The organism is Lacinutrix cladophorae (assembly GCF_053604645.1).
Map to the genome: position 1 here is coordinate 57,672 of NZ_JBSHNR010000121.1, position 57,671 is coordinate 115,342.

A 57,671-nucleotide genomic window follows, 5' to 3' on the forward strand; every position below is an offset into this window, starting at 1 on the left:
TGATTTTACTACTTGTAAATCCTGCTGAGCCTAGATCTACTTCTTCTAGTATATTGTGTAATAATACAATGTTTGGAATCTTTTTTAGCTTACAAACTAATGGTAACATTAAGCCTAAAGCTGCTGCAACTTTTTTATCTCCAAATTTCATAAATTGTAAGTTGAATAAAACGGCATCTGGTTGTGTATTATTAATCGCTTTAGTCACATTTATAATATTTGTATAGCTATTAAATGCCCAGCATTCTTTCACTGTAATCTTACAACCATCTTCAGTAAAAGCAATATCTTTTGCTCCTTCCGTTTTGTCTGTAAGTAAAACAATTTCAGTTACATTATCTTTTTGTCTAAAGTGCTTTACTAAATGGTAAGCGTATTCGTTTAAAGTTACTTTACTTGGTGGATATGCAGTTACGATTGCTAGTTTCATAAGTTTGTTATTTATTTTTTAAAGGTTTTATATGGCATCCAGTTTTAATTTTTTCTATTAAAGAAGAACCTCGTTCTGGATGGTTCATAATATAAATTTTAATATGTTGTTTCTTAATTACACTACAAATTTGCGTATTTAAAGAGACATACTCAGGAGAGTTTAGATAGGTTGCACGTTGCTGTAGACGAATGGTAAGAAGATGTCGTTTTAGTATTTTTAATAGTATCCTTTAGAAAGAAGTATGACTTAAGAATCTCTTTAACATATTAACTTTCTTAGTTAAATTCTTCGTTGCTCTCCTAATAACCGAATACCTCTGAAAATATTATTAAAGAAAATGGATACTGTCATTCAAAAGGAAGACACAATAACTACAAACTAAAAAAGCTGCAGTACAAAACCACAGCCTTTTCCTTTATATAGACTAATAATATAAAATTCTTTTTTATTTCTATTGCTTACCTTTCGTATCCAAAACGAAGAAAAAAAGCTGCATTACTAATAATAGAATCATTGCTACAATTTGCATGTGAACTACTTGTTCTAAACTATCATGAAAAAAGATAACTAATCCCATTTGAAGCATACCGAATACACCCGAAATTACAACAGGAACAAACCTGTCTAAGGATAAATAGTAATATGCAAAGAGGTTAGATACGGCAAATAAGCCAGTAGCTAAAGCGTATTTCCATAACAATGGAGCCATTGCCAAATAGCTATCTCCAAACAATATGGTTATTGCGGTTTCTGGAAATAATGCACAACCAATAACAATAGTTGTTGCAATTGCTGCGATATAACCAACATATTTAAATAAAATTGGTGCAGTTTCTTTTCCTTCTTTTTTAAGCTGTACTACTGTTGGTAATAACAACATTACAAACATCCAAGCGACGAAGTAAACAATACGACCTATTAAGGCTAATGAAGCATATAACCCTGCCTCATAAGCATCAAAATAATGTTTTACTAATAAGATGTCACTATTGTTAATAATGATTTGTGTGAACTCGTAAAAAGCTGTAATAATAAAAAAACTTCGTACTTGTTTAGACTGGTTTGCTTCTATAGCAATCGTCTTTTTAAAGTTTAGATTTCTAAATTTAAAAGGCACTAATCCAAATCCAAAAGAAATTAAAATACCAATTGCAATCACCACCGAAGATTGTATATCAAACAAGAAGATTAAAGCCAAGGTGATTATTAATCTGCTTAGCATTTCTGCTTGATAGGTAATCGATAACGATTTGAATTCTTTTTTTCCTTGAAAAACACCGCGATTCACACTCATTAAAAAATATAAAGGCACTCCAATTCCAAAAATGGTAAACATACTAGAAGACGACGTATTAAAAAGGTCTTGAAGTTGGTTGGCAAACACGATGATTAATGCACCTAATCCCAACCCAACAATGCTTGCGTTTTTATAAATTTTAGAAATGAAATTTTTAAACGTATCGTTTTCAAAAACTACAGAAAATTTTGCAGTTACTAATTGAAAGGTCATCGCTACAAAAGATAGCACCAATAAAAAGGTAATTAACACGGCTGCATCTGCAAATTGTGCTGGTCCTAAAACACGACCTAAAATAAGATTGTACAAATAGTTCCCTCCATTAACGGCTAATACACTTAGCATAAATACTTGTTCTGGAGTTATTTTTTTCGATTTTAATATAGATAAAGCTTGCATCGTAGGATGTGGTTTTTGTTAGTATTAATTAGGCTACGTTTGGATATTTAAAATCTTCGTAAACATCTTTACAACCAGAACCAATAACGAAAAATATGTTGTTACTATGAATTGCGTTTCTATACATTTCTTTTAATGTGTACATTCCCGATGCATCGATTTCAGTAACCTTATCCATATCTAAGGTCACTGCTTTGTTCGTATTTAAAATAACATTAAAGTGATTTTTAAAACCACTTATTGTGTTTGTATTTAATACACCTTCTAATATAATGGTGTTGTTTTCTTCTGTAATTGTTAGTGGCATAATTCTTATTTTTGATTTGTTTGTGACTAATTTCTGATGCAAAGATGCAATAGAAAGCTATGAGATTCCATTGAATTTCGATGAGTGGACCATTGCTGTAGATGAATGAATGGAAATGAATGCCTAACTTGCAAATGATTAAAAACTAGAACATGAAACTTAAATTTTTTGCCCTATTTACATTATTATTAACTGCTTTTTTTAGCTATGCACAAGACATGCAAGAAGGGTTTACCTATTTAGAAACAGGCAAATACGCGAAAGCGGAAACGTTTTTTCAAAGTATTTTAAAAGAATATCCACAAAACAAAACCGCTAGACTATGTTATGGTCGTGCGATTGGATTAAACGGAAAACCAGAAGCAGCAAATACACTATTTACAAATCTATTAGCAGATTACCCAACAGATTTTGAGGTGAAGCTAAATTATGGAGAGTCTTTATTATGGAATAGTAATTTTTCAAAAGCTAAAACTTATTTTAAGGGCTTGATAGATGAAGACCCTAAAAGTTTTCCTGCATTATTAAGTTACGCCAATACTCTTTCTAATTTAAAAGAATATAAAGATGCTTTAAAATATGTAGATAAAGCATTAGAAGTATTACCAGGAAACCCAAACGCATTAACCTCTAAAAAATACATGTATTTAGGATATGCTTACCAAAAACAGCAATCGCAAAAATACGATGAAGCTGAGTTATTGTTAAAAGAAAACTTAATTCTTTTTAATAATGACAAAGACACCTTATTAAACTTAGCCAACTTATATTTAATTGCCAATCGTTTAGAAGATGCCAAAGCAACCTATGACATTCTAGCTGAAAATCCTGAAAATAAAATCACAGCATTAAACGGTTTAGCATTAGTTTCGCATTTAAACGGAAAAGAAAAAGAGGCATTACAACTAAGTACAGAAGCTTTTGAAAGTCTAGATAAAACTACCGAACCGACACTTAGTCAACAAACGACAGAACGTTATGTACAAGCCTTAATTTGGAACAAGAAATTTAAAACATCAGATACGCTTATCGCAAATTTAATAGAAACCAAACCTAACGAAAACTGGTTATTGGCTTTACGTGCGACACTTAATATCTACAAAAGCGATTTTAAAAAGAGTGTTAAAGATTACGACCAAATTTTGGTAAATGATAGTACTTCTTTTGATGGTAACTTAGGAAACGCAAATGCATTAAAAGCTTTAGGTAAATATGAAGCGGCATATACTTCTGCAGAAAACACGTTGAAGTTTTACGAAAACCAAAAAGATGCTACCAACTTTATAAAAAACCTCAACACTACCTTTACTCCTTTTTACGAAGGAAAAACATCCTATTCCTTTGATAATGGAGATAACGAAGCATTTGCGTTTAACAACAATATAGAGTTTCCGTTTTCTACAAAATTTAAAGTATTAGCAAGCTATAATTACAGAAACACCACCAATGCCGTTACAAATAACGATGCAACTTCTAACGACTTTAGCTTAGGTCTTTCGTATCAATTATTACCAAACGTAACCTTTAAAGGTACTGCAGGATTAACCTCGGCAAAAGCAACTACAAATGATTATACGCAACTATTAACCGATGTTTCTTTTAATATTAAACCTTTTAAATTACAAGATTTAACGGTGGGGTACAAACGTGAATTACAAAGCTTTAATGCCGAATTATTAGATCGTGAAATAGTACAAAATAACTATTATGCAAACTATAGCTTAAACACGAACTTTAACTTAGGTTGGTTTACACAATACTTTTACACCAGCCAAAGCGATAACAATGCGAGAAACCTTTTATTTACTTCATTATACTATAACATTTTACCAAAACCATCACTTAAAGCTGGTATAAACTACCAATACATTACATTTAAAAACCAAGTGCCAACGGTTTATTTCTCCCCTGAAAAATTTAATGCAGTGGAAGTTTTTGCTAATCTTATTAAAGACGAAAACATAGCGAAACCTAAAGAATGGTTTTACGAATTAACTGCAGCAACAGGATTACAATATATTGAAGACGATAAAAGCCAAAGCACCTACAGAATACAAGGAAAACTTGGATATAAATTCTCCGATCGTTGTATGGCAAATCTATTTGGTACACGAAGTAATATTGCCTCTGCAACTGCTGCTGGTTTTACGTTTAATGAGGTTGGATTACGTTTTAAATGGTTATTGTTTGAAAAGCCTGTTTTTAGGGAGTAAGATTTATTATTTAATCTTATTAACTAAAATAAAAAGAGATTCTTAGTTTATTCGATCACTATGGGAATTCTTTAGTAGAACTGGCCCGGTATTAATTTTCCAGGAAGTCTTTTATTTCGCCATTTTCAGTAAAAGTTTGAATTTTTGGCACTCCTTTATCATCTACATATATCATCATTTTTGGAGGACCGTCAGGTCCAGCTAAAACTGCCCCGAACTGTTTCCTTTTGTTTTACCCATAAACAAACGGTTTACAGCTCCTTATTGTTCCATTAACGTATTAATTTTTCCGTACGTTCTTTTCCATCTTCAATCATGCTTAACTTTTTAAACTTATTATTTCTTTCGTCTATGATAGAACCAACCGAATATTGATTGATAGAGATTCCTCTTTTTATATATGCTTTAGCATTAGAATAATACTCATCATTAAGTATTTGTACTGCTTGATCATCTTTATAATTATCCATTGTAAAAGACATTTCGAAGATAATTTTTCCATCTTTTTCTTTTATTTTAAATACTAAACCACCACATTCATCTCCTTCGTTATTAAAGAAAAAATACCTAAAGGACGTTCTCTTTCTCCCATTCTTGCCATTCATTCTTCCTAAATGTTGCCTGTTTTCATTACTAAGTACCATTCTAGGTAAATTGTCTTCACCAATTACAGTAATTTTTTTTTACAATGAGCTCATCAAAACGCTCCATTTTATCTTTATTACTAAAAGCAAAAAAAGAAATAACTAAAGCACTTAAAAAAATAAGCTGTAAAGAAATTAATTTTTCTTTCTAGTTTTTTATTGATTTGATTATTGTTCATTGGATTTTGTTTTAAAAATTATTTCCCATTAAAAATTATAGTGCACGACTTTAAATAAGTATAATCCCATTGTAATTAACTATTAAATTTACTACTTAAAAAATACTTTCTGTAATTACTTCATTACATAAAAAAGATTCTTCAGTCGTAACTCCTTCTAAATAACAGCTTATGTAATTTCTTATTAAATAAAAGCTAAAACACTATCCTTCAAAACATAACGAAGCATTTCAACTTCCTTAAAATAAGAACAAAAAAAGGCAAGAGCCCTCGCTCTTGCCTTTAGTAGAAACCAACTTATAAGCTATTATTAGTTTTTAGGTTTCCACGCTATCAATCAAAAAACAAATAATTAGTGTTACTTTACAAGTAACTTCAAGGGATTATATTGGGTTTGTGTACTTACTATTTTACAGATGTATAAACCAGAACTTAAGTTATTTCTTTCTATTGCTATTTGGTTTTTACCTGCTTGTGCATTTACTGTAGTATGAAATACTACTTTACCTAATTGGTTATAAATAACTAATTGTACAGTTTCATTTTGATTTGCTCTAAAGTGAATATTAGATGCATTTCGCATTGGGTTTGGATATGCTTTTACAGAATTTGTTGTTGTATCTGTTTCAAAATCGTTTACAGATAAGGTATTTCCTGTAGAGAAACGTACATCCTGTACATCCATTTCTTTTGCGGTTCTTGTTCCGTCTTCACTTACCATTGTAAATACTATGGTAACCACATCGTTTGCTTGTAATTCGGTATTTAAAGCAGATGTAAATGCAGAAAAAGGTATTGCAAAACTCTGGTAATCTGCTGTTAAAGCAATGGTTGTTTTATATTGCTCTTCCCAATTGGTGATACTTTGTTTTACTAAAGTAATTTCTAAATTTCCTGTTCCTTTTGCTTTAAGTTTGAAGCTATCGTAGTTTGTTACATCTACTGCTTTAAAACGTGGTGTTAATGCTCTGTAAGCTGCAAAATAAGTACTTGTGTGTGCGCTTAAGCTTAGGTTTCTTTCTATTGGAAAATCTGCCGCATCAAATTCATTCGTATTAGGTGAAATATTGTAATTAGTTACAACTGTTCCTGCTTGTGAATCATCAACTCCCCAAGGCCCATCGGACATAAATAAATCGTCTGGTGTGTTTATACCATCTCCAATTCTAAACCCAACATCAAATAGATTTCCTGTTGGTACTTGAATATTGGTAATATAATTTTCGTTTAAGTTTAAGTTAGACGATGTGTAGTTAAAGTCACTCGTTTCTGTTTCTCTATAACCAGAATCGAAAGTTACATTTTCGGTTGCATTGGTATTTATTATTTGAAGATCTAAGGCGCCATTGTTATACTTTCCTTTTCTTACAAAAACGGTTGGAGGCGTAGATAATTCGTAACCAGAGATTGGTTTTACTACTTCTAATAAGTTTAATACTTCTTGAGACAAGCTATATAAATCGTCTATAGAATTGGACCAGATTTGAAAGTTGTAAAAAGTTATATTTTCTTCATATACATCTAAATTCCAATGGCTTTCTATTGCAAAATTCGCATCGTTATTAGCAACTTTAGCAGATAAGCTTAAAACATATTCAAAAGAACCGTCTGCATTTTTTATAATGGATTTAATGAATGCTTGATCATTAATATCAATGGTAGAAACCGAAATTAATTCTGCTCCTAATAATCTATCACAAATATATTTGGTATGTTCGTATACACCGTTTTCTGTTTTTAAAGCTAAGATGGAAGCTATAGACGCATCGTTTTGCATATAATCTACAGAATACACTTCTGTTGCGTTGGTAATGTTTAATAAGTCTGAAGGTGTAGACTCTACTGCATAATCTTCGTTAATAGTTGTTAATGGTACAAAATCTTGTAATTGAAAATCATTGGTGGTTCTACTAGTATAACTTACTGGGTTTGGAGTAACACGTTTTGCCGACATTTGGTCAAAGGCATAGCTCTTTTTAGCACGATTAAAGTTACGTTTGCTAATTGCTTCCGATAATCTTCCGTTACTTTCTAAACCGCCATCGTTAGCAGTTGTAGGTGGTGCAATCACTTCGCAACTTCCAAAACCTGAACAAGAAGGATCTTCGCAATCTATTAAACCATCTCCATCATCATCAATACCATTATCACATATTTCTTGAGCAACTGGAGCTGTTGGGCAACGTGCACCATCATTACTAGAGCTTGAAGGACCAAATGCAAATAAATTAGATTCCATAACATTTATTCCGTCTAAATCCTGAACACTTTGTATTACATAAACAGTTCCGGTTTCATTAGCCGAGACATAAAAACGACCATCTGCATCAAAATATACAGCTCCATATGAATAGCTTAATCCAGATAGAATTGGGACAACACCTAAAGATGATACTGCACTTGTTATTGGGTTAATTCTATATAAAACATTTGAAGTTTTTTCTACTGCATATAAGTTACCATCTACTGCATTAAAGGCCCAATCATGGATGTTAATATTCTGTGTTAAACTTTCTGTTGAAAGGTATTGTGTATAAGTTGCAGAGTTAGGATTTAAATCTACTTTAAAATAGCTTGTTCCTCCAGCTTTAAAATAATAAATACCATCGGGGCTAATATCTCCAACATATTTATTTCCTGTGGTTAGTTCTGGTATCGTAAAAGATGTAGTTTGGAAATCTTTTCCAATTCTAACAATGGTTTTAGAAGGTGTACTTAAATAACCCCAAATAAAACCATCTGCTGGATTATATGCTGCCGCATTAATATTTCCTGGTGTAATATCTGTTGCAGCAAGGTAAGAATTACCAGATGCTAAATCAATTGCATATACATCATTACGTTGAAATAAGTATGCACTATAATCGCAATTAAAAGGAATATTTTGTGCTTGTGTTGTTAAACCAACTAATACTACTGCTAGTATTACTAGTTGATTTTTTAATATGTGTAATTTTGTTTTCATGGTATATTTATTTCTTATTTACAGTACAAATTTATTGATATTACCTGCTCCAAATTATGTTTTTCGTTTCGTGTAGCTTTAGTGTAGACGAATGGTAATTATGTGTAGATAAGCTATTTTAAATTATAGCTTTACAAAGATGTTTGTTACGTAATTACTGCCTGTTTCATCTTCTTTTGAAGAAATACCAAAGTCTGTATAAACTGGATTTTCTATAGCTTGTCTATGTCCTTCGCTATTTAACCAAGCATTCACTATGGATGTAGCACTATTATAACCGTAACCAACATTTTCTGATACTTTTTTTGCATTCACCGAATCTTTTAAGTTTTGAGAACGTTCACTAAAATGATCATGACTTATAGTACCTTGACTAGCCATATATTGGTTATGTGTAATCGCTTCTTTGGAGGCTTGACTAAGTAGACTTAATGTATCAAGACCTATCGAAATTCTATGTGCATTTATTAGCTCTGCAATTTCATAATCTAAAGTTGTATATGTTACCTGTACAACTTGTGTAGTATAATTTTCTGAAGAATTAACATCCTTTTCAACAGAGCAAGACATTAAAAATGTACTTAATAAAACGGTTATAATAACTGCTACTTTTTTCATCGGTTTTGGTTTAATTTGACGACAAAACTATTAGGAAAGCAAGCTGCATTTTATGTTTTTCGATTAGTGTAATTTAAAGTATAGATGAATGGTAAATTACAGAAGTTAAAGGCAAAAAAAAGACAGAAAAATAAATTTCTGCCTTTTTATATACTAACCAATGAATCCCTTAACTGATTACAATGTAAACATAATGCTAATGAAAGCGTTTGTTGGTTTTAAATAGGTTTGAAACGAATTTTAAGACGACTCTCTTAAAATAATCGTTGAAATGCAATGTCTTATAATAAATTAAGCCTTTTCATTAATTCTGGCCTATTCGATCTACTTACGGGAATAACATCTTTTTTAATTAAAACACTGTTATCTTCTATATCAATTATCTTTTTAATATTGATAATATACGATCTATGTACTTTTAAGAATAAATTGTCTGGAAGTTTTTCTTCTATTTTTTTTAAGGTAGAATGTACAGTATAATTTTTATCTTCTGTTTTAACCTGAATATAATCTCCCTTAGCTTCGACTAAGTAAATACTTGGGATATCTATTTTAATTAAGCGTCTATCTATATTTACATACAAGTCGTTACCTGAAGTACTTTCAACTTTTTCTGTTTTTGAAGCTTTCGTAACGGGTTTATTTTGTTTAGCTTCTGCTTTACCTATAGCTTTATTAAACCGTTCTTGGGTAATTGGTTTTACCAAATAATCGACAATACAGTCATATTCAAAAGCTTGAATAGCAAAATTAGGATCTGATGTTGTGAGTATTATTTTTGGGGGATTTTTAAGGGTTTCAATAAAATCGAAACCTGTAAAATCTGGCATGTGTATATCTAAGAAAATTAAATCAACTTCATTTTGATTTAAGTATTTAATAGCTTGCATTGCATTAGGAAATTCTTCTAAAACATTAAGACTTGGCACATTGGAGCATAATTGCGAAATAATCATTCTAGCAGTAGCTTCGTCATCAATAACAATACAATTCATATGGTATATTTAAATTTCTTCTAGATATATTGTTATGCTGTTTAAAATAGCTTCAAATGCTTCCTTATGGTTTGTAGAACCTTCTAGCAAACAATTTTCGTATGCTACTGCAACTTCATAACCTTTCTCGAGCCCTAAAATACTAATTTTATGTTTAAGTTTATGTACATTTTCTGCTGCTAACTTATAATTTTTAGCATTGTAGTTATTAAAATACACTAATTTCTCTTCTGGAAACTCTTTTTTTATAACATCTATTAGTTTTTGTTTAAATGCTTGATCACCTCCAGACAAGCTGTTAATGTAAGATTGATTAGGCTGTTCCATTTGGGGATTTTTTAAGGGTGAAATAAAATGTGGTTCCAATATGAACTTGCGATTCTAGCCATATTTTTCCTCCATACAATTCGACAATTTTTTTAACAATAGACAATCCTATTCCGGAAGAATCTGGATTATTTTCTAATTTCTCAAAGGTTTTAAAAATTTTGTTAAAGTAGGTTTTGTCAATACCTTTTCCGTTATCTTTTATGTGAAATTGCCAGTATTCCTTTTTATCTTCTAAACCAATAGCAACAGTTCCTTGATCTTTATCATTATACTTTATTGCATTGCCAATTAGGTTTTGAAACAGTTGTTTCAATCTATATTTATCACCTTTAATTATAGGTAAATCTGTTTTTGTAATATGAATATGGTCTGGGACTTGAATACTTTTTAATAAGTCTTCAATTAAATTATTTAAATCTACATCGTATACTTCTATTCGGTTTTTACCTATGGTTGAATATTCTAAAATACCACTAATTAGGGTATCCATTTTTTCAACATTTGTTCGAATTAGTTTTAATGTTTTTTTTCCGTTTTCATCAAATATTTCTTCATAATCCTGTCCTAACCAAGCGGTTAATGTATCTATACTACGAAGTGGTGATTTTAAATCGTGAGATACCATATGTGCATAATCGCTAAGCTCTTGGTTTTGATGTGCAAGTTCATTTAACATAAATTGCTTTTGCTTGTTCATTTGAACAATCTCCTTAGTTTGGTTATCAATAAAATCTACCAAATTAGAACCAGTTAACTCGACATTCTCTTCTTTTTCGTCTTCTTTTAAATTATAAAATTTTAGTGTATCGATAACACTTTTAAGTTTATTAATAACTTCCTTTTGTTCGTCTGCTTCCTTTTGTAATTTTCGGTTAGCGGTATATAATTCGTCAGAGCTAATAGCCATTGCTCTTTGAATCATAGCAGATTGTTCGTCAAAATTATTATACGACAAATCTACAGCGTTAATAAACGTTTTTAAATTTTCATTGTTTTTTAACTCTTCACTTAAATATTTACGAATTTGTCTTTTTAAAAGGGAATTCATTATTCGCTTATTAGCGTTATGGTCATGGTTTGATTATGCAATTGGCAAGCTACTTCACCATGAAAAGGCGCTATCTCCCCATAGGAATAAAAACCACTAATTACAGTATCATTACCTATAACCTCTATTACTTCTTCAATTTCTTCTTCTACACGTTGGTCTAGCACTAATTTTCTGCCAATACAACTTACTAATATGGCTAATTCTGGTTTATTTGTTCGGTATTCTAATGCTTGTCTTGCTGCACGTTCGGATGCATTTGCAATATGATCTACATTAGTCATCATAAGCTGAACTTTAGAATTTTCTTTAATATCTCCTGCTAAAATTACAGCATTCTCTTCTTCATTTATATTTAAAATAGATCTTACAATAGATTGCTTTTCGTCTGTAGACTTCACATTTAAAGGATATAATAATGCTGCTCCTGGTAAGTCTTTTGCTTTATCTCCTAAGTAACTTTTATATAAGTCAAGAGCTGGTTTTCCATCTAATTCAAACAAGGTATTGCCTTTAGATTTTGTTACTCTTCGCTCTGGGCCAAAAGGTGTCCATCCACCATGAATAGAGAAAGAAATTTCAAGGGTATCTCCATAAAAACCAATAGCTACAAGTTCCCCTTCTTTTGGATTTTCATTATAAGATGCTAATGTTTTTTCAAATCTATCATCATCTCCACATAAACCACCTGTTATTACTATATTATCAGATGTTGATGCGCTCATACCTTTGGTAAGTTGGCTACCATTAATAAAACTACCTTCAGAAACTACTAGTACATATTTTAAGTTTTCTTGCGAAAGCTGATTTATTAAATCGTTACCAGTTTTATAACTATCTAAATCTTTGTTTAAAACATTACTTGTCTGTATTTGAAAAGTGCTTTTTTCAAACTCAATTGCAGTAATAGTTATACTTTCTTGGTTTACTGTGTTCGATGAAATTTCGGCACATGAAGATGCAAAAACAATATGTCCATCAGGAAATAATTGTTTAATATCCTTGTAAACATCTTTGTCTTCTAACATATATCTGTTACCAAAAACCAATACTAAAGGTTCTTTTAACTCTTGTTTTTCGACAACATATTCCCAATCTTTATTTTTATTTTTTACTAGTTGTACTGTTTTCATTTTTATTTTTTTAAAGTGAAATAGAAAGTGCTACCTACATTTGGTTCGCTATCTAACCATATTTCTCCTTCATGTAAGTTGATAATTTTTTTAACAATAGATAAGCCAATTCCTGAGGAATCTTTACTTTTCTTTAGAGAATGAAATATCTTAAATATTTTATCATGATATTTTTTCTCAATACCAATACCATTATCTTTAATAGAAAACTTATAATGACTTTTTAAGTCTTCTACATCTATTATAATACTTCCATGCTCTTTATCTATAAACTTAACAGAGTTACTAATTAAATTTTGAAATACTTGTTGAAGTTTCGTTCTATCCCCAATTATATTTGGTAATGTATTTAAACTTTTAATTTCTATATGATCTGGAATGTATAAAATCGATACTAATTCGTTTACTAAACTATTTAAATCGACTTCTGTTTTTAAGGAAGTCTCTGCGCCTACACTAGAATAATTTAAAACATCTGTAATTAGTTGTTCCATTTTCTCTAATGTAGTTTCTATAAGCCCTATGTTTTGTATACTTATATCGTCAAATTTACCTTGATTGTCTTCTTTTAACCAACTAACTAGTGCATGTATGCTTCTTAATGGTGATTTTAGATCGTGGGATACAATATGTGCGTACTCTTGTAATTCGTCGTTACTTTTTTCTAGTTTACTTAATAATTTTTCTTTTTGAAATTCTAAGTTTTTAATTGCCGTAATGTCTAGATGTATACCAATAGAACCTATTACTTCTCCATCTATATTATAATTTGGTGCTCCACTTATTAATAAATACAGTATTTCACCTGCTTTATTTCTGGCTTTAATTTCATAGGAGCTAGATTCTCCTTTAAGACGTTTAACATTCTCTTTTAAAATAACATCAGAAGAGCCGTCTATTGCAAAAAGCTCTCTTGCATTTTTACCTAAAACTTCTTCCTGTTTAAATCCAGAAATTTTCTCAAAGCTTTGGTTTACCATTAATATTTCTTCATTATTATTTACTTCGACCAAACCTAAATTCATATTGGCAATAATGCTGTAATACTTTTGTTTTTGAGCTTCAAGGCTTTTTCTATAAGTTCTGTTTAAGGTGACATCTTTAAATGTCCATAAATAGCCTTTACTGGTATCACCTGTTATTATTGGAATATAGTTTCTCTCGAGTATTTTACCATCTAACATTTCTAGTTCGTCTCCTAAAACTGTTTTTTTATTTTCATCAATAACTCGCATTCTTTGCAAAAAGGAGTCTGGGTTTTTAAATAGCACTTTATTTTGTTCGGAGGCAGCTTGGCAATCCATCCCTATTAGATCTGATGGTTTTGCTTCAATATTAAAAAGGTCACAAAATTTATTATTTGTAAGAACAATGTTACGGTTTTCGTCTTCTAATACGATACCACTGTCTAGATTAACAACTAGTGATGCTAATCTATTTTCGGATGCTATTAATTTTTCTTCGGATGCTTTTTGGTCTGTTATATCTCTAACAATACCTTGTGCTGCAACGGGTTTTTTTTCTTTATCAAAAATTAAACTAGCATTTATATGTACCCATTTAACCTCTTTAGATTTAGTGTACACTCTAGCTTCGTAATTTTTAAAATAGGCTTTATTTTGCAGTTCCATAAAAGAAGATATTGCATATGGATAATCTTCTTTATAAATAAGATTTACAACGTTTATTTCTTCTCTACTAATATCGTAACCAAATAATTTAGTTGCTGCTTCATTAAATTTTATGATATTTCCTTGTAAATCCATAACAACATATGCATCTACAATATTTTCAAAAACACCTTGTAATTGTGAAGATTTCTCTTCTAGTAATTGCTCTAGTCGTTGTGATGTAAAGTATAATTCTCTTGATTTTTCTTCAAGAATTTTTTCGGCTGCTTTTCTTGCCGCTTTTTCTCTTTTTAAAGCACGTTGTAATATTTCTACTTGCTCTTGACTCATTAATTTTTATGAATAACAAATCGCACTTCTGTTCCGTCTTCTTTAATTTTTTCTAAATCTATTTTTGCAGTTGAACCAAAGTGTTCGAAAGTTTTGTTCATTAAACCTAAGCCAAAGTGATGCATAGCTCTGCTAGAAGTATATATCATTACTAAAGAGTTTTCTGTTTTTTCGACAACTTCAAAAGTTGGCAATTCTGCATCTGGATAAATTTTTCTAACTTCTACATGAATATGATTTTCTATAGATGAAATCATTTCAATTGGGTCTTTATATGTTTCTAAGAGTCCAGGATAACTTTTTTCAATTACACTGAAAAAGTGTTCGGCATATACCAATAACAAGTTGTCTATTGATATACCTGTGTTTTCGCTTAAATGCCCTAATAATTGTAACATTTCTGAAAAACTATATGTCCCTACGGCTGTATAAATGCCTTCAGATTCTAATGTAGAACTTGAGATAATATTATCGACCATTTCTAATCCAAATTTATCTTCTACTAATTCTAAAAACTCGGTAAAAACTATTCCTTTCATTTTTTTAAACTACTATTAACTCGTTGATACTCCAATATGCTAATAATTTTTCAATTTTACTAACATAATCCTCATATTTTAATGGCTTTAAAATATAACCAGCAACACCTATCTTATAACATTCTAATAAATCTTTTTGATTATTGGATGTTGTTAAAATTATGGTAGGAATATATTTTAATACATCATCTTTTTTTAAAATGCTTAAAAACTCGATGCCATTTATTTTTGGCATATTTAAATCTAATAAAATAACATCAGGTAAGTTATCTTTTTGCTCTAAAATTTCTAGTGCTTCTTCTCCATTATTTGCTTCAATAATTTTATGATCTAATTTTAATGTAGAAATCGTTCTATTCAATTTCATTATTTCAATCATGTCATCTTCAATAAGAAGTATTTTAAGTTTTTTTAACATTACGAGGGTCTTTTATTTAACACAACAAAGCTAGATTTAATAGGAGTTTTTATTTTTTATATTCGATTAGAACGATTTTAGTGTCGACCAATAACGTTTAAGTGTCGACCAATGGTTTTTTACAATACCTAAATCTATTTTTTATTAATAGAATAAAGTGTTGTTAATAGATTGTTTTGAGAATGTATTTTTAATTGTTTTAAATCTGTAAGAAACTCAAGGGGCATATTTTTTAATTGTTTGTCTTGTAAATTCATTTCTAAATGATTTATAAACTCTAAGTTTCTTATGTTTTTATTTAAAGCATATTTTTCCATCGTTTTTAAGCTATATTTTTCATCATCAATGTTAATTGGATATGTATTATTTTCGACTGTATTATTTTTTTCATTTTTAAATAACTTTCTACTTATTTTATTTAAAAATAATAAAGAGGGAACTTCTGTTTTTAACATGGTTTGTTTGGATTAACTGGTACAAAATTAACCGAAGACTAACCTGTTATATTAAATATTCTTTTAACAAACAATGTCTATAGATGGGCGGGAAGCAAGTGTCGACGAATGGCTTTATAAAACCATAAACACCTATATACAAACAATATAGCAAGAGATTTATTATAGCCGACATAACAGAAAGTGTTTTAAATTTCACTTTACCCCATAAAAAAAGCCCTTACATTGCTGTAAAGGCTTTTACCCATTTGGCTCCTCTTCTAAGACTCGAACTTAGGACCCTCTGATTAACAGTCAGATGCTCTAACCAACTGAGCTAAAGAGGAGTGTCGTTTTCTTTTAAAGTCTTTTTTCTGACTTTTCGCTTTTGCTAAAACTATTATTTTTTTTTAGAGAACTAACTCCTAAAAAAATGAGTTTATCACTTTTGCGAGTGCAAATATATATTATTTTTTAATTTCTACAAATACAAAATTAAAAATAATTAAAATTATTTTAACCACTCTTGAATCGCTTTAAATGCATCGTTTCCGTTTGCAAACAAAACCAAACCTATAAGAAGTACAAAACCAACTAATTGCGCGTACTCCATGAATTTATCTCCTGGTTTTCTTCCGGAAACAATTTCATATAATAAAAACATTACATGACCACCATCTAGTGCTGGAATTGGTAATAAATTTAATACACCTAACATGATAGACAAGAAAGCTGTCATTTTCCAAAATACTTGCCAGTTCCATTGTGCAGGAAACATTTGACCTATAGCAGCAAAACCTCCAATTTGTGATGCTCCCTTTTTAGTGAATATGTATTGAAATTGTGCTAAATAGTCTTTTATCTCCCAATAACCTTTACTAATACCTCCCGAAATACTTTCTCCTATGGCGTATTCTTTCTGGTTAATTTTAATAAAATCTGGATCCGTTCTGGTTACCGAAATACCAACCTTATTATCTTCGGTTGGTGTTATCGTAAATTCCTTTTCTTCATTATTACGTTCTACTAGTAAAACAATATCTTTTGTTGCACTATTTTTTAATTGATACGTGAAATCTGAAAAATAAGTAATCGGATTTCCATTAACTGCTACAATTTTATCTTCTGCCTTTAATCCCGCTTGTTCTGCTGGTAAACCTGGTTCTACTCCTTCTAATTTAAAAGGGGATCTTGGTTCGAAAGCTGGCAAATCTCCAGCTGCAAAAAGCTGTTTACCAATATCTTCTGGTATAGCAAGATCTTCCATAGCACCATTAGTATGTTCTACTTTTATGGTTTCAATATTTCTAAACATTAGATATTTACTAACATCTTCTGTTAAATCTTCAATTGGTTCGCCATCTACAGAAACAATTTTATCTCCTTGTTGAAAACCATAGTTCTCCATAGTTTTACTAACTCCGTAGCCATATTTTACATCATCTTTATTGATATAAACGGTTCCCCAAACAAATAGTATTACCATGTAAAGGAAGAATGCCAGTACAAAGTTCATAAAAACACCACCTAACATAATGATTAATCGTTGCCAGGTTGGCTTAGAGCGAAACTCCCATGGTTGTGGTGGTTTAGCCATTTGCTCTTTATCCATACTTTCATCTATCATTCCTGCTATTTTTACATAACCTCCAAGGGGCAACCAACCAATACCATATACGGTTTCGCCAATTTTTTTCTTGAATAATGAGAATTTAATATCGAAAAATAAGTAGAACTTTTCCACTTTGGTTTTAAATAGTTTTGCAGGAATAAAATGTCCTAGCTCATGTAAAACTACTAATATAGAAAGGCTCAAAAATAACTGAGCGGCTTTAATTATAAATACAGTCATGTATTGGGTTTTGTTTATAACGTGCAAAAGTACGTTTTTATACTAACTAAAAAAAGTGCAAAGATATATTGCTTAATCCTTTAACAGCCTTTTATGAAAAACACCTTGATTTGTGGAAAATTTTACAAAATGTACTCCAGACGACAATGTTTCTGTAGCAATACTTTCCTGATAGCTAGACTCTAAAACCAATTTCCCTAATACGTCATAAATTTGAATCGTATTAACTATTAACCCTTCCGGTTTTGTAAAATTAATACTTGTTGTTGTTGGGTTTGGATACATGAATAACTGATTCTTTAAATAATAAGTATTGGTACTTAATGTTACCATATTATTTTTAGAAATTAGGTCTACATCTGGATCTAATAGAATTTCACTAATTTCAAAACTTACAGTTTCAACAAAAGTTTCTCCTTCATAAGTATTATTTAAAATGATATTTAATTCTTCCCCATTTGTTCCAATAATTCTTAACGGAATAGGTGCTTCAAAATAAGTCACAGAACTATGACTTTGGGTTTGATTTACTTCTAATTGAAGGCTATTTACATCTACCCAACTCGCATTAATTGTGTATGTTGGATATCCTTGATTGTATACCCAATCGTTAAAAAACTCGGTTAAATCTTCCCCACTAACAGTTTCCATTTTAGAAATATAATCTGGAGTTTTCGCATAATCGAAAGCTAAATTAGTATCGCTTAAATAGTCTTGCATTCCTTGATAAAAATTAGCATCTCCAACTTTCTTTCTAAGCATGTGCAAAACCATGGATCCTTTATTGTAACTTAATCTACTATTAAAAATCCTACTAACACTTGTAGTGTCACTGTCTGTTAAATACACCGCTCCATCTGTTTGAGATGTTATAGAACTAACGCGTCCTTGTTTCCAACTAGTAAAGCTTGCTTCTCCGTCAAAATCTTCAATTACTAGTCCAGACAAATAGGTAGCAAAGCCTTCATTTAACCAAATATCTTTCCAGCTACCACAAGTAATTTTATCTCCAAACCATTGGTGAGCTAATTCGTGAGCTATTAAATTTCTACTAAAACTTCCCATAAAAGAAACGGTAGTATGTTCCATACCTCCTCCCCAACCAAATTGAGCGTGTCCATATTTTTCGGAAGCGTAAGGATATTCCTCAAATTTCTCAGAAAACAATTCCATAATATCTACAGTTACTTCTGTACTAGCTTGTGCCAATGTTAGACTTTCTGGATATACATAATTTACAATTTCGAAAGGATTCCCATTATTTGCAACCGTGTGAGAATAGACTTCATAATTAGTAGCTGCAATAGCAATTAAATACGCTGGAATAGGAAATTCATGCTTATAATGTGTCGTTTTATTAGTGCCATTTACGGTTTGACTTTGTTCTACACCATTACTAACTGCAATATATTCTTCTCCTTGCGAATTAAATTGCGGCGTTGTAATATATACGTCTATACTTTCAATTTTATCATTTAAATCTTGTTTACAAGGCCACCACCCTTTAGCTCCATAAGGTTCCGATAATGTCCAAATTATTGGATCACTATTATGAGTGGTTTGAGCAAAAGAACCAAAACCAGAACTTATTGGGTTTCCAGAATAACTAATCTCTACAATCCCTGTTTGCCCAGTATTTAAGGTTTGCGCTAAGACTATTACAAGCTCATCGTCTGTATTTTGAGTAAATGACAGTGTATTTCCGTTTTGTAAAACTTGAGATACGATCATATTATCTGCTAAATCAAAAGTTACTTCTGTCATGTTTTCTTTAGCCATAAAATGTGTAGTTACAACTCCCGAAATACCTGTAATACTTGGGTCTATAGTAAATTCTAATTGATGATAAGTAACATCGTAATTCCCTGTATTTAAATTAACTCTTTGGTTATAAATTCTATTGGATGCAGATTTAGCTTCTGCTTCAACCAGAGTATTTAATTCGTCATCATAGGTTTGCCCAAAAGAAAAAATGGTAGATAATAATAGGATCAATAAAAAATAATTTTTCATTTCAATATCATTTTTAAACATTAAAGTTACAATATTTAGTTGTATTTAATGTAACCTTTATTACTAGCTCAAGATGAAATAAATTGTAATTTTGTATACAAAATTTTTTTTCATGCTTTCATTTTTTAAAGACTACAAATATTTTGCTATTGTTTTAGGGATTTTATCCATTATTATTATTTCTATTTTCTACAGTATTTTAAAAGTAGACAGAGTTCTCCCTGTCTATCAACCTGCTTTGGTTAATGCCGAATTAGTTGATAGCACAATTCAGTATAAAAAGAAATATCATAAAATAGCAGATTTTAGCCTTACTAATCAAAATGGAAAAACAATAACGCAGGAAGATTATAAAGACAAAATTTACGTAGCCGACTTCTTTTTTACCACTTGCCAAACCATTTGTCCGTTAATGACAGATAACATGTATCAAATTCAAAAAGAGATTTTAAATGATGACGAAGTGATGTTGCTTTCACATTCGGTTACACCTAAAATAGATAGTGTTGCACAATTAAAACGTTACGCTTTAAAAAAAGGTGTAAATGATGAAAAATGGAACTTAGTAACTGGAGATAAAAAACAAATTTACGCGCTTGCAAGAAAAAGTTATCTAGCAGTTAAAGACGCAGGTGACGGAGGTCCTTTTGATATGGTACACACTGAAAACTTTATGCTTATTGACAAAAAGCGTCAAATTAGAGGCTTTTATGATGGCACAAAAACAGAAGATGTAGAACGTATTTTGGAAGACATTAAAACGTTAAAAAAAGAATATAAATAGTTTATTAAGCAACTATTTTTTTAGCAACTACTTTTATAGTACATTTGCTTCTTTAAAATCAATCTAAATAAGCTTGCAAATAACAATAGCACATCTTAAACGAGGAGAACAAGGTATTATAACGGATGTTTCATCTATACATATACCATTAAAACTTTTAGAAATGGGTTGTCTGCCTGGTAATACGGTAGAGCTTCTGCAGGTTGCTCCTTTTCAAGACCCAATGTATTTAAATATAAATGGAACACATTTAGCGATTAGAAAAGAAACTGCAAGTCATATATTAATCGAAAAAATTATCCATGAGTAAACAAATAAATGTTGCACTTATTGGAAACCCAAATACCGGAAAAACCTCCGTGTTTAATGCCCTTACTGGTTTAAACCAAAAAGTTGGAAACTATCCTGGAATTACGGTTGAAAAAAAAGAAGGTATTTGCAAACTACCTCGTGGTGTAAAAGCCCATATTATAGATTTACCTGGAACCTATAGTTTAAACGCTTCTTCTTTAGATGAGAATGTCGTTATAGAACTGCTTTTAAATAAAAACGATAAGGATTATCCAGATGTTGCGATTGTTGTAAGTGATGTTGAAAATTTAAAAAGAAACTTACTCCTTTTTACTCAAATAAAAGATTTAGAAATCCCTTGTATTCTAGTTATTAATATGTCTGACAGAATGAAATATAAAGGTATTTCGTTAGACATTGAATATTTAGAAGAACAACTAAAAACAAAAATAGCATTAATAAGCACGCGTAAAAGCGAAGGTATAGACTCCTTAAAAAAACTAATTACAGACTATAAAGATTTATCTGTTACCCCTTGTCTTCATGCTTCTGAAATTGACAAGGAATATTTTGATAGACTCCGTAATACTTTTCCAAACCAACTCTTATACAAACTTTGGCTAGTTATTACACAGGATGTAAATTTTGGAAAACTAGAAAGAAAAGAAATGGAAGCTATTTCTAGTTTTAAAACTAAATCTTCAAGCAACTTAAAAAAATTACAGCAAAAAGAAACCATAAAAAGATATCAGTTTATTAATAATGTTCTTAAAAAAGGACAAACTATAGACGCTAGTCAAGCTAAAGGTTTACGTGCAAAATTTGACAAAATATTAACCCATAAAGTTTGGGGTTATGTCATTTTTGCTTTCATTTTATTAACTATTTTTCAAGCTATTTATGACTGGTCTAGCATACCAATGGATTTAATAGATTCTGCTTTTGCTTCGTTAAGTGAATGGACAAAAAACGCATTACCTAAAGGTGCTTTTACCAATTTAATTGCCGAAGGAATAATTCCCGGACTTGGTGGTGTTGTTATTTTTATTCCTCAAATTGCATTCTTATTTCTATTTATCGCCCTTTTAGAAGAAAGTGGCTACATGAGTCGTGTAGTCTTTTTAATGGACAGAATTATGAGACGCTTTGGCCTTAGCGGAAAAAGCGTTGTACCGTTAATTTCTGGTACCGCATGTGCAATTCCTGCAATTATGGCTACAAGAAATATTGAAAGCTGGAAAGAACGATTAATTACCATTTTAGTGACCCCTTTTACTACCTGCGCTGCTAGGCTTCCTGTATATTTAATTATTATTGCTTTAGTGATTCCCGAAGGTCGTTTTCTTGGTTTAAGCTACCAAGCGCTAACTTTAATGCTTTTGTATTTAATAGGATTTGGAACAGCAATTTTTTCTGCATATATTTTAAATAAAATACTAAAAATTAAGAACAAAAGTTTCTTTGTAGTAGAAATGCCAAACTATAAGCTTCCGCTGATTAAGAATGTTGCTTTAACGGTTTTAGAAAAAACAAAATCATTTGTATTTGGAGCTGGAAAAATAATTTTAGCAATCTCAATTATATTATGGTTTTTAGCTTCTTACGGACCAGGGAAAAACTTTAATAATGCCGAAGAAATTGTAAAAACAGAATATGCTTCGCAAAATTTATCTGAAGAAGAGTTAGACCAAAAAGTGGCTTCTCATAAACTAGAACACTCTTTTATTGGTATTACAGGAAGAGCTATTGAACCTGTTATTAGGCCTCTAGGTTACGACTGGAAAATAGGTATTGCTATTGTGAGTAGTTTTGCTGCTCGTGAAGTTTTTGTTGGCACATTAGCAACCATTTATAGTGTTGGTAGTGATGAGGAAGAAACCATTAAAAACAGAATGGCTAAAGAAGTCAACCCAATTACTGGCGGACCATTATTTACCTTAGCCTCGGGTATTTCACTACTTTTATTTTATGCTTTTGCCATGCAGTGTATGAGCACTTTAGCTATTGTTAAAAGAGAAACCAATTCTTGGAAATGGCCAACCTTACAATTAATAATAATGACCATTATTGCGTATATAGCAGCATTAATTGCTTATCAGTTTTTAAAGTAATCCTTTTTTTGTAAATTTAGAAGAAAGATTTCGACCAATTAATTATGAATACGATCATTCAAAATATACTAGCTTTTTCTTCTGTTTTACTTGCATTAGCATTTATTATTAAGAAGTTTTTTTATAAAAAGAAAGCTAAAAAAGCCTGCGGAACAGACGATTGCGGTTGTCATTAATTACTTACATCTAGTTGTACATAATAATCTTCTTTCAAAATTTTATTATTAGCAACAGGATATGGCATTACTTTAATACCCGAAATATTTAAAACATCTGAAGTAAATAAATTACCTATTTCATTATTAAAAGTACTTCTTGCATTAAAAACTAATTTTTTTTTGTACCACTTTTTTATTGTGCTCATAAACATCTACCAAAATAATTACTTCTCCTTCCCAAATGCATTGAACCGCTTTAGGACAGCGAGAATCTTGAACTACTTCTACAAACTTTAAACGTATATCATTAACTTGTAAATCTTCACCAAAATTAAGTTTAGTCACAATTTTTGGCGGTATTACAGTATTTGTTTTTGTAGAATCTTGAGCAAAAAGAGCAGATGCAGCAAATAATAGAATAATAAATGATACGTACTTCATAGTGTAGTTATTAGTAGCTTATAATCCTAAATCGTGCCAAAATATTTTGTTTTCTTTTAAACCTTCTTTAAATATAAATTCTTAGCTACATTTTGAGAAACAACAATTTCTGTATTTTCTAATGCAATTTTTATAGAATTATCATAAGGCTCCCTATGTTTAATGGTTATTATTGTGCCTAAAGCAATTTTATTACTATCTAAATATTTTAAAAAACTAGAAGAATCATCATCTACTCCAACACATTTATATGTAGAACCAACTTCGGCTTTAGCTAGAATAATCTTTTCTATATGCTGAAAATTTCCTTCTTTATCAGGAATTGGATCTCCATGAGGATCATGCTTCGGAAATTCTAAAAAAGCATCTAACTGATTAATCAGCTTCTCTGACTTAATGTGCTCTAAGTGTTCTGCAACTTCATGAACTTCATCCCAAGAAAAATTCAATTTTTCAACTAAAAAAACTTCCCAAAGTCGATGTTTCCTAATAATATTTACAGCTACAACCCTTCCCGCTTCTGTTAATGTGACTCCTTGGTATTTTTTATAATCTGCATAATTTTTTTCCGACAATTTTTTAATCATATCTGTAACCGAAGAAGCTTTAGTCTGCATGACTTCAGCTATAGCATTTGTATTTACGGATGTATCACCATTGCTTCCAAGATGATAAATTGCTTTTATATAATTTTCTTCTGTTAATGTAATCATAGTATTATTATCTCTTACAAATATAGAAAAGATATATTTCTTAAAATATTTTTAGACTAGTCTAAATTTTATTTTATATTTGATTAAAAATAATTCTACATGAAACTAATTTATTTCATAGTTATACTATTTTACGGTTCTACTATAGTTGCACAAAGCATTTATAATGTGGAAGGAAAAGTTATATCAAACGGAGAACCACTTTCATTTGCTAATATTTATATTGAAAACACCACAAAAGGAAGCACAACCGATGAAAATGGTCATTTTTTAATTAAAAATTTAGAGAAAGGAAACTATACAATAATAGCTTCATTTACTGGGTATAAAACACAAAAAAAAACGATTCATATTTCAGACAAAACTGTTTATATAAACTTCCATTTAAATGAAAATGACGATTTAGAAGAAATCATAATAACAGGCACATTAAAAGCAGTTTCTAGATTAGAGAGTCCTGTTCCTGTAGAAGTATATTCCCCAACATTTTTGAAAAAAAATCCAACACCAAATATTTTTGAAGCACTACAAAATGTAAATGGAGTTAGACCACAATTAAATTGTAATGTTTGTAATACTGGGGATATTCATATTAATGGTTTAGAAGGACCTTACACTCTAGTTTTAATTGATGGTATGCCAATTGTAAGTGGCCTGTCTACCGTTTATGGTTTGTCTGGAATTCCAAATTCATTAATAGAACAAATAGAAGTGGTTAAAGGACCGGCTTCCTCACTATATGGAAGCGAAGCTGTAGGCGGTTTAATTAATGTTATCACCAAATTACCTGAAAATGCGCCAAGATTCTTTGCAGATGGATTTGTTACAGGTTGGGGTGAAGTAAATATAGACGCTGGTTTTAAAGCAAATGTAGGTGAAAAAGCAACGGTTTTATTTGGTACTAATTATTTTAAATACGACAATCCTGTGGATAATAACAAAGATAATTTTACCGATCTAACATTACAAGATCGTATTTCTATTTTCCAAAAATGGGATTTTAAAAGAGCAAATAACAAAAAACTAGCTCTTGCTGGTCGTTACTTTTATGAAGATCGTTGGGGAGGAGAGCTACAATGGACTAAAGCAGATAGAGGAGGTAATGAAGTTTATGGTGAAAGTATTTATACCTCTCGATTTGAAATTTTAGGCAACTATGAATTACCCTTTAAAGAAAAAGTGAATTTTCAATTCTCCTATTCCGATCACGATCAAAACTCAGTGTATGGAGACACGCCTTATTTAGCGCAACAACGTATTGGGTTTGGCCAATTTATTTGGGATAAAAAAATAAGTAAAAACGATCTGCTTTTTGGCGCTGCATTTCGTTACAATTATTATAATGATAATACCACAGCAACTCCAAATGCAGACAAAGTGACTATTCCATCTTTATTTGTTCAAGATGAAATAGCTTTTAATAAAAAACAAAGTTTGTTATTAGGTCTGCGTTTTGATTATGATACTAGACATGGTACTATTTTCACACCAAGAATCGCTTACAAATACAAACCAACAGATAGTGATATCATTCGGTTAAATGCTGGAACAGGCTTTAGAGTTGTTAATCTATTTACCGAAGAACATGCAGCACTTACTGGAGCAAGAGAGGTGATTATAAAAGAGGAACTAAATCCGGAAGAATCCTATAATGTTACACTTAATTATCTTAAAAAATTATACTTAAAAAACGGGATGTATTTTACTTTAGACACTTCTGCTTGGTATACCTATTTTACAAATGCTATCATTCCAGATTATGATACCAATCCAAATCAGATTATATATGACAATCTAGATGGTTATTCTACATCAAAAGGACTTAGTATCAATATAGATGCTGTTATAAAAAATGGAATAAAAGCGTCTATTGGCGCTACGTATCAAGAGGTTTCACAAACGAAAAATGGTGAGCGAATAGATCAAATACTCACAGAAAAATATTCTGGCGTATGGTCTTTTAGTTATAAAAACTACCCAACGAATCTTACTTTAGATTATACAGGTAACATTTATGGGCCAATGCGATTACCATTACTAGGAGATTTAGACCCAAGACAAGAATACTCTCCAACTTGGAGCATACAAAACATTCAGCTTACTCATGATGGAATAGATAATTTAGAAATATATGGAGGTGTTAAAAATCTTTTAAACTGGACACCCAACAAAGGAAATCCGTTTGTAATAGCAAGAGCAAACGATCCTTTTGACGAAAATGTAGCATTTAACACTAATGGAGATGTCATTGCAACCACAGACAATCCATATGCACTAACCTTTGACCCATCGTATGTTTATGGTCCAAACCAAGGTATTCGATTGTTTTTTGGTGTAAGATATAAATTAAATTAATCGCTCATTTTTAGTACTTTCGCAATAAATATTTAGATATATGAAAAAAATAATGTTCTTCTTAGCCATTACTTTTAGTTTAACCGCTTGTAAAAAAGAGACTAAAGAAAACGGAAAACTCAACATAGTAACCACCACGACCATGATAACAGATCTGGTTAAAAATGTTGGCGGTGAATATGTAAACACGCAAGGTTTAATGGGTTCTGGAGTAGACCCACATTTATATAAAGCCAGTGAAGGTGATGTTACAAAACTAGTAAACGCAGATATTATTTTTTATAATGGTTTACATTTAGAAGGAAAACTAGTAGAAGTTTTTGAAAAAATGGGAAGTAAAACCAAAACCCCTATCGCTTTAGCGGAAGTTATTGATAAAAGCACCTTGATTGGTTCCGATTATTTTGCTTCTAATTACGACCCACACGTTTGGTTTAATATTGAATACTTTAAACAATTCACTAAAAAAGTAACTCAAGTGTTATCGGAAAAAGATCCTGCAAACAGCTTAAATTACAAAGAAAATGAAAAGCAATATCTAGCAAAATTAGAAACGCTAGAAACGAAGATTAAAGCAACAATTAAAACGCTTCCAAAAGAAAAAAGAATTCTAGTAACAGCGCATGATGCATTTAATTATTTCGGGAAAAATTATGATTTTGAAGTGGTTGGTTTGCAAGGGTTATCTACTGCAACAGAAGCTGGTGTTCAAGATGTACAAAAATTAGCTACATTTATAATAAATAAAAAAGTGAAGGCTGTTTTTGTAGAAAGCTCTGTACCTAAACGTACTATTGAAGCGCTACAAGCAGCTGTAAACTCTAAAAATCATGAAGTTGTTATTGGCGGAACACTGTATTCGGATGCCTTAGGAAATGATGGAACCGCAGAAGGAACTTACATTGGCATGTTTGAATATAATGTAAATACTATTGTAAATGCTTTAAAGTAAGTAGGCAGTATTGAGTAGCAATTTGCAGTGCGTACTTGGTTAAAAACAAATTATAATACTTAAAACAAAAATATAAATGGAACTTGAAATTCCGACACAGTCGGAAAACATCAAAATTCAGAAATAATGAGCGAAAGAACAAAGATGCGAAGCAAAGCTTCAAGCACGAAGTTCTGATAGTGAATGTTGCTTTAGCAATTTCCTAATTTTGATCGTGATCTTTTGGTTCGTTTTGCATCAAGGCAAAATGAACAGAAATAAAATTATGAAAGAACAATCACAAAATAAAGAGACTCCTACCTATTCAGGAGTATTAGCAGTAAAAGTTGACGATTTAACCGTTGCATACAACTACAAACCTGTACTTTGGGATATTGATTTAGAAATTCCAGAAGGTGTTCTTATGGCAATTGTTGGTCCAAATGGCGCTGGAAAATCTACACTTATAAAATCTATTTTAGGCATCTTAAAACCAATTGCAGGAAGCGTTTCAATTTATGGTAAACCATATGACAAACAACGTAAATTAGTTGCCTACGTGCCACAAAAAGGAAGTGTAGATTGGGACTTCCCAACGACAGCCTTAGACGTTGTTATGATGGGAACTTACGGAAGTTTAGGCTGGATTAAAAGACCTAAGCAAAAAGAAAAAAAAGCAGCTTTAGAAGCTTTAGAAAAAGTTGGAATGCTTGCCTTTAAAAGTAGACAAATTAGTCAGCTTTCTGGAGGGCAACAACAACGAATATTTTTAGCCAGGGCTTTAGTACAAAACGCATCCATTTATTTTATGGATGAACCTTTTCAAGGAGTGGATGCAACAACTGAAATTGCAATTATTAATATTTTAAAAGAATTACGAAAAGCTGGTAAAACAGTTATTGTAGTACATCACGATTTACAAACCGTTCCAGAATATTTTGATTGGGTTACTTTTTTAAATGTGAAGAAAATTGCTACAGGTCCTGTTAAAGATATTTTTAACGATGATAATTTAACCAAGACCTATGGAATTAATTATAAAGTAAGTATTCAAGAGTAATAAACTCCTGCGAAGGCAGGAATCTTAAAAAGTAAAAAAAGAACAGATTGCCACAAATTTCTTTAGAAGTTTAGCAATAAAAAATATAAATGAATGGTCATCCTGAACTGGATTCAGGATGACAATAAAATAGATTATGCGTCTTTACGCAGAATAACAAAACAAAAACAATTCACGAATCAAGGAAGAGATTTCTGCTTTAACGGGTATTATGGACATAACAGAATACATAAAACTAGTTTTTACAGACTACACGCTAAGAACCATCACACTTGGAACTGCAATTTTAGGAGCAGTTACAGGCATGCTTGGTAGTTTTGCTGTACTAAGAAAACAAAGTCTTCTTGGTGATGCCATTTCGCATGCTGCTTTACCTGGAATTGCAATCGCTTTTTTAATAACTGGAGCAAAAGACACAAATACATTATTAATTGGTGCTTTGGTTAGTGGTCTTATTGGCACCTTCTGGATTCGAGGAATAATCACAAAAACACATTTAAAAAGTGATACTGCTTTAGGTTTAATTTTATCACTCTTTTTTGGTTTTGGTATGTTACTACTTACTTTCATACAAAAACAACCAAATGCAAACCAAGCTGGTTTAGATAAGTATTTATTCGGACAAGCAGCAACACTTGTAGAAAGTGATGTTTGGTTAATGGCTATTGTTACAGGAGTTTGCCTATTAGTACTCTTACTATTTTGGAAAGAATTTAAAATACTATTGTTTGATGCAGATTACACCAAAACCTTAGGGTTTAACACCAGATTTATAGATGTTTTAATTACTAGTTTTATTGTTTTAGCAATTGTATTAGGCTTGCAAACCGTTGGTGTTGTTTTAATGAGTGCTATGCTACTTGCTCCTGCTGCTGCTGCAAGACAATGGACCAATAGTCTTAGTACAATGGTTTTTCTTGCTGCCATTTTTGGTGCATTTTCTGGTGTCTTTGGTACAGCAATTAGCGCCAGCCAAAACAATCTTTCTACAGGACCAGTAATTGTATTAGTCGCTGCTGTTTTTGTAGTATTTTCTTTTATCTTTTCACCAAGTAGAGGATTGCTTTTTAAACAAATTCGTTTTATTAAAAATAGACGGGATTTAGAGTTACATAAAACTTTAGCGTTTATGTATCATATAGCAGAAACACATGAAAATATTTCGCATCCGCATGCCATTAAATTATTAAATAACTTTCAAGGTTTTACAAAGAAAACGCTTCAGAAACTAGTGGAGAAAAATTATGCAACTATTGATGGTTCGATGTGGAGTTTAACCGATTTAGGTTTTGAAACTGCAGCCAATTTATACACCAAACAATCTACAGAAGATGAATAGTGCGCAAATAGAAATACAACTTATTGCAAGCTTAGTAGCTATTGCTTGCGCGATTCCGGGAACCTTTCTTGTATTAAGAAAAATGGCTATGATTAGTGATGCTATTAGTCATTCCATCTTACCAGGAATTGTAATTGGGTTCTTTATAACACAAGATTTAAACTCTCCGTTACTAATATTACTAGCTGCGTTTACCGGAATTATTACTGTGGTTTTAGTAGAATATATTCAGAAAACAGGTTTGGTAAAAGAAGACACGGCCATTGGCTTAGTTTTTCCTGCGCTGTTTAGTATTGGTGTTATTTTAATTGCAAAAAACGCGAATGACGTGCATTTAGATGTCGATGCTGTTTTACTTGGCGAATTAGCCTTTGCTCCTTTCGATCGGTTATTTATTGGCGGAACAGATGTTGGTCCGAAATCCCTTTGGATTATTGGCTCTATTTTAATAACAACTATTGGCTTACTACTCGCTTTTTTTAAAGAACTAAAATTAAGCACTTTCGATAAAGGTTTGGCTGCTTCTTTAGGGTTTTCACCAGCAATTATTCATTATGGCTTAATGTCAGTAGCATCGGTAACAACAGTTGGTGCTTTTGATGCTGTTGGCGCCATTTTAGTGGTTGCCTTAATGATTGCTCCTGCTGCAACGGCATATTTGTTGACTACAGATTTAAAGAAAATGCTTGGTCTTGCTATTGGTTTTGGTGTGCTAAGTGCTATTTCAGGATATTGGTTTGCACACTGGTTAGATGCATCTATTGCTGGTTCTATAACCACTATGTTAGGCTTTATCTTTCTAATAGTCTTTTTATTTGCTCCCAGCAAAGGAATTATTGCTGTTATGTATAGAGAAAAACAACAACGTACCGAAGTATCTTTACTTACTTTTTTATTGCATTTAAAAAACCATACCGAAGAACGGGAACGCCATGTAAACCATTTGCAAGAACATATTAATTGGCAAAAAGTGAGAGCTAAAACCGTTTTAGATTTAGCCCTTAAAAACAATATGATTGTTTTTAATAAAAACATTGTTTCTTTAACTGAAAAAGGAGACACTTTCACCTCTAAAGCTATCGATTATATCATCACCAATGAAGATGCACAAATTGAAGATATGAAAGAAGATTTCTTTTTGTTTAGAGGGTAATAAAAATCAATTAACTAAAGTTTAAAAAGATGTTATACCCTGAAAGTTTTATATATATTTTCCGACTTTTGCATATCTAAATAACAATCATGAAAATACTAGAATACCTTACAGGAAAAGACGGAATAATGATTCTAGGACTAATTGTCTTAGTAGTCTTTATCATTCGAAAGTGGAAAGAAAAACGCTATTTTAAGCAAATGGAAAAACGATTTAATAATAAAAAGTAGAATTAAAAGCCACGTTCTTTTTGTAATTGCTCGTATGCTTTTTGAACTTGTTTAAATTTGTCTTCTGCTCCTTTTTTATGCTCCTCTCCTAAATGGGCGACTTTATCTGGATGATATTTTTTAGCCATAGTACGGTACGCTTTTTTAATTTCATCATTGGTGGCAGATTTTGTTATCTCTAAAATTTTATATGCATTTTCACTACTGTTATAAAACATCGCTTTAATACTATTATAATCTCTGGAGCTTATACCTAAATAACCAGCAATGGTAAATATTTGACGTTCTTCGTCTTCGGTAACCATTTCGTCTGCTTTAGCAATTCCGAAAAGAAAATGCATCAATTGTAAACGTGAAGCATGATCCATCATTTGCTTAATTTGCGTACAAACTTGACGCAATGGAACCGTTTGATTGTTTACACCTTTAAATAGCTTAAATGCTTTGTTCGCTCGATCTTTACCGTACATGCTTACAAATTGGCTACGTACAAAATCTAGTTCTCTTTGGTCTTGTACACCATCTGCTTTTATTACAACAGAAGCAAGAATGAGTAAGCTTACCTCGAAATCACCAGAAGTAGTTTGCGCTCTACGTTGTTGTTGGGTTCTATAGTTTGGCCTTCCGTTTTGCGATCTTCTTCTTTGTTGTGTTGGACGATCTCCTAAAAGCGGATTTCCATTTCCTGAAGACAACGTGTCTACAAAACTACCAAGTGCTAAACCTATAATGGCACCAATTGGCCCACCAAACGACCATCCTAAAGATGCTCCAATCCATTTTCCGAAACTCATGTTTTATTTTTTAAAAATCAAATATACTATTTGTTAGTTACAATGTGAATGCTTTTGTTACAGAAACCCTTTTGTAAAAAGGAACGCCAACTCAAAATTTATATAACATCAAGAGTTACTATTATCACATAATTATTTCGATTACGTCATTTTAGTACGCCATTGTGTCTTATAAAATAGCTATCTCATTAAATTGCATGGTTTTTGATTATATTTGTAAGAGATAAATTAATAAAATTAAAATTACAAAATATGTACCCAGCAGAATTAGTAAAACCAATGCGTGAAGATTTAACAAACGTAGGTTTTGAAGAATTACACACCATTGCAGATGTGGATGCAGCTATTGCAAAAGAAGGAACAACTTTAGTGGTTGTGAATTCGGTTTGTGGTTGTGCAGCAGCTAACGCAAGACCAGGAGCAAAAACTAGTTTACAAAACGCAAAAAAACCAGATCATATTGTAACGGTTTTTGCTGGCGTAGATAAAGAAGCAGTAAATAAAGCACGTGAATATATGATTCCTTTTCCTCCTAGTTCGCCATGTATGGCTTTATTTAAAAATGGAGAATTAGTGCATATGCTAGAGCGTCACCATATTGAAGGTAGACCTGCCGAAATGATTGCTGAAAATCTTACAGATGCTTATAATGAGCACTGCTAGTAAATTTTTAACACTATATGTTAAAGTTTAGTTTACACACAAACTAACAGTATTAAACCACGTTTTATAGACGTGGTTTTTTTATTTTTGAATCATTAATTTTAACAATTATAATGAGGAAAATTTTAGCATATCCTTTATCTTGTATCTATTACTTGTTTTTTGCGATAGCATTGCTGGTATTTCACCCAATACAATGGTTTTGTTTTAATGTTTTTGGCTACAAAGCGCATAAAAATAGTGTAGATGCTTTACAGTTTTGCCTAATGCGTTGCGTAAATCTTTTAGGTTCTAGACATTCGTTTTATAACAAATATAATATAGATACTTCGCAGCCAATAATTATTGTGGCAAACCACCAAAGCATGTCAGATATACCTCCAATCATGTGGTATTTTAGAAAACATCATGTGAAATTTGTTAGCAAAAAAGAATTAGGAAAAGGGATTGCTAGTGTGTCCTATAACTTACGCCATGGTGGATCTGTTTTAATAGATAGAAAAAATGCCAGACAATCTATTGTAGCTATTCGAAAATTCGCAGATTATATTGAAACCAATAAACGTGCTGCAGTTATTTTTCCGGAAGGAACAAGAAGTCGTGATGGCAAACCAAAACCTTTTCACACTAAAGGTCTTGAAACCTTAATAAAATATATTCCAAGTGCAGTAATTATACCAGTAACTATTAATAATTCATGGAAAAATCTACGTTACGGAAAGTTTCCTTTAGGAATAGGTAATCATTTAACTTTTACAGCACACAAACCGGTTACTAAAAGTGATTTTGAAACACAAGAATTATTACTGGAGCATATTGAAACAACAATAAAAAACAGTATTAAAATTTAGAAATTATGTCCATAAAAAATGTAAGATTAGAAGTAATGTCGTTTTTAGAAAAAGACATAGAATCCTTAATTCAGAAATATTTAATTCCTGTAGATACCATTTGGCAACCAACCGATTTTTTACCAAATAGTGAAGGAGATAATTTTTTGGAAGAAGTAAAAGAAATTAGAGAATTATCGAAAGAATTACCTTATGATTTTTGGGTCGTTTTAGTTGGCGACATGATAACCGAAGAAGCCCTACCAACTTACGAATCTTGGTTAATGGATGTAGAAGGCGTCGATCAAGTAGGAAGAAATGGTTGGTCTAAATGGGTTAGACATTGGACTGCTGAAGAAAACAGACATGGAGATGTGCTTAACAAATACCTCTACCTTTCTGGACGTGTAAACATGAAAGAAATTGAAAAAACGACACAACATCTTATTGCCGATGGTTTTGATATTGGCACAGATAGAGATCCTTATAAAAACTTTTTATATACCAGTTTTCAAGAACTAGCTACATATATTTCACACAATAGAGTTGCAAAAATTGCAAAACAAAAAGGAAACAAACAACTTGCTAAAATGTGTAAAATAATTTCAGGAGACGAAATGCGACACCATCATGCATATTGTGAATTTGTAGAACGAATTTTTGCTGTAGATCCTAGTGAAATGATGCTTGCTTTTCAATATATGATGAAGCAAAAAATCACCATGCCTGCTCACTTTTTAAGAGAATCTGGAAATAAAATAAGTTCTGCTTTTGAAGAATTTTCTAATACCGCACAACGTATTGGAGTATACACTGCTACAGATTATGTTGATATTTTAGAAAAACTTACTAAGCGTTGGGAAATCGATAAAATTTCAAACCTAACCGATGAAGCAGAGAAAGCTAGAGATTACCTAATGAAGCTACCCTCTAGAATGATACGAATTGCAGAACGTATGAAAATTCCGGAAAACTCTTTTGAATTTAAATGGGTAGAACCAGCAAAATTATAATCGTAAATGCAAACTTCAAATTCTATTATTGAAACTACTAAGCGTTTTGTAAAAGAAACGCTCAAAAATGCCGAAGGTGGCCATGATTGGTTTCATATTGAACGCGTATACAATAATAGCTTACTAATTGCTAAAAAAGAAGAAGTAAATGTTTTGGTGGTTTCATTAGCAGCTTTATTACACGACATTGCAGATAGTAAGTTTTATAATGGTGATGATACTGTTGGCCCAAAATTAGCTCGAGAGTTTTTATGTGAAGAAAATATATCTTTAGATATTATAGAACATGTCGTAGCCATTATTGCTAACATGTCTTTTAATAAATCTTTAGATGGTAATACCACCTTTACCTCAAAAGAATTAGAAGTGGTACAAGATGCAGACAGACTAGATGCTATTGGAGCTATTGGTATTGCGCGTTGTTTTAATTATGGTGGTTTTAAAGATAGGGCACTTTACAACCCTGATATTAAACCGAATCTAAATATGAGCACAGCGGCATATAAAAAATCGACCGCGCCAACCATTAATCATTTTTACGAAAAGCTTTTGTTGTTAAAAGACAAGATGAATACACAAACAGGGAAACAAATTGCCCTCGAAAGACACCAATATATGGAAGGCTTTTTAAAACAATTTTACGCAGAATGGAATGGAAAAAAGTAAACTCTAATTTTCTTTTGCAATTTCTAATGCTGTAATTTTATATTCTAAAGCTTCTAAACCCTCTCCACTTTCTATTATCTGCTCTGTGGTTAGATTGTTTTGTGAATTAACAAAATCAAGAATTTCTCTTTTTTTAATACTATAGTATTCTAGTGTTTTATCGATTTTATCGTCCATAAGCTTCTTATTGAATAATTAAACGCATTTCATTTCTATATTTGGATGCACTTTTACCAATAACTTCATTAAACACTTTATTAAAGTGTGAAAAATTATTAAAACCACATTCAAAACAAATATCAGTAATACTACTTTGACTTTCTGTTAATAGTTTTGTTGCATAAAATATACGACACTCGTTAACAAACTGTGTAAAGGTTTTACCTGTTACTTTTTTAAAATATCTACAAAATGCAGGAACAGTTAAGTTTACGTATGCAGCAATTTCATCTAAACTAATATGTTCTTGATAATTTTTATTAACATATTTAAAAATCTTATCTATTTTATTACTGTCTTGTGGTTGTGTTTCAAACATATAACCGTTTTCATTTAACAACACATAATCGGAACTCAACGCTAATAATTCTAATATTTCTAAAAGCTTAGTTACGCGTTTAATACCTTCATATTTAGGCAGTTTTTCTATTTTTGGGCCAACGATTTCTTTTATTTCTCTTTTAAATAAAATTCCTTTTTTAGAACGTTCTATTAACTGCGTGATGTTTTTCATCTCTGGCAGTTTATTAAAAAGATCCCCTAAAAACTCTGGATGAAATTGCAACATCGTTTCTTTACCTTTAGAAGTCAAACGATCTGTAAACCCGTTATGAGGCAAATTAGATCCTATTAATATCAATTGACTGTTATTAAAGTATGAAAGATGATTACCTATATGCCTTCTCCCTTTTCCTTTATTTACATAAACTAATTCTAATTCAGGGTGAAAGTGCCAAAAAGCTTCACTTCGTTTTCGCTTTTTCGTTTTTTGTATAGCAGTTATGGAGCTACCAAAATCTGGTGTAATCTTTTTAAATGTAGGTTTTAATTGCACAATAAAAATCAGTTATTATATAATACAGCAAAATTACAACTTTTAATAGTCTTAGAGTATGGTAATTTACCACTAATATATACTATATTAACATATAACGTTTTCGATACTATTAACTAGGGTAAAATAGTATATATAGTTGTAAAAATAGATGCTTTTTAAACTCTTCTATGTCTATAACTTTGTCCTCAGAATAATTAAACCCAAATAGTTATGAAAAAATTCATAAAAAACATTAAAAATCTAGGAGCTCAAATGTTAAGTGTACTAGTAAACGCAAACAAGTCTTTAAATCAAGAACCAATTTAGAAAGTTGTAAAAGAAAACAACATAAATTATAAAATAAAATATCATGAAAAAATTCATAAAAAACACTTTAGTACTTGCAGTATTGTTTACTACATTACTAGCTAACGCAAATGCTCCTTTAAATCCTTTAAACGATGCAAGAAGAACAACTTTAACATTAAATAATGTTAAAGAAGGAAACGAACTTTTAATTAAGAATACATTAGATATCGTTATTTACAAAGAATTAATTGAAAATTCTGGGGACTACACAAAAGGGTTTGACTTAACAGCATTACCAAATGGTGAATACTTTTTTGAATTAGTAAAAGATTCTGAAATTAAAATTATTCCTTTTCATGTTTCTAATAATATGATTGCATTTAATAATGGAGAAGAATCAACAATCTTTATACCTTCTATAAGAAATAAAGAAAATAAAGTGTATATCTCTAAATTATCTTTAAACCAACAACCTTTAAATGTTGAGGTTTTTTATGAAGATATAGAAAACAATGACTTCCATTTAATTTATTCTGAAACGATTGAAGATTCAAGTAATATTGCTAGAGTTTTAAATTTAGACGAAAACAAAAAAGGAAGATATAGAATAGTTACAAAAACCGAAGGAAGAACTTTTGTCGATTATATACAGTTTTAGTTAGATTTATATAATACTCTTCAGTTTATTAAAAGCGAGCAACAACTGCTCGCTTTTTTGTTTAACAATGTTATTCGAAATTCTTTTCAACAACTTAAAAATGACAAAAAAAAAACAGTCTATACTAAATTAACTTTAATATGTTATATTTTATCACAACTAATTAGTAATCAATATTTTAAGTTAAAATACTATATATAATAGTAAATATAGATGTTTTGTAAATCCCCCTTTAGATATAGCTTTGTCTATATAATCATTAAACCTATTAGATTATGAAAAAATTAATGAAAAACACTTTAGTATTAGTAGTACTATGTACGACTTTACTAGCAAATGCAAATGCACCTTTAAGTAATTTAAATGATGCAAAAAGAACCATGTTAACATTAAATGATGTTAAAGAAGGAGACGAGCTCTTAATTAAGAATACACACGGGATTATTCTATACAATGAATTAATTCAGAATTCTGGTAAATACATAAAAGGATTTGATTTAACAGCATTACCAAATGGCGATTACATTTTTGAATTGAACAAAGCATTAGAAATCGAAGTAATTCCTTTTCAGGTTTCTAATACCATAGTGGTATTTGAAAAAGATAAAACCAAAACAATCTTTAAACCGGTAATTAGAAACAATGCGAATAAAGTATATGTCTCTAAATTATCCTTAGATCAAAAACCATTAGAAATTAATGTACACTACGAAGATACAGAAGGGAATGAATTTTATTTAATCTACGAAGAAACTATTGAAAAAACAACCAATATTGGTAGGATTTTAAGCTTAAATCCAGAACATAAAGGAAAATATGAAATAGTAATAAAAACGGAAGGAAGAACCTATATTAATAATATAGAATTATTATAAAATTCTCTATTCTTATTTAATTAAAAAAGCGAGCATAACTGCTCGCTTTTTTAATACCTAATTTGTTCTTTTAAAAAATTATTTCCCTGGAAAATCTGCTTTACGTTTTTCTAAAAAGGCTGTTGTACCTTCTTTAAAATCTTCGGTTCCAAAGCATTTTCCAAATTGTTTTATTTCTAATTTATAACCATCTTTTCCTTCTTTATAATTGGCATTAATTGCTTTTATAGCTTTACCAATTGCAACGGTAGAGTTACGCATAATTTTACCCGCAATTTTTTCTGCTAAAGGCAGTAACGCTTCTAATGTTGTAACATGGTTTACTAGACCGTAATTTTTAGCTGTTTCTGCATCAATCATTCCTGCTGTCATTATCATTTCCATAGCACGACCTTTACCAACTAATTGTGGTAAACGTTGTGTTCCTCCATAACCAGGAATTACACCAAGAGACACCTCTGGCAATCCCATTTTAGCTGTATCACTTGCTACTCTAAAATGACAAGCCATTGCCAATTCTAAACCACCACCAAGAGCAAAACCATTAATAGCAGCAATTACTGGTGTTTTTAAATTTTCAACAAAATCAAACAATAACGCTTGTCCTTTTGCAGCAAGCTTCCCTCCGTTCTCCACGCTAAAATTCGCAAACTCACTAATATCTGCTCCTGCAACAAAGGCTTTTTCTCCACTACCAGTTACAATAATAACCTTTGTGTTTTTGTCTTTATCTGCATCTTTAAACCCTTCGTGTAATTCTTGAATAGTTTCTTTATTAAGTGCATTTAATTTGCTTGGTCGATTAATGGTAATTGTTGTAATCCCTTTTTCTGTTGTAGAAAGTATGTTATTATATGCCATAAAAGTGCTATTTATATTCCCTAAAGAAAGGGAGTTGTCTATTATTATATTTTTCGCAAAGAACGCGTCAACAAGTGCAACCCGTCCATTTGTTTTGATTATAAATTTATTTTTTAGGAAAAGTAACTGTAAAAGTTGTACCCATACCTAATTGAGATGTAAAGGTAATGCTTCCGTTATAAGTTTCCATAATATTTTTAACCATTGCAAGTCCTAGTCCCATTCCGCTAGATTTGGTGGTGAATTTTGGTTCAAATATTTTTATTTTATTTTCCTCTGTAATGCCTATTCCATTATCTGAAACTGTTATTTTTACCTCCTCATTTTCCTCAAGCACTTTCACTACAATTTCTGGAGTTCTATCTTCAGGAATTGCTTGAATACCATTTTTAATTAAATTAGTAACTACTCGAATTAATTGTGTTCTATCAAACTTAGCAATAATTTCTTCCTTATTCGATGAAAACGCTATAAATTCTTCCGTAAAAATATCTAAAGAAAGGTCTACTATTTCTACAACATTAAGCATTTCATTTTTCTGTGCTGGCATTTTTGCAAAGTTCGAAAATGCAGATGCAATAGAACTCATTGTGTCTATTTGTTGAATTAACGTTTTACTATACTCGTCTAATTTTTGATAAATATTTTCATCTAAAGGATCAAACTTACGCTGAAAACTCTGTACAGTTAATCGCATGGGAGTTAACGGGTTTTTTATTTCATGAGCGACCTGTTTCGCCATTTCTCGCCAAGCCTGCTCTCGCTCACTTGTAGCTAACTGTACAGCACTTTCTTCTAACTCATCAATCATACTATTATACGATTTAACAAGCGCTGCAATTTCCACTGTTGCAGAGTCTATTTCAATTTTTTGATTGCGTTTTTCTAGTCTTGTTGTATTAATTTTGTCACTTATGGTATTCAAAGATTTAGTAATATATTTAGATAAAACATAAGCCAATCCTACTGCCATTAATAACATAAACAAATAAGCAAAACCAATACGTTCTAGAAATTCATTTAACTCTTTTGCTAAAAAATCATCATTCTCTAATAATGGTAAATTTAAAATAGCAATTGGTTTCGATTTTTGATCTTTTATATATGTAAAAGAAGATTGATACGTTTCTCCTCCAACTTTTCGTTTTAAAACATATCTATGCTCTACGGTATTTGCCAAAGCATTTAAAACTTCGGCATTTAAACAGGTTTGTAAAGAATCTTGCGTTAAAGCTGCAATAGAAGATTTTAATAGTTGACCATCTAAATCATAGAGATTTATAGGCAAATCATGTGTAGAAGCAATTTTGTAAATTTCATCTTTAAAAATAAATGGAATTTTTTCGGTTTTAACCTCAAAAGATGTTTCTTGAATTACAAAATTGATATGTCTTTTTATATTAGACTCTTTACGCTCTAACCTTTGCGTATGGTAGTCTATTGTTTCTTCTTTATTTTGATAAATAGCTACTGCTGTAATTAATATCGATGCAAAAAACACCAAAAAAATCATGGCAATAAAAATTCGAACTCGTAAAGACAGTTTTTTTAATCTCATAGAAATGCCTGTATAAACTAGGGATCTTAAATTAGTGTTGTAATTGTCTAAATATAACAATAATCACACCAAATACATTGCATGTAAAATTCAATATTAAATTAAGCTTCTGGATTTCTATTTCGAATGTTTTTATAAAGTTTAAAACCTAACATTAACAAAACACCTAAAACAAGAATTCCTACAACTCCAAAAATCCAATTAAAAGCGCTTTTAAGTATAACCAAAAATACAACAGCAAACAGAATAAAGGTTGCGCCTTCGTTCCATAAACGCATAAAATTAGAAGTTTTTTTAACCAGTCCCTTTTGCAATTGTTTGTAAAACTGATGTGTTTTTAAATGATAGATTATTAACAAAACAACAAAGGTTAATTTAACATGCATCCAAGGTTGTTGCAACCAAAAAGGTTGTAAAACAAGTAACCAAATTGCGAAAACAGTTGCTAAAATTGCAGAAGGCCAAGTAATAATATTCCATAAACGTTTGGCCATTAATTTAAGTTGTTTACCAAGGATCTCTTTGTCGGGTGAAGGTTTATGAAAAGCTTCAATTTGATACACAAAAAGCCTAGGAATATAAAATAAACCAGCAAACCAAGTAATAACAAAGATAAGATGTAACGCTTTTATGTAGTTATAATAATCCATAGCTATATTACGATAAAAAACCGTTTTCAGACCAATTATTCATCCATTTAGCAAGTAATGCAACCCAAGCATCATCATCATTTAAACAAGGAACAGTTGTAAATTCTTTCCCTCCCATTTCATGAAAAATCTCCTGACCTTCCATAGCTATCTCTTCTAAAGTTTCTAAACAATCACTTACAAAAGCTGGTGTAATAATAGCCATATTTTGTACGCCTTCTTTCCCTAAACGCTCTATAGTTCTATCGGTATATGGCTGTAACCAAGGATCAAATCCTAATCTAGATTGAAACGATGTAGAAAAAACTCCTTTTTTAAATTGTAATTTTTCGGCAACCAATCTGGTAACCTCCAAACACTGATGCCTATAGCAAAACTCATGCGCCTTACTTGGTGTTGCACAACAGCTTCCATCGATTTTACAATGGGATTTTGTTACATCACTTTTTCTAATATGTCTTTCTGGAACTCCATGATAAGAAAACAATACATGGTCATAGTTTTTACCTTCTAAATGTCCTGCAATATTATTCGATAATACTTCAATATAATCCGGTTTATTATAAAAAGCTGGAACAGATTCAATTTTTATATTCGGAAAAAATTTTCGTTGCAATTTTTCTGCTAAAACCGTAATCGTTTCAGTAGTTGCCATTGCAAATTGAGGATATAACGGAAAAAGTAAAACTTCGTCTACGCCTTTATCTATTAATTCTTGAATCCCTTTTTTAATGGTCATAGTTCCATAACGCATGGCTAATGCAACAGGCATTTCTGTCTTTTTTTGTACTTTCTTTTGAAGCCTTTCCGAAAGAACAATAAGAGGAGAACCTTCTTCCCACCATATTTTTTTATATGCAGCTGCAGATGCTTTTGGTCTTGTATTTAAAATAATACCTTTCACCAACGCTGTTCTAGCCAAAACTGGCAGGTCAATAACTCTTTCGTCCATTAAAAACTCCCCTAAATACCTTTTAACATCTTTAGGTTCTGGGCTTTCTGGCGAACCTAGATTTACTAATAATATTCCTTTACTCATTTATATAGTGTTTTCCGCAAAGCGGAAATATTTAAGTTATAGATTGTATATATTTTTTTGGAGTAGTACCATATTTCTTTTTAAAAGCGGCAATAAAATGGCTAGATGTACTGTAACCAACTTTATGCCCAACTTCATTTACATTATGATCTCCTGATTCTAATAATTTTCTAGCGACTTCCATTTTGTAATCTAATAAAAAACTAAAAACAGAATCGCCATAAATTTGTTTAAAGCCCTCTTTAAGTTTCTTTAAACTTAATTCAATTTCATCTGCCAACTCTTGCAAACTTGGTGGCTCTGCCATTCTAGAGATAATAATGTCTTTTGCTTTTCTTATTTTTATTACGTTAGTTTCATCAACTAAAAAAGGACATTGCTCAATATCTGCATCTTCATTTCTATTAAAATACAAGCTTAAAAGCTCATAAGCTTTTCCTTTAAAATAGAGGTTCTTAATAGATTGATTTAAATTATAATGTATCAATTGGTTTAAAGCAATTGACATAGATGGAGAAATTTTTCCATCTTTATAATACTTTTTATCTTTATTATCATCACTTAAAAACGTGATATAATCTGCCTCTTGACTAAATAATCCGTGAAATTTTTTAATGGAAATTAAAAGCGTAACCAGCCAAGTATTTGTATTTACTTTTAAATGAATTGGTAAATCTCGTTGCGGATTATATAAAAGTAAAGATGTTTCGTCATCTATACTTAATGTATAACTTCCATTATTAAATAAGAACGCACCAGATCCTTTAATACAAAAATGAAACTGAATGAAACTACTATCTATTTCACGAGCTAAGGCTTCAACTGTCTGGTTTTCATTTTGATAAGTTAACACAAAAAAACCATCTTCTACTTTCGTTTCATTAAAAGTACCTTTAGCGACATTTTTTAAAGTTGTATTCTCTTTCATTTTTAAAATCTTATTTAGAATTGTTCTAAACAATTGTACTAAAAAGCACTGCTATGACTGCAAAAGTATGACATTTATCATATATTATTTAAAAAAAGTGCTAAAAAACCACAAACGACACTAAAAGTTCTTTTAGCGTTACTTTTATAGACATAACCGTTCTATTTTTGTCTGGTAATATCCAAATCAGGTAATGGAGCAATACAATATTTCTAAAGGCAATTCATTTTACGCAATTGGTTTAAGCTATAAAAAAGCGGACGCCGAAATTCGTGGGCACTTTAGTTTAGACTCAGAATCTAAAACAAACTTACTAGAACAAGCAAAACAAGAAGGCATTGAAAGCCTTATTGTTACTTCTACTTGTAACAGAACAGAAATCTACGGGTTTGCACAACACCCTTTTCAACTTATAAAATTACTTTGTGATAATACTAAAGGTACTGTCGAAGAATTTCAAAAAGTAGCATTCGTTTTTAAAAATAAAGATGCTATTTCACATATGTTTCGTGTTGGTTCTGGATTAGATAGTCAGATTTTAGGAGATTTCGAAATCATCGGTCAGTTAAAACACGCTGCATCACAATCTAAAAAAGAAGGTTTATTAAATCACTTTTCCGAGCGTTTAATAAATGCAGTTATTCAATCTAGTAAACGTATTAAAACCGAAACGAATATTTCCACAGGAGCGACTTCTGTTTCTTTTGCTTCTGTACAATATATTTTAAATGAAGTAGAAAACGTTTCACAAAAAAACATCCTACTCTTCGGAACAGGAAAAATAGGAAGAAACACCTGTGAAAATTTAGTGAAGCATTCTCAAAATGAACAAATCACATTAATTAATAGGACCAAAGATAAAGCCGAAGCGATTGCTGGAAAATTTAATCTCGTTGTTAAAGATTACAGTAATTTACAAGAAGAAATTCATACTTCAGATATATTAATAGTTGCTACTGGAGCTCAAATGCCAACAGTAGACAAACATATTGTGCAAAACAAAAAACCGCTTTTAATTTTAGATTTATCTATTCCGAAAAACGTAAACGAAAACGTAAACGAACTGGAAAATGTTACTTTAGTTCATTTAGATCATTTGTCTAAAATAACAGATGATACATTAGAAAAACGCAAAGAACATATTCCGTTTGCAGAACAAATTATTGAAGAGGTGAAAGCCGAATTTAATGCCTGGCTAGAAACCAGAAAATTTGCTCCTACCATTAAAGCTTTAAAGCATAAGTTACAAGATTTTAAAAATGCCGAATTAGATACGCAACGTAAAAAAATGGTAAATTTTAACGAAGAACAAGCGGAAATTATTGGTAATAAAATTATTCAAAAAATAACAAATCATTTTGCACACCACCTAAAAGATGATGCAATCTCTACAGACGAAAGTCTAGAACTCATAAAAAAAGTGTTTCAACTAGAAACAGCTACAAAAAATGTCTAAAACTATTAGAATTGGTACTCGCGACAGCGAACTTGCATTATACCAAGCCAACATCGTAAAAAGCCAATTAGAACATCTTGGTTATAAAACAATTTTAGTTCCTGTAAAATCTACTGGAGACTTACAACTAAACAAACCACTTTACGAACTAGGAATTACAGGAATTTTCACAAAAACGCTAGACATTGCTATGCTTAATGGTGATATTGATATTGCTGTACACTCTCTAAAAGATGTACCAACATTATTACCTAAAGGTATTATCCAAGCTGCTGTTTTAAAACGTGGTAATGTACGTGACACCTTAGTATACAAAACAACAGAAGAATTTTTAGGCGCTAGAGACGCAGTAATTGCAACCAGCAGTTTACGTAGAAAAGCACAATGGTTAAATCGCTATCCTACACATACTATAGAAGATATTCGTGGAAATGTTAATACGCGATTGCAAAAATTAGACGAAACAGAACATTTTGATGCAGCTATTTTTGCTGCCGCAGGAATTGGACGCTTAGGTTTACGTCCAGAAACTGCTGTCAATTTAGAATGGATGATTCCAGCAGCAGCTCAAGGAGCAATCATGGTTGCTGCTTTAGAAGAAGATGAAGAAACTAGAGCTATTTTAAAAGAAATTAACGATGAAGAAACACAAACTTGCACACAAATTGAACGTGAGTTTTTAAATCGTTTAGAAGGTGGGTGCACCGCTCCAATTGGTGCTCTTTGCTATATAAAAGAAGAAGAAATTCATTTTGATGGTGTTTTATTAAGTCCTAATGGAAGTAAAAAAATAACGGTACAACGTGTAAAACCTGTTGGAGAACATCATGACATTGCCCAATGGTGTGCAGACTATGTAATAGAAAAAGGCGGAAAACGCTTGATGGATGCTATTAAAGAATCTAACAAACCTACTAAAGTGTATTCTACAAAAGCACTTACCGAAGACCAACGTTTATTGGTAAATGACAACCTTGGTGTAGCAAGCTCCGATTTTGTAAAAATTAATAGCAATAGACTAAAACCGCAAGTAGTTAGAAACCCTATTAAAAATGTAGTAATTACAAGTCAAAATGCGGTAGAAGCTTTACTTCAAAATTTCTCCGCGGTAGAATTACAATTTGAAAATATTTACTGCGTAGGTAGAAGAACAAAACGTTTAATAGAAAAGCGTATTGGTAAAGTGAAACACACAGAACCAAATGCAACCAAATTAGCCACTTATCTAGTAGACTATATAGAAGGTACAGAAGTGACTTATTTTTGTAGCGACTTAAGACTAGATGCTATACCAACTATTTTAACAGAAAACAACATTACTGTTAATGAAATAGAAGCCTACCAAACCAAACTAGACGCTGTAAAACTTGAAGACACTGTTGAAGCGATTCTATTTTATAGTCCATCTACAGTACAGAGTTTCAAACAAGAAAACAATGTAAAAGATAATATGATTGCTTTTTGTATTGGAGAAACCACTGCCAAAGAAGCAAAAAAACACTTTAAAGACATTCGTATTGCAAAAGTACCAACAGTAGAAAGTGTTATACAATTAGTAAACGAACATTATATATAAGTGTTACAAGTTATTAGTTGTTGATTCCCTAACCTTTTACAACTATAAACTTCTAACCAACAACGATTAACTATGTTGAAAAACGATTTATTTTTAAGAGCATTAAAAGGAGAAACCGTAGAACGTCCACCAGTTTGGATGATGCGTCAAGCAGGACGCTATCTTCCAGAATTTATGGAAATAAAGGCCAAATACGATTTTTTTACACGTTGTCAAACTCCTGAATTAGCAAGTGAAATTACCGTGCAACCAATTCGTCGTTATGGCATGGATGCTGCTATTTTATTTTCAGACATCTTAGTCATTCCGCAAGCGATGAATATTGAGGTACAAATGAAACCAAACTTTGGTCCATATTTACCAAATCCTATTCGCTCTCAAAAAGACGTTGATAACGTTATTGTTCCTGACGTAACAGAAGCTTTAGATTATGTATATCAAGCTATAAAAGCAACCAAAGAAAAACTTAATGACGAAGTTCCATTAATTGGTTTTGCAGGTTCTCCATGGACCATACTTTGTTATTGCGTTCAAGGCCAAGGCTCTAAAAACTTTGATAAAGCAAAAGAATTTTGTTTTACAAACCCTGTTGCTGCGCATGGATTATTACAAAAAATTACAGACACCACCATTGCATACTTAAAAGAAAAAGTAAAAGCAGGTGTAAACGCTGTTCAGGTTTTTGATTCTTGGGGAGGCATGCTTTCTCCTGTAGATTATCAAGAATTCTCTTGGCAATATATACAACAAATCATTGATGCTTTAAAAGACGATGCTCCTGTAATTGCCTTTGGTAAAGGATGCTGGTTTGCGCTTGGTGAAATGGCTAAATCTGGCGCTTCTGCTTTAGGAATTGACTGGACATGCTCTGCAAGAAATGCAAGGTATTTAACCGGTGGAAACATCACGCTTCAAGGTAATTTTGATCCTACAAGATTATTTTCACCTCCAGCAGAAATCAAAAAAATGGTTACCCAAATGATAAACGATTTCGGAAAAGATAAATACATTGTAAACCTAGGTCATGGTATTTTACCAAACATACCATTAGAAAATGCAAAAGCATTTATAGACGCAGTAAAAGAATATAAAGCGTAAAATTTTGGGCGTTACCTACTTTTTTAAGTAACAATTCGTTTTTAATTACTACTTATAGGTGTAAAAAAGTAGGTCGCGCTTTCCGCAGTCGCTTTTTAGTTGCTTTTATAGCAACTAAAAGAGCTTCAACAAATGCTGTAATCGCTAACGCAAGGCTTAGTTTCAAAATAAAACTATGGTTAAAAACATACTAAAAGGCTTAAAAGCATACGCAAATAGTTTCGCATTAATATCCAAACTAAAGCTTTGGAAATTCTTTTTCATTCCAATCATTATTAGTTTAGTTACTGCATCTATTATTGGTTTTTCTGCGTATGGATTATCCGATAATGTTGGTAGTTTTATAGCTAAAATATGGTTTTGGGAATGGGGAAAAGAAACCTTCACTTCCATTTCCACTTTTATAGGTGGTATTGCCGTTTTAGCAATAGGTTTAATTCTATATAAACATATTATTATGGCACTTTCTGCGCCATTTATGAGCCCTGTTTCCGAAAAAATTGAAACACATCTCACAGGTATAGAAAGCCATTCGCACAGAGACACTTCCTTTCAAGAACAATTATGGAGAGGTATACGCATCAATATTAGAAATTTGGGAAAAGAACTTTTATTTACTATTCCTTTATTAATCCTTAAATTTATTCCAATAGTCAATATATTTTCAACCGTATTATTATTTTTAATGCAAGCCTATTATGCTGGCTTTGGTAATATGGATTATACGTTAGAGAGACATTTTAAATATCGAGAAAGTATTCAATTCATAAGAAAAAATAGAGGTGTTGCAACAGGTAACGGCATTTTGTTTATGCTCTTTTTATTAATACCAATTATTGGTGTTATTTTAGTACTACCTCTTAGTGTTACTGCTGCTTCTATAAGCACAGTAAACCTATTAAAAGAAGAATCTGAAAACAAAAACGCAATCTAATGAAAATGCAATTTGATGGTTTTGAAATTAATCCAATCCATAATGGAGATGCATGGAAAATCTGTGATTTTATAGTTGCTAATCAAGATCGTTTACAACGCTATTTTCCCAAAACATTAAAACAAAACCTTACACCTACTTTATCCCAATTGTTTGTCGACAAAAAAATAAAACAGTTTGAAAATAAAGAAGAATTTCTGTTCACATTAAAACAAACCGAAACTAGAGTATTAGCAGGAATAATTTATATTAAAGAAATAGATTACAAAAAACAACAAGGAGAATTTGCCTATTGTATTGATTACAATTTTGAAGGCAAAGGCTTAACCTCTAAAGCAGTCAAGTACTTATCCGCATATGCTTTTGATACTTTAAATTTAAAAACGCTTCAAATTATTGTGCATAAAAACAACACTCCAAGTGTAAGAGTAGCAGAAAACAATAGTTTTAAATGGATAAAAACCTTGAAAAACGAATTTACTCCAATTGGTGAAAACCCTTTAGATATGGAGCTATACGAATTATATAAAAATTAAATTATGCCACATTTTGTTATCGATTGCTCCGAAGATGTTCTCAATAAAATAGATGCTAAATCTGTTTTGTCTAAAGTACATGAAACTGCAAATAACAGCATGCTGTTTGATGAAGCAGATATTAAAGTTCGATTAAATCCTTTTAAAGAAAACTATTTGGTTGGCGGAAAAGAAGCACCTTTTATTCATGTTTTTGCAAACATCATGGAAGGCAGAACTACAAATCAAAAAGCGAAGCTTTCCAAAGGTATAGTAGCCCAATTAAAAACCATGTTTCCAGAGATTCCTTTTATAGCAATAAATATAAGAGATTTTGAAAAGGCAACATATTGTAACAAATCAATGGTATAAAATGAAAGATACATTTTTCAAATACATACATCAATTACAAGACACTATTACAGCTGGTCTAGAAAAAGTAGATGGTAAAGCAACCTTTCAAGAAGATATTTGGAAACGCCCTGAAGGTGGTGGCGGAAGAACACGTGTTATTGAAAACGGAAATGTTTTTGAAAAAGGAGGTGTTAATATTTCTGGTGTGCATGGAAAACTTCCAGACTCTATGCAAAAATATTTTGGTGTAGAAGATGCCGATTTTTTTGCTTGCGGTTTAAGTTTAGTATTACACCCTAAAAACCCAATGGTACCAACAGTACACGCTAATTGGCGTTATTTTGAAATGTATGATAAAGCAGGAAATATAGTAGACCAATGGTTTGGTGGCGGACAAGACCTAACACCATATTACTTGTTTGATGCAGATGCGACTCACTTTCACCAAACCTGTAAAACGGCCTGCGATAAGCACAACCCAGAATTTTACGCAAAGTACAAAGCACGTTGCGACGAATATTTTTACAATACCCATAGAAATGAAGGTCGTGGTATTGGCGGTTTATTCTTCGATTATTGCAAAGCATCAGAAGAAATGAGCATGCAAAACTGGTATGATTTTGTAACCGAAGTTGGAGATAGTTTCCTAGAAGCTTATCTTCCTATTGTAGAAAAAAGAAAAGATTTAAAATACACGAAAGAGCAACGCGATTGGCAAGAAATTCGTCGTGGTCGTTATGTAGAATTCAATTTAGTACATGATAAAGGAACCCTTTTTGGCCTAAAAACAAACGGAAGAATTGAAAGTATTTTAATGAGCCTTCCGCCACATGTACAATGGGTTTATAACCATCATCCAGAAGCAGGAAGTGAAGAAGAACGATTAATCGAAGTATTACAAAACCCGAAAGATTGGGTGTAATATGAAATGTTACTGCGGAAATAAAAAAACCTACCAAGCATGCTGTGAAGTTTTTCATCTAAACCAAGGGAAAACAGAAACAGCAGAACAATTAATGCGCTCTAGATACAGTGCTTTTGTATTGGCTAATGGCGATTATTTAATGCAAAGCCATCATGCATCTACAAGACCTACTGCCGAAAAAAAAGCCATTGTTACATGGGCAAAATCGGTAGAATGGATAAAATTAGAAATTCAAAAAACCACTAAAGGATTACTAGACGATACCGAGGGTACAGTAACATTTAATGCGTATTTTTATGAAAACGGAAACGTAGAAGTTATTCATGAAAAATCAGCATTTATAAAAGAAAAAAACAAATGGTATTACTTAGGTTATGCCAAAAATTAAAACATATGTATCCAATTAAAAGAAATAGAAGATTAAGAACCAACGAAGCTATTAGAAGCTTAGTAAGAGAAACCATTATTTCACCAAACGACTTCTTAGTGCCATTATTTGTAGTGGAAGGAAAAGGGGTAAAAGAAGAAATTGCATCCATGCCTAACTACTATCGTTACAGTTTAGATTTACTACAAGCAGAAGTAAAAGAACTTTGGAAACTAGGCTTAAAATCGGTGTTACTATTTGTAAAAGTACCCGATAGTTTAAAAGACAATAAAGGTACAGAAGCAATAAACCCAGAAGGCTTAATGCAACGTGCAATAAAAACGGTTAAAAATGCTTGTCCAGAAATGCTAGTAATGACCGATGTTGCTCTAGATCCATATTCCATTTATGGCCATGATGGTATTATTGAAAATGGAAAAGTAACGAATGATGCTACTGTAGATATTTTAGCAGATATGAGTGTATCGCATGCAGAAGCTGGAGCAGATATTGTAGCACCAAGTGATATGATGGATGGTCGTATTTTAGCCATTCGTGAAGCTTTAGAAGACAATGAATTTACAGATACAGGAATCATGAGCTATTCGGCAAAATATGCCTCTGCTTTTTATGGTCCTTTTCGAGATGCTTTAGACTCTGCACCTGTAGATGTACAAGATATTCCAAAAGACAAAAAAACCTATCAAATGGATTATGCCAATCGTTTTGAAGCCCTTCGTGAAACTGAAATGGATATTGATGAAGGCGCAGATATTGTAATGGTAAAACCAGGCTTATGCTACTTAGATATTGTACGTGAAATTAAAAATGAAGTGGATGTTCCAGTTGCAGTATATCAAGTTTCTGGAGAATACGCCATGCTAAAAGCTGCCTCAGAAAAAGGCTGGCTAGATCATGATGCCGTGATGCTAGAACAAATTACAGCTATTAAACGTGCTGGCGCAGATATCATTGCAAGTTACTTTGCAAAGGATGTTGTTAAATTATTATATTAAATAAGTCCTCTTTTTAAATATTAAAAAGCCTAAACAATAATGTTTAGGCTTTTGTTATTTCCCTTATCTTTTTAGGGTAAAATGAGATGTAAACTCTTTTAAAACACCAGCTTCTTCATAAGTTAATACAAACCAATAATCACTAGATGGAAGAGCATTACCATTAAAAGTTCCATCCCAACCTGGTGAATTAGAATGTAATTGTTTTAATAATTTACCATATCTATCGTAAATATTTACTTTGCTATTTGGTTGATTACTTACAGCAAAAACATTCCAAGTATCATTATACCCATCATTGTTTGGTGTAAGTATTTTAGGAAAATCTATAATAGTAATATTTTCAATAGTAATAAAATCACAAGCAGGTGTTCCTGTTTTTCTATCATAAACGTAAACTGTGTGTGTACCACTACTAACATCAGTAAATACACCTCCATTATCTAAAATAGGCCCATCATCTAATTGATACCAGTATTCTCCATAGCCATCTATCTCAACAGTAATACTTGGATTATTACTAAAAGTTTCCGATTGAGAAACAGCAACAAAAACAGCTTGTCCCGATTGAAAAACTTCAAAAGCTTCACTAATATCGGAAGTACAATTTGTTGTAGGTAGAATTTCTTCAATAACTAAGGTATATAATCCAGGGGCAGCTGTATCTACGGTATATGTACTTTGATTAGCACCAACTATTTCCGTATCATTTAAGTACCATGTATACATATAATTAGCATTCTGCAGATCACTAACTAAAATAATTGGATTTTGTACTAGCTCTGTTATAAAGTCGACACAAATAGTATGCAATCCGTCTGCACTAGAGATTATAGGTTTTAAAATAGGATTTACAATAATGGTCATGGTTTCAGTAACACCACATTGTCCTGCATCTGGAGTAAAAGTATAGGTTGTGGTTATAGTATTATCTATTGCTGGGCTCCAAACTCCTGTAATTCCATTATTTGAAGTGGTTGGTAAAGGACTTAATGTTTCGCCAACACATATATCTGCTACTGGTGTAAACGTAGGTAGAATACTTGTATACACAGTAATGGTCATGGTTTCTGTTGTAGCACACTCCCCTGTATTTGGTATAAAGGTATAGGTAGTAGTTGTAGTATTATCTAAAGCAGGACTCCAAATTCCTGTAATTCCATTATTTGAAGTGGTTGGTAAAGGACTTAATGTTTCGCCGCTACATATATCTGCTACTTGCGTAAATGTTGGTGTAACAACAGGGTTTACAGTTATAATCATTGTTTCAGTTACAGCACATTGTCCTGCATTTGGAGTAAATGTATAGGTTGTAGTTGTTGAATTATCTAAAGAAGGATTCCAAACTCCTGTAATTCCATTATTTGAAGTGGTTGGCAAGGGGTTTAGTGTTTCGCCAACACATATATCTGCTACTGGTGTGAATGTAGGTATAACATTTGGATTTACAATTATAGTCATGGTTTCTACTGTCCCACATTGTCCTGCATCGGGTGTAAAAGTATACGTTGTTGTTGTTGTATTATCTATTACCGGACTCCAACTTCCTGTAACACCATTATTAGATGTAGATGGTAATACAGCTAAAGTCTCACCACTACATATTGCTGCTACTGGTGTGAATGTTGGTGTAATTGTTGGATTTACAGTTATTGTCATCGTTTCCGCTACTCCACATTGTCCTGCATCGGGTGTAAACGTATATGTTGTTGTTGTAGTATTGTCTAATGATGGACTCCAACTTCCTGTTATACCATTATTAGAAGTAATAGGTAATGGAGATAAGGTGTCTCCATTGCATATTGCAGGTACTTGTATAAATATTGGTGATACAATTGGATTCACCGTTATAGTCATTGTTTGTGTTGCTGCGCACTGTCCTATATCTGGAGTAAAGGTGTATGTTGTTGTCGTGGTATTATCTAAAGCAGGACTCCAACTCCCAGTTATACTATTATTAGATGTTGTTGGTAATGCTGCTAAAGTTTCACCATTACAAATTACTGCTACTGGTGTGAATGTTGGTGTAGTACTTGGATTTACAGTTATAGTCATCGTTTCCGTTACTCCACATTGTCCTGCATCGGGTGTAAAGGTGTACGTTGTTGTTGTGGTATTATCTATTACTGGACTCCAACTTCCTGTAACACCATTATTAGACGTAGATGGTAATACAGCTAAAGGCTCACCACTACATATTGCTGCTATTGGTGTGAATGTTGGTGTAATTGTTGGATGTACAGTTATAGTCATCGTTTCCGTTACCCCACATTGTCCTGCATCGGGTGTAAACGTATACGTTGTTGTTGTTGTATTGTCTAATGATGGACTCCAACTTCCTGTTATACCATTATTAGAAGTCGTTGGTAATACTGCTAAAGTTTCACCATTACAAATTGCTGCTACTGGTGTAAACGTTGGCGTAGTGGCTGAATTAACCGTAATGGTCATCGTTTCTGTAGCCCCACATTGTCCTACATCTGGTGTAAAAGTGTAAGTAGTTGTTGTTGTATTATCTATTGCTGGACTCCAACTTCCTGTTAAACCATTATTAGAAGTCGTTGGTAATGCTGCTAAAGTTTCACCATTACAAATTGCTCCTACTGGTGTAAAGATAGGCGTAATTATTGGGGTTACAGTAATTACCATAGTTTCTGTAACTGCACATTGTCCTGCATCTGGTGTAAAGGTGTACGTAGTTGTTGTTGTATTATCTATTGCAGGACTCCAACTTCCTGTTATACTATTATTAGATGTCGTTGGCAATGCTGCTAAAGTTTCACCATTACAAATTGCTGCTACAGCTGTAAACGTTGGTGTAGTGGATGGGTTAACCGTTATTACTGCATCATCTATTAATACTTGAGAACATATAATACTTCCCGAACCATCTACAACTTGTACATTTTCTAAGGTCACTGTTGTGTTAGTAGTAAGTATTTCTGTAAAAGTTGCATTTCCAACACCATCTAAAACTATTTGTTGTGTTGCACCACCATTTATGTTATAATGAACGGTTGTATTTTCTGTTCCTGAAATAGTAAAAGTCACCGATTCTCCTTCACAAATATTTGTATTAGAGGCTGATATAACAGCATCAGGGATAGGAGAAACGATTAAATCAAAATCGACTAAACTATAACAATCCGTTACACTTGATAATACTTTAGCATAAATTTGTTGTGGATTACTTGTATTTGCATAAATTCCAGGAAGTGGATTAACACCATCTGTTGCATCAGCTAAATTTGCATAATACTGAACAGTTTCGTTAGCTAAATCGTTACTAATACTACTGTTTAAACCTGCCAAATTAAAAATAGAAATATCAGGAGTTCCACTACAAGCAATTATATCGTTTATTGCGTTAGCATTTGGTGGAGATGGAAATGCTCCTGAACCATTATTAGCTGTTCCCGTCCATTGAATTTGAAAACCACCATCACCATGCGGGCGGTCTATAACTATAAAATATGTATCGCCAACATTTACATTTAACCAATATACATAACCGTTTCCGCTAGCACCTGGACCTGTTTGAGTTAAAGTTGTACTACCATTAATTCCTGTATGATTATTTGGCAAACCTGCTGTATCAGGATTGGTTGTTGCACAACGAATAGGGCTTCCTAAACTAGAACATGAAACTGTTGGTCCTCCAAAAACCCAAAAATCATAATCCACCAAAATATCTGGATCATTAGGAATTAAATCAAATCCTAAAGTTCCTGCTTGCAAGATATTTACTTCTAACCACAAGGAATTATGTTCAAAACTTGAACATGCGTTCACTTCTGTTGGATTCATTCCAGGACCTGTTGCATTAGACATAAAATTACCATTACCGCACACTGTTATGGCATTTCCACAATCGTTTGGTTCTTGTGCGTTTACTTGCGAAAACAAGAGAAACATTAACCCAAAAATTAAAAACTTTTTCATTGTTCCTATTCATTATTATCTAACAATCTAAAAGTAATTTATACTTATAGAAACGTAGATGATTCCATTTCTTGACTATTTAAAAACAGTCATGAAAACTCTATTTTTTTACTATTAAAAACTCAGAACGTCTGTTTTGCGCGTCTTCAGCTTCAGAACAATTAGATTTACAATCAATTTTTGGCTGACTGTTTCCTAACCCTCTTGCAGACAATCTACTTTTGTTAATTCCTTTAGAAATTACATATTGTATGGTTGCTTGTGCTCTTCTTTCAGATAATTTTAAATTATATGCTGCACTACCTTTGGTATCTGTATGTGCTTGTACTAATATTTCCATTTCTGGATATTCCTTCATAATAGTTACTAGTTTATCTAACTCACTAGCTCCTTGATACGTAATATTACTTTTATTAAACTCGAAGTAAATAGAATTCAGTTTAACTTCGGTATCTGTAATCATTTCATTAATTACTTCTTTAACAGTTGGATTTAATGAAGCTTCAATTTCTATAATATCTTCATTCGTATATTTAATTGGAATGGATAGATTTTCATATCCTTCTTTTTCTAAATGAAGTGTATAATTAGATTCGCAGTTTACATGAAAGCTAGTTTCTCCGTTTTTTTTGGTGTTTTGAGTAGCAATACTATTATTTTTTGCATCTCGTATAGAAACTTTAGCTTTTTCGATATTTTGATTTGTTTTAGCATCTTTTACCATAGCGATCACTTGGTATTGACAAATAGGGTTTGCTATAAATATATTATCTACACCATTTCTATTAGATGAAAAGTAACCGACTTTTTTAAGCGTATTAATACTAAAAGAAAAGTCGTCACTCTTAGTATTTATGTCGTTTCCCAGGTTAACAGCTTCCTTATTTTTATTGAGATCTACTTTAAAAATATCGAATCCCCCAAATCCTTTTCTTCCTCTAGAGGAAAAATAAAGAATATTATTGTCGCTTATAAAAGGAAAACCTTCTTTTCCTGCTGTGTTTACAAACTCTCCTAAATTTTCTGGTTCACCATAGATTTCGTTATTAATAGTAACTTTCCAAATATCGGTATCTCCTAAACCTCCAGGCATATTAGAAGCAAAATAAAGTGTTTTACCGTCACTACTTAAACTTGGGTGACTAACTGAATAGTCTTTACTATTAAATGGAAGCGCTTTAATATTCTTCCATTTTCCATCTATTAAATTAGCTATATACAAGCCTTGTTGGGATAGTTTTATTTGTTTTTTATCTATTTTTTTATAAATCCCTTCGCTATGGCCATCCCTAGAAAAAATCATTGTTTTTCCGTCTTCACTTAGAGTAATTGGCCCATCGTGATAAGGTGTATTTAAACTATTAACTGCTTGCGGTTCAGAAAAAGTGCCATCTTCATTTCTAATAGATGTATAGATATCTAAATATGGATTGTTAGTCCAGTTATCTTCTTTTTTACCCGTGTCTCTAGTACTAACAAAGTATAAAATGTTATCGTTAGAAAGAACAGCACCAAAATCACTTTGTTCTGCATCATTAATTCCTGTATTCTCTACATCAAACAATTTAGAATCATCTGCTAATTTTGGAATATAATTAGGGTTTATTAAATGTTCTTTGGCACGAAGATCTTTTGGTAACATTTTTGCAAAAACATCCATCTGTTGGTTTGCTGCTTCATAATTTCCTTGCGATTTTAATACTTGTGCATAACGATAATACGTTTCTGCATCTTGTTTAGCTTCTATAGCTTTAGTGTACCATTTTGAAGCTTCTTTAATATTAAAAACATTATAATAACTATCTGCTAATTGCTTATATATATAGTTATCTGCTTTTTTATCTTTTACAATACCTAAGTAAGCCTCAATAGCATCAACATATTGATAGCTATTAAAAAGCTTGTCGGCTTTTTCTGAATATTTGTTTTGTCCATAACTTGCTGTTATTAATAATAGAAAGCAAAGGAGACTAAGAATATTTTTCATTTTTAAATGTTTTTTTATTAGAAAAATCTAGGTGAAATAGATACTTTTTTCGGGAAATTTAAATCGAACAACAACATTATTTCATGAGAACCTGATGTTGTAATATTAAGATCTGATGTTGTATAATCGTAAGCATAACCAATTCTTAATTCTGGTGTGATTGCAAAGTTAGCCATTGCTCCTACAGCATCGTCTAAACGATATGTTGCACCAATTTCAAATTTATCGAAAAATAACACATTTGCAGAAACATCTAAAGATGTTGGTGCATTAAATG

At 31.6% G+C, this 57,671-nt stretch carries 56 protein-coding genes and 1 tRNA gene (2 of these 57 cut by a window edge); 26 read left to right on the plus strand and 31 right to left on the minus strand.

The genetic code is table 11. From position 1 onward, the window contains the following. The 3 genes from ACVC3Y_RS13285 to ACVC3Y_RS13295 all read right to left on the minus strand — a co-directional run. Positions 1-430, minus strand: the 5' portion of a protein-coding gene (locus ACVC3Y_RS13285) for a glycosyltransferase (RefSeq protein ID WP_303421714.1). It extends 791 nt beyond the left edge of the window; the window shows 430 of its 1,221 coding nt (coding positions 1-430); the start codon lies at positions 428-430; its stop codon lies beyond the left edge, outside the window. A 454-nt stretch (positions 431-884) separates the two neighbouring features. Further along, entirely contained in the window at positions 885-2,129 is a 1,245-nt protein-coding gene (locus ACVC3Y_RS13290) for an oligosaccharide flippase family protein (protein ID WP_303421712.1), read from the minus strand. 28 nt (positions 2,130-2,157) lie between these two features. Continuing rightward, positions 2,158-2,436 (minus strand): STAS domain-containing protein, encoded by a 279-nt coding sequence (locus ACVC3Y_RS13295; protein WP_303421710.1) that lies wholly within the window; start codon positions 2,434-2,436, stop codon positions 2,158-2,160. Positions 2,437-2,588: 152 nt separating this feature from the next. Here ACVC3Y_RS13295 and ACVC3Y_RS13300 point away from each other — a divergent pair, with 152 nt between their 5' ends. Continuing rightward, positions 2,589-4,649: a tetratricopeptide repeat protein gene (locus ACVC3Y_RS13300; RefSeq protein ID WP_452227159.1), complete on the plus strand. Its 2,061-nt coding sequence runs from the start codon at positions 2,589-2,591 to the stop codon at positions 4,647-4,649. Positions 4,650-4,921: 272 nt separating this feature from the next. On the opposite strand, the gene ACVC3Y_RS13305 is transcribed toward ACVC3Y_RS13300, so the two are convergent. The 14 genes from ACVC3Y_RS13305 to ACVC3Y_RS13370 all read right to left on the minus strand — a co-directional run bounded on the left by ACVC3Y_RS13305 (position 4,922) and on the right by ACVC3Y_RS13370 (position 19,778). Then, on the minus strand, positions 4,922-5,293 hold the full coding sequence (locus tag ACVC3Y_RS13305; RefSeq protein ID WP_452227160.1) for a hypothetical protein: 372 nt from the start codon (positions 5,291-5,293) through the stop codon (positions 4,922-4,924). Between the two features lie 537 nt (positions 5,294-5,830). Next, on the minus strand, positions 5,831-8,437 hold the full coding sequence (locus ACVC3Y_RS13310) for a DUF6923 family protein (RefSeq protein ID WP_452227161.1): 2,607 nt from the start codon (positions 8,435-8,437) through the stop codon (positions 5,831-5,833). A gap of 123 nt (positions 8,438-8,560) precedes the next feature. After that, positions 8,561-9,055 carry a CAP domain-containing protein gene (locus ACVC3Y_RS13315; protein WP_452227162.1) on the minus strand — a complete coding sequence of 165 codons (495 nt, stop codon included), beginning with the start codon at positions 9,053-9,055 and terminating at the stop codon, positions 8,561-8,563. Between the two features lie 281 nt (positions 9,056-9,336). Beyond that, the gene (locus ACVC3Y_RS13320; RefSeq protein ID WP_303421701.1) at positions 9,337-10,050 is read right to left on the minus strand and encodes a LytR/AlgR family response regulator transcription factor; all 714 of its coding nucleotides are present in this window, start codon (positions 10,048-10,050) and stop codon (positions 9,337-9,339) included. Between the two features lie 9 nt (positions 10,051-10,059). Next, positions 10,060-10,377 (minus strand): Hpt domain-containing protein, encoded by a 318-nt coding sequence (locus ACVC3Y_RS13325; RefSeq protein WP_452227163.1) that lies wholly within the window; start codon positions 10,375-10,377, stop codon positions 10,060-10,062. After that, a complete protein-coding gene (locus ACVC3Y_RS13330; protein WP_452227164.1) occupies positions 10,364-11,428 on the minus strand; it encodes a sensor histidine kinase in 1,065 nt (354 codons plus the stop codon). Before ACVC3Y_RS13330 ends, ACVC3Y_RS13325 begins: the two co-directional genes overlap by 14 nt. Further along, a complete protein-coding gene (locus tag ACVC3Y_RS13335) occupies positions 11,428-12,561 on the minus strand; it encodes an FIST signal transduction protein (RefSeq protein WP_303421695.1) in 1,134 nt (377 codons plus the stop codon). Before ACVC3Y_RS13335 ends, ACVC3Y_RS13330 begins: the two co-directional genes overlap by 1 nt. A gap of 2 nt (positions 12,562-12,563) precedes the next feature. Next, positions 12,564-14,522 carry a PAS domain-containing sensor histidine kinase gene (locus ACVC3Y_RS13340; RefSeq protein ID WP_452227165.1) on the minus strand — a complete coding sequence of 653 codons (1,959 nt, stop codon included), beginning with the start codon at positions 14,520-14,522 and terminating at the stop codon, positions 12,564-12,566. Further along, positions 14,522-15,061 (minus strand): heme NO-binding domain-containing protein, encoded by a 540-nt coding sequence (locus ACVC3Y_RS13345; RefSeq protein ID WP_303421691.1) that lies wholly within the window; start codon positions 15,059-15,061, stop codon positions 14,522-14,524. The genes ACVC3Y_RS13340 and ACVC3Y_RS13345 overlap by 1 nt, the downstream gene beginning before the upstream one ends. A gap of 4 nt (positions 15,062-15,065) precedes the next feature. Further along, a complete protein-coding gene (locus ACVC3Y_RS13350; protein ID WP_452227166.1) occupies positions 15,066-15,479 on the minus strand; it encodes a response regulator in 414 nt (137 codons plus the stop codon). Between the two features lie 134 nt (positions 15,480-15,613). Beyond that, on the minus strand, positions 15,614-15,934 hold the full coding sequence (locus tag ACVC3Y_RS13355) for a hypothetical protein (protein WP_303421687.1): 321 nt from the start codon (positions 15,932-15,934) through the stop codon (positions 15,614-15,616). 249 nt (positions 15,935-16,183) lie between these two features. Further along, a tRNA-Asn gene (locus ACVC3Y_RS13360) sits at positions 16,184-16,260 on the minus strand. Positions 16,261-16,424: 164 nt separating this feature from the next. Beyond that, positions 16,425-17,765, minus strand: a complete 1,341-nt coding sequence (rseP, locus tag ACVC3Y_RS13365) for an RIP metalloprotease RseP (RefSeq protein WP_303421685.1) — start codon at positions 17,763-17,765, stop codon at positions 16,425-16,427. Between the two features lie 72 nt (positions 17,766-17,837). Further along, positions 17,838-19,778, minus strand: a complete 1,941-nt coding sequence (locus ACVC3Y_RS13370; RefSeq protein ID WP_452227167.1) for a M1 family aminopeptidase — start codon at positions 19,776-19,778, stop codon at positions 17,838-17,840. 112 nt (positions 19,779-19,890) lie between these two features. Between ACVC3Y_RS13370 and ACVC3Y_RS13375 the strand changes: the two genes are divergently transcribed. The 4 genes from ACVC3Y_RS13375 to ACVC3Y_RS13390 all read left to right on the plus strand — a co-directional run bounded on the left by ACVC3Y_RS13375 (position 19,891) and on the right by ACVC3Y_RS13390 (position 23,140). Further along, positions 19,891-20,562, plus strand: coding sequence for an SCO family protein (locus tag ACVC3Y_RS13375; protein ID WP_452227168.1), 672 nt, complete (start codon positions 19,891-19,893; stop codon positions 20,560-20,562). A 73-nt stretch (positions 20,563-20,635) separates the two neighbouring features. Further along, positions 20,636-20,872 (plus strand): FeoA family protein, encoded by a 237-nt coding sequence (locus tag ACVC3Y_RS13380; RefSeq protein WP_303421681.1) that lies wholly within the window; start codon positions 20,636-20,638, stop codon positions 20,870-20,872. Further along, positions 20,865-22,964 carry a ferrous iron transport protein B gene (feoB, locus tag ACVC3Y_RS13385; RefSeq protein WP_303421680.1) on the plus strand — a complete coding sequence of 700 codons (2,100 nt, stop codon included), beginning with the start codon at positions 20,865-20,867 and terminating at the stop codon, positions 22,962-22,964. Before ACVC3Y_RS13380 ends, feoB begins: the two co-directional genes overlap by 8 nt. A gap of 44 nt (positions 22,965-23,008) precedes the next feature. Continuing rightward, complete coding sequence (locus tag ACVC3Y_RS13390; protein WP_452227169.1) at positions 23,009-23,140, plus strand: FeoB-associated Cys-rich membrane protein; 132 nt, start codon at positions 23,009-23,011, stop codon at positions 23,138-23,140. Here the strand turns inward: ACVC3Y_RS13390 and ACVC3Y_RS13395 are convergent. From ACVC3Y_RS13395 to ACVC3Y_RS13405, 3 genes are read right to left on the minus strand one after another with little or no spacing between them, the layout of a single operon-like run. Beyond that, positions 23,137-23,328, minus strand: a complete 192-nt coding sequence (locus ACVC3Y_RS13395; protein ID WP_452227170.1) for a hypothetical protein — start codon at positions 23,326-23,328, stop codon at positions 23,137-23,139. The two genes, ACVC3Y_RS13390 and ACVC3Y_RS13395, sit on opposite strands and share 4 nt — an antisense overlap. Continuing rightward, positions 23,285-23,563 carry a hypothetical protein gene (locus ACVC3Y_RS13400; protein WP_452227171.1) on the minus strand — a complete coding sequence of 93 codons (279 nt, stop codon included), beginning with the start codon at positions 23,561-23,563 and terminating at the stop codon, positions 23,285-23,287. Before ACVC3Y_RS13400 ends, ACVC3Y_RS13395 begins: the two co-directional genes overlap by 44 nt. A gap of 56 nt (positions 23,564-23,619) precedes the next feature. Next, positions 23,620-24,276: a metal-dependent transcriptional regulator gene (locus ACVC3Y_RS13405; protein ID WP_303421676.1), complete on the minus strand. Its 657-nt coding sequence runs from the start codon at positions 24,274-24,276 to the stop codon at positions 23,620-23,622. A gap of 99 nt (positions 24,277-24,375) precedes the next feature. Here ACVC3Y_RS13405 and ACVC3Y_RS13410 point away from each other — a divergent pair, with 99 nt between their 5' ends. The 6 genes from ACVC3Y_RS13410 (at position 24,376) to ACVC3Y_RS13435 (ending at position 31,344) form a co-directional block, all read left to right on the plus strand. Beyond that, positions 24,376-26,631 (plus strand): TonB-dependent receptor, encoded by a 2,256-nt coding sequence (locus ACVC3Y_RS13410; protein WP_452227172.1) that lies wholly within the window; start codon positions 24,376-24,378, stop codon positions 26,629-26,631. 40 nt (positions 26,632-26,671) lie between these two features. Continuing rightward, the gene (locus ACVC3Y_RS13415; RefSeq protein ID WP_303421672.1) at positions 26,672-27,583 is read left to right on the plus strand and encodes a metal ABC transporter solute-binding protein, Zn/Mn family; all 912 of its coding nucleotides are present in this window, start codon (positions 26,672-26,674) and stop codon (positions 27,581-27,583) included. Between the two features lie 265 nt (positions 27,584-27,848). Further along, on the plus strand, positions 27,849-28,622 hold the full coding sequence (locus ACVC3Y_RS13420) for a metal ABC transporter ATP-binding protein (RefSeq protein WP_303421670.1): 774 nt from the start codon (positions 27,849-27,851) through the stop codon (positions 28,620-28,622). A gap of 211 nt (positions 28,623-28,833) precedes the next feature. Continuing rightward, on the plus strand, positions 28,834-29,961 hold the full coding sequence (locus ACVC3Y_RS13425; protein ID WP_303421668.1) for a metal ABC transporter permease: 1,128 nt from the start codon (positions 28,834-28,836) through the stop codon (positions 29,959-29,961). After that, complete coding sequence (locus tag ACVC3Y_RS13430) at positions 29,954-31,114, plus strand: metal ABC transporter permease (RefSeq protein ID WP_303421666.1); 1,161 nt, start codon at positions 29,954-29,956, stop codon at positions 31,112-31,114. The genes ACVC3Y_RS13425 and ACVC3Y_RS13430 overlap by 8 nt, the downstream gene beginning before the upstream one ends. An 89-nt stretch (positions 31,115-31,203) precedes the next feature. Beyond that, a complete protein-coding gene (locus ACVC3Y_RS13435; RefSeq protein WP_452227173.1) occupies positions 31,204-31,344 on the plus strand; it encodes a hypothetical protein in 141 nt (46 codons plus the stop codon). 2 nt (positions 31,345-31,346) lie between these two features. Here the strand turns inward: ACVC3Y_RS13435 and ACVC3Y_RS13440 are convergent, their stop codons facing one another. After that, a complete protein-coding gene (locus ACVC3Y_RS13440) occupies positions 31,347-32,138 on the minus strand; it encodes a TerB family tellurite resistance protein (protein WP_303421664.1) in 792 nt (263 codons plus the stop codon). 252 nt (positions 32,139-32,390) lie between these two features. On the opposite strand from ACVC3Y_RS13440, the gene ACVC3Y_RS13445 reads away from it, so the two are divergent. The 4 genes from ACVC3Y_RS13445 to ACVC3Y_RS13460 all read left to right on the plus strand — a co-directional run bounded on the left by ACVC3Y_RS13445 (position 32,391) and on the right by ACVC3Y_RS13460 (position 35,310). Then, positions 32,391-32,801, plus strand: a complete 411-nt coding sequence (locus tag ACVC3Y_RS13445; RefSeq protein WP_303421662.1) for a BrxA/BrxB family bacilliredoxin — start codon at positions 32,391-32,393, stop codon at positions 32,799-32,801. A 113-nt stretch (positions 32,802-32,914) separates the two neighbouring features. After that, positions 32,915-33,652: a lysophospholipid acyltransferase family protein gene (locus ACVC3Y_RS13450; protein ID WP_303421660.1), complete on the plus strand. Its 738-nt coding sequence runs from the start codon at positions 32,915-32,917 to the stop codon at positions 33,650-33,652. A gap of 5 nt (positions 33,653-33,657) precedes the next feature. Then, positions 33,658-34,644 (plus strand): acyl-ACP desaturase, encoded by a 987-nt coding sequence (locus ACVC3Y_RS13455; protein WP_303421658.1) that lies wholly within the window; start codon positions 33,658-33,660, stop codon positions 34,642-34,644. Positions 34,645-34,650: 6 nt separating this feature from the next. Beyond that, on the plus strand, positions 34,651-35,310 hold the full coding sequence (locus ACVC3Y_RS13460; protein WP_452227174.1) for an HD domain-containing protein: 660 nt from the start codon (positions 34,651-34,653) through the stop codon (positions 35,308-35,310). A gap of 3 nt (positions 35,311-35,313) precedes the next feature. On the opposite strand, the gene ACVC3Y_RS13465 is transcribed toward ACVC3Y_RS13460, so the two are convergent. Together ACVC3Y_RS13465 and ACVC3Y_RS13470 are read right to left on the minus strand one after the other, a co-directional pair. After that, complete coding sequence (locus tag ACVC3Y_RS13465) at positions 35,314-35,487, minus strand: hypothetical protein (protein ID WP_303421654.1); 174 nt, start codon at positions 35,485-35,487, stop codon at positions 35,314-35,316. 7 nt (positions 35,488-35,494) lie between these two features. After that, positions 35,495-36,367: an AraC family transcriptional regulator gene (locus ACVC3Y_RS13470; protein ID WP_303421832.1), complete on the minus strand. Its 873-nt coding sequence runs from the start codon at positions 36,365-36,367 to the stop codon at positions 35,495-35,497. Positions 36,368-36,716: 349 nt separating this feature from the next. Between ACVC3Y_RS13470 and ACVC3Y_RS13475 the strand changes: the two genes are divergently transcribed. Together ACVC3Y_RS13475 and ACVC3Y_RS13480 are read left to right on the plus strand one after the other, a co-directional pair. Then, positions 36,717-37,313 carry a hypothetical protein gene (locus ACVC3Y_RS13475; protein ID WP_452227175.1) on the plus strand — a complete coding sequence of 199 codons (597 nt, stop codon included), beginning with the start codon at positions 36,717-36,719 and terminating at the stop codon, positions 37,311-37,313. A 275-nt stretch (positions 37,314-37,588) separates the two neighbouring features. Then, positions 37,589-38,188 (plus strand): hypothetical protein, encoded by a 600-nt coding sequence (locus ACVC3Y_RS13480; RefSeq protein ID WP_452227176.1) that lies wholly within the window; start codon positions 37,589-37,591, stop codon positions 38,186-38,188. Positions 38,189-38,266: 78 nt separating this feature from the next. Here the strand turns inward: ACVC3Y_RS13480 and ACVC3Y_RS13485 are convergent, their stop codons facing one another. The 5 genes from ACVC3Y_RS13485 to ACVC3Y_RS13505 form a co-directional block, all read right to left on the minus strand. Beyond that, positions 38,267-39,049, minus strand: coding sequence for an enoyl-CoA hydratase/isomerase family protein (locus ACVC3Y_RS13485; protein WP_303421648.1), 783 nt, complete (start codon positions 39,047-39,049; stop codon positions 38,267-38,269). 106 nt (positions 39,050-39,155) lie between these two features. After that, complete coding sequence (locus ACVC3Y_RS13490; protein WP_303421646.1) at positions 39,156-40,607, minus strand: sensor histidine kinase; 1,452 nt, start codon at positions 40,605-40,607, stop codon at positions 39,156-39,158. Between the two features lie 101 nt (positions 40,608-40,708). Next, a complete protein-coding gene (locus ACVC3Y_RS13495; protein WP_452227177.1) occupies positions 40,709-41,257 on the minus strand; it encodes a CopD family protein in 549 nt (182 codons plus the stop codon). A 7-nt stretch (positions 41,258-41,264) separates the two neighbouring features. Next, positions 41,265-42,296: a ferrochelatase gene (hemH, locus tag ACVC3Y_RS13500; protein ID WP_452227178.1), complete on the minus strand. Its 1,032-nt coding sequence runs from the start codon at positions 42,294-42,296 to the stop codon at positions 41,265-41,267. A 31-nt stretch (positions 42,297-42,327) separates the two neighbouring features. Continuing rightward, positions 42,328-43,224, minus strand: a complete 897-nt coding sequence (locus ACVC3Y_RS13505; RefSeq protein WP_452227179.1) for a helix-turn-helix transcriptional regulator — start codon at positions 43,222-43,224, stop codon at positions 42,328-42,330. Between the two features lie 193 nt (positions 43,225-43,417). Between ACVC3Y_RS13505 and hemA the strand changes: the two genes are divergently transcribed. From hemA to hemB, 9 genes are all read left to right on the plus strand, one after another. Beyond that, positions 43,418-44,680 carry a glutamyl-tRNA reductase gene (gene hemA / locus ACVC3Y_RS13510; RefSeq protein WP_303421637.1) on the plus strand — a complete coding sequence of 421 codons (1,263 nt, stop codon included), beginning with the start codon at positions 43,418-43,420 and terminating at the stop codon, positions 44,678-44,680. Further along, positions 44,673-46,256, plus strand: coding sequence for a hydroxymethylbilane synthase (gene hemC, locus ACVC3Y_RS13515; RefSeq protein ID WP_303421635.1), 1,584 nt, complete (start codon positions 44,673-44,675; stop codon positions 46,254-46,256). Before hemA ends, hemC begins: the two co-directional genes overlap by 8 nt. Positions 46,257-46,328: 72 nt before the next feature. Then, a complete protein-coding gene (gene hemE / locus ACVC3Y_RS13520) occupies positions 46,329-47,354 on the plus strand; it encodes a uroporphyrinogen decarboxylase (RefSeq protein ID WP_303421633.1) in 1,026 nt (341 codons plus the stop codon). Between the two features lie 175 nt (positions 47,355-47,529). Then, entirely contained in the window at positions 47,530-48,288 is a 759-nt protein-coding gene (locus ACVC3Y_RS13525) for an EI24 domain-containing protein (RefSeq protein ID WP_303421632.1), read from the plus strand. Continuing rightward, positions 48,288-48,824 carry a GNAT family N-acetyltransferase gene (locus ACVC3Y_RS13530; protein ID WP_303421630.1) on the plus strand — a complete coding sequence of 179 codons (537 nt, stop codon included), beginning with the start codon at positions 48,288-48,290 and terminating at the stop codon, positions 48,822-48,824. The genes ACVC3Y_RS13525 and ACVC3Y_RS13530 overlap by 1 nt, the downstream gene beginning before the upstream one ends. A gap of 3 nt (positions 48,825-48,827) precedes the next feature. Further along, on the plus strand, positions 48,828-49,175 hold the full coding sequence (locus ACVC3Y_RS13535) for a 5-carboxymethyl-2-hydroxymuconate Delta-isomerase (RefSeq protein WP_303421628.1): 348 nt from the start codon (positions 48,828-48,830) through the stop codon (positions 49,173-49,175). 1 nt (position 49,176) lies between these two features. Beyond that, complete coding sequence (hemF, locus tag ACVC3Y_RS13540; protein WP_452227180.1) at positions 49,177-50,079, plus strand: oxygen-dependent coproporphyrinogen oxidase; 903 nt, start codon at positions 49,177-49,179, stop codon at positions 50,077-50,079. A gap of 1 nt (position 50,080) precedes the next feature. Beyond that, complete coding sequence (locus ACVC3Y_RS13545) at positions 50,081-50,470, plus strand: YchJ family protein (protein WP_452227181.1); 390 nt, start codon at positions 50,081-50,083, stop codon at positions 50,468-50,470. 5 nt (positions 50,471-50,475) lie between these two features. Then, on the plus strand, positions 50,476-51,465 hold the full coding sequence (gene hemB, locus ACVC3Y_RS13550; RefSeq protein ID WP_452227182.1) for a porphobilinogen synthase: 990 nt from the start codon (positions 50,476-50,478) through the stop codon (positions 51,463-51,465). Positions 51,466-51,528: 63 nt separating this feature from the next. Here the strand turns inward: hemB and ACVC3Y_RS13555 are convergent, their stop codons facing one another. The 3 genes from ACVC3Y_RS13555 to ACVC3Y_RS13565 form a co-directional block, all read right to left on the minus strand. Then, entirely contained in the window at positions 51,529-55,407 is a 3,879-nt protein-coding gene (locus ACVC3Y_RS13555; RefSeq protein WP_452227183.1) for a T9SS type B sorting domain-containing protein, read from the minus strand. 100 nt (positions 55,408-55,507) lie between these two features. Further along, positions 55,508-57,394, minus strand: coding sequence for an OmpA family protein (locus tag ACVC3Y_RS13560; protein ID WP_452227184.1), 1,887 nt, complete (start codon positions 57,392-57,394; stop codon positions 55,508-55,510). 17 nt (positions 57,395-57,411) lie between these two features. Further along, positions 57,412-57,671, minus strand: partial view of a PorP/SprF family type IX secretion system membrane protein gene (locus ACVC3Y_RS13565; RefSeq protein WP_452227185.1) — the final stretch only. The gene runs 676 nt beyond the window's last position; 260 of the gene's 936 nt are visible here — the last part of the coding sequence; the start codon falls outside the window, past its right edge — the gene reads right to left on this strand; the stop codon is at positions 57,412-57,414.

Excerpts from the sequence above, each read along its gene's own strand:
- ACVC3Y_RS13340 (WP_452227165.1), bottom strand. The coding sequence starts at position 14,522 with ATGAGTCAAGAGCAAGTAGAAATATTACAACGTGCTTTAAAAAGAGAA.
- ACVC3Y_RS13405 (WP_303421676.1), bottom strand. The coding sequence starts at position 24,276 with ATGATTACATTAACAGAAGAAAATTATATAAAAGCAATTTATCATCTT.
- ACVC3Y_RS13535 (WP_303421628.1), top strand. The coding sequence starts at position 48,828 with ATGCCACATTTTGTTATCGATTGCTCCGAAGATGTTCTCAATAAAATA.
- ACVC3Y_RS13435 (WP_452227173.1), top strand. The coding sequence starts at position 31,204 with ATGAAAATACTAGAATACCTTACAGGAAAAGACGGAATAATGATTCTA.
- ACVC3Y_RS13530 (WP_303421630.1), top strand. The coding sequence starts at position 48,288 with ATGAAAATGCAATTTGATGGTTTTGAAATTAATCCAATCCATAATGGA.
- ACVC3Y_RS13320 (WP_303421701.1), bottom strand. The coding sequence starts at position 10,050 with ATGAATTGTATTGTTATTGATGACGAAGCTACTGCTAGAATGATTATT.
- ACVC3Y_RS13400 (WP_452227171.1), bottom strand. The coding sequence starts at position 23,563 with ATGAAGTACGTATCATTTATTATTCTATTATTTGCTGCATCTGCTCTT.
- ACVC3Y_RS13330 (WP_452227164.1), bottom strand. The coding sequence starts at position 11,428 with ATGAATTCCCTTTTAAAAAGACAAATTCGTAAATATTTAAGTGAAGAG.
- ACVC3Y_RS13425 (WP_303421668.1), top strand. The coding sequence starts at position 28,834 with ATGGACATAACAGAATACATAAAACTAGTTTTTACAGACTACACGCTA.
- ACVC3Y_RS13290 (WP_303421712.1), bottom strand. The coding sequence starts at position 2,129 with ATGCAAGCTTTATCTATATTAAAATCGAAAAAAATAACTCCAGAACAA.
- ACVC3Y_RS13295 (WP_303421710.1), bottom strand. The coding sequence starts at position 2,436 with ATGCCACTAACAATTACAGAAGAAAACAACACCATTATATTAGAAGGT.
- ACVC3Y_RS13420 (WP_303421670.1), top strand. The coding sequence starts at position 27,849 with ATGAAAGAACAATCACAAAATAAAGAGACTCCTACCTATTCAGGAGTA.
- ACVC3Y_RS13440 (WP_303421664.1), bottom strand. The coding sequence starts at position 32,138 with ATGAGTTTCGGAAAATGGATTGGAGCATCTTTAGGATGGTCGTTTGGT.
- ACVC3Y_RS13305 (WP_452227160.1), bottom strand. The coding sequence starts at position 5,293 with ATGGTACTTAGTAATGAAAACAGGCAACATTTAGGAAGAATGAATGGC.
- ACVC3Y_RS13390 (WP_452227169.1), top strand. The coding sequence starts at position 23,009 with ATGAATACGATCATTCAAAATATACTAGCTTTTTCTTCTGTTTTACTT.
- hemC (WP_303421635.1), top strand. The coding sequence starts at position 44,673 with ATGTCTAAAACTATTAGAATTGGTACTCGCGACAGCGAACTTGCATTA.
- hemE (WP_303421633.1), top strand. The coding sequence starts at position 46,329 with ATGTTGAAAAACGATTTATTTTTAAGAGCATTAAAAGGAGAAACCGTA.
- ACVC3Y_RS13345 (WP_303421691.1), bottom strand. The coding sequence starts at position 15,061 with ATGAAAGGAATAGTTTTTACCGAGTTTTTAGAATTAGTAGAAGATAAA.
- hemB (WP_452227182.1), top strand. The coding sequence starts at position 50,476 with ATGTATCCAATTAAAAGAAATAGAAGATTAAGAACCAACGAAGCTATT.
- ACVC3Y_RS13395 (WP_452227170.1), bottom strand. The coding sequence starts at position 23,328 with ATGAGCACAATAAAAAAGTGGTACAAAAAAAAATTAGTTTTTAATGCA.
- ACVC3Y_RS13450 (WP_303421660.1), top strand. The coding sequence starts at position 32,915 with ATGAGGAAAATTTTAGCATATCCTTTATCTTGTATCTATTACTTGTTT.
- ACVC3Y_RS13555 (WP_452227183.1), bottom strand. The coding sequence starts at position 55,407 with ATGAAAAAGTTTTTAATTTTTGGGTTAATGTTTCTCTTGTTTTCGCAA.
- ACVC3Y_RS13325 (WP_452227163.1), bottom strand. The coding sequence starts at position 10,377 with ATGGAACAGCCTAATCAATCTTACATTAACAGCTTGTCTGGAGGTGAT.
- rseP (WP_303421685.1), bottom strand. The coding sequence starts at position 17,765 with ATGACTGTATTTATAATTAAAGCCGCTCAGTTATTTTTGAGCCTTTCT.
- ACVC3Y_RS13370 (WP_452227167.1), bottom strand. The coding sequence starts at position 19,778 with ATGAAAAATTATTTTTTATTGATCCTATTATTATCTACCATTTTTTCT.
- ACVC3Y_RS13310 (WP_452227161.1), bottom strand. The coding sequence starts at position 8,437 with ATGAAAACAAAATTACACATATTAAAAAATCAACTAGTAATACTAGCA.
- ACVC3Y_RS13560 (WP_452227184.1), bottom strand. The coding sequence starts at position 57,394 with ATGAAAAATATTCTTAGTCTCCTTTGCTTTCTATTATTAATAACAGCA.
- ACVC3Y_RS13480 (WP_452227176.1), top strand. The coding sequence starts at position 37,589 with ATGAAAAAATTAATGAAAAACACTTTAGTATTAGTAGTACTATGTACG.
- ACVC3Y_RS13335 (WP_303421695.1), bottom strand. The coding sequence starts at position 12,561 with ATGAAAACAGTACAACTAGTAAAAAATAAAAATAAAGATTGGGAATAT.
- feoB (WP_303421680.1), top strand. The coding sequence starts at position 20,865 with ATGAGTAAACAAATAAATGTTGCACTTATTGGAAACCCAAATACCGGA.
- ACVC3Y_RS13475 (WP_452227175.1), top strand. The coding sequence starts at position 36,717 with ATGAAAAAATTCATAAAAAACACTTTAGTACTTGCAGTATTGTTTACT.
- ACVC3Y_RS13460 (WP_452227174.1), top strand. The coding sequence starts at position 34,651 with ATGCAAACTTCAAATTCTATTATTGAAACTACTAAGCGTTTTGTAAAA.
- ACVC3Y_RS13415 (WP_303421672.1), top strand. The coding sequence starts at position 26,672 with ATGAAAAAAATAATGTTCTTCTTAGCCATTACTTTTAGTTTAACCGCT.
- ACVC3Y_RS13495 (WP_452227177.1), bottom strand. The coding sequence starts at position 41,257 with ATGGATTATTATAACTACATAAAAGCGTTACATCTTATCTTTGTTATT.
- ACVC3Y_RS13485 (WP_303421648.1), bottom strand. The coding sequence starts at position 39,049 with ATGGCATATAATAACATACTTTCTACAACAGAAAAAGGGATTACAACA.
- ACVC3Y_RS13430 (WP_303421666.1), top strand. The coding sequence starts at position 29,954 with ATGAATAGTGCGCAAATAGAAATACAACTTATTGCAAGCTTAGTAGCT.
- ACVC3Y_RS13375 (WP_452227168.1), top strand. The coding sequence starts at position 19,891 with ATGCTTTCATTTTTTAAAGACTACAAATATTTTGCTATTGTTTTAGGG.
- ACVC3Y_RS13355 (WP_303421687.1), bottom strand. The coding sequence starts at position 15,934 with ATGTTAAAAACAGAAGTTCCCTCTTTATTATTTTTAAATAAAATAAGT.
- ACVC3Y_RS13445 (WP_303421662.1), top strand. The coding sequence starts at position 32,391 with ATGTACCCAGCAGAATTAGTAAAACCAATGCGTGAAGATTTAACAAAC.
- ACVC3Y_RS13315 (WP_452227162.1), bottom strand. The coding sequence starts at position 9,055 with ATGAAAAAAGTAGCAGTTATTATAACCGTTTTATTAAGTACATTTTTA.
- ACVC3Y_RS13545 (WP_452227181.1), top strand. The coding sequence starts at position 50,081 with ATGAAATGTTACTGCGGAAATAAAAAAACCTACCAAGCATGCTGTGAA.
- ACVC3Y_RS13465 (WP_303421654.1), bottom strand. The coding sequence starts at position 35,487 with ATGGACGATAAAATCGATAAAACACTAGAATACTATAGTATTAAAAAA.
- ACVC3Y_RS13350 (WP_452227166.1), bottom strand. The coding sequence starts at position 15,479 with ATGTTAAAAAAACTTAAAATACTTCTTATTGAAGATGACATGATTGAA.
- ACVC3Y_RS13525 (WP_303421632.1), top strand. The coding sequence starts at position 47,530 with ATGGTTAAAAACATACTAAAAGGCTTAAAAGCATACGCAAATAGTTTC.
- ACVC3Y_RS13410 (WP_452227172.1), top strand. The coding sequence starts at position 24,376 with ATGAAACTAATTTATTTCATAGTTATACTATTTTACGGTTCTACTATA.
- ACVC3Y_RS13490 (WP_303421646.1), bottom strand. The coding sequence starts at position 40,607 with ATGAGATTAAAAAAACTGTCTTTACGAGTTCGAATTTTTATTGCCATG.
- ACVC3Y_RS13300 (WP_452227159.1), top strand. The coding sequence starts at position 2,589 with ATGAAACTTAAATTTTTTGCCCTATTTACATTATTATTAACTGCTTTT.
- ACVC3Y_RS13505 (WP_452227179.1), bottom strand. The coding sequence starts at position 43,224 with ATGAAAGAGAATACAACTTTAAAAAATGTCGCTAAAGGTACTTTTAAT.
- hemH (WP_452227178.1), bottom strand. The coding sequence starts at position 42,296 with ATGAGTAAAGGAATATTATTAGTAAATCTAGGTTCGCCAGAAAGCCCA.
- hemF (WP_452227180.1), top strand. The coding sequence starts at position 49,177 with ATGAAAGATACATTTTTCAAATACATACATCAATTACAAGACACTATT.
- ACVC3Y_RS13455 (WP_303421658.1), top strand. The coding sequence starts at position 33,658 with ATGTCCATAAAAAATGTAAGATTAGAAGTAATGTCGTTTTTAGAAAAA.
- hemA (WP_303421637.1), top strand. The coding sequence starts at position 43,418 with ATGGAGCAATACAATATTTCTAAAGGCAATTCATTTTACGCAATTGGT.